General features: G+C 61.1%; 50 protein-coding genes and 1 pseudogene (2 of these 51 only partly in view). 18 read left to right on the top strand and 33 right to left on the bottom strand.

The genetic code is table 11. The features are described 5' to 3' along the window. The 4 genes in view from JKA62_RS21135 to JKA62_RS21120 are tightly spaced (at most 38 nt apart) and all read right to left on the bottom strand, a layout consistent with a single transcriptional unit that may run on beyond the window. Nucleotides 1-1,388: the 5' portion of a Y-family DNA polymerase gene (locus tag JKA62_RS21135; RefSeq protein WP_201819279.1), read on the bottom strand. 28 nt of this gene lie to the left of the window's left edge; 1,388 of the gene's 1,416 nt are visible here — the first part of the coding sequence; the start codon lies at nt 1,386-1,388; its stop codon lies beyond the left edge, outside the window. Between the two features lie 7 nt (nt 1,389-1,395). Next, nucleotides 1,396-2,013, bottom strand: a complete 618-nt coding sequence (imuA, locus tag JKA62_RS21130) for a translesion DNA synthesis-associated protein ImuA (RefSeq protein WP_011334534.1) — start codon at nt 2,011-2,013, stop codon at nt 1,396-1,398. Then, complete coding sequence (gene lexA / locus JKA62_RS21125; protein WP_201819277.1) at nt 2,013-2,630, bottom strand: transcriptional repressor LexA; 618 nt, start codon at nt 2,628-2,630, stop codon at nt 2,013-2,015. The genes imuA and lexA overlap by 1 nt, the downstream gene beginning before the upstream one ends. Nucleotides 2,631-2,668: 38 nt before the next feature. After that, nucleotides 2,669-3,586: a LysR family transcriptional regulator gene (locus tag JKA62_RS21120; protein WP_011334536.1), complete on the bottom strand. Its 918-nt coding sequence runs from the start codon at nt 3,584-3,586 to the stop codon at nt 2,669-2,671. Nucleotides 3,587-3,689: 103 nt separating this feature from the next. On the opposite strand from JKA62_RS21120, the gene JKA62_RS21115 reads away from it, so the two are divergent. The 3 genes from JKA62_RS21115 (at nt 3,690) to JKA62_RS21105 (ending at nt 8,104) form a co-directional block, all read left to right on the top strand. Beyond that, nucleotides 3,690-5,447 carry an amidohydrolase gene (locus JKA62_RS21115; RefSeq protein WP_201819275.1) on the top strand — a complete coding sequence of 586 codons (1,758 nt, stop codon included), beginning with the start codon at nt 3,690-3,692 and terminating at the stop codon, nt 5,445-5,447. A 99-nt stretch (nt 5,448-5,546) separates the two neighbouring features. Next, on the top strand, nt 5,547-6,284 hold the full coding sequence (locus tag JKA62_RS21110) for a TorF family putative porin (RefSeq protein WP_201819274.1): 738 nt from the start codon (nt 5,547-5,549) through the stop codon (nt 6,282-6,284). Nucleotides 6,285-6,445: 161 nt separating this feature from the next. Next, a complete protein-coding gene (locus JKA62_RS21105) occupies nt 6,446-8,104 on the top strand; it encodes a phosphoethanolamine transferase (protein WP_201819273.1) in 1,659 nt (552 codons plus the stop codon). 7 nt (nt 8,105-8,111) lie between these two features. Here the strand turns inward: JKA62_RS21105 and JKA62_RS21100 are convergent. The 4 genes and pseudogenes from JKA62_RS21100 to JKA62_RS21085 form a co-directional block, all read right to left on the bottom strand. Further along, a pseudogene (locus JKA62_RS21100) lies at nt 8,112-8,381 on the bottom strand (DUF971 domain-containing protein); the annotation flags it as partial. Next, nucleotides 8,378-9,340: a HEAT repeat domain-containing protein gene (locus JKA62_RS21095; protein WP_201819271.1), complete on the bottom strand. Its 963-nt coding sequence runs from the start codon at nt 9,338-9,340 to the stop codon at nt 8,378-8,380. The gene JKA62_RS21095 and the pseudogene JKA62_RS21100, both read right to left, overlap by 4 nt. Then, a complete protein-coding gene (locus JKA62_RS21090; RefSeq protein WP_011334542.1) occupies nt 9,337-10,185 on the bottom strand; it encodes an ABC transporter ATP-binding protein in 849 nt (282 codons plus the stop codon). Before JKA62_RS21090 ends, JKA62_RS21095 begins: the two co-directional genes overlap by 4 nt. Beyond that, on the bottom strand, nt 10,185-10,967 hold the full coding sequence (locus JKA62_RS21085) for an ABC transporter permease (protein ID WP_201819270.1): 783 nt from the start codon (nt 10,965-10,967) through the stop codon (nt 10,185-10,187). Before JKA62_RS21085 ends, JKA62_RS21090 begins: the two co-directional genes overlap by 1 nt. Nucleotides 10,968-10,985: 18 nt before the next feature. Between JKA62_RS21085 and JKA62_RS21080 the strand changes: the two genes are divergently transcribed. After that, nucleotides 10,986-11,213: a hypothetical protein gene (locus JKA62_RS21080; protein ID WP_041475309.1), complete on the top strand. Its 228-nt coding sequence runs from the start codon at nt 10,986-10,988 to the stop codon at nt 11,211-11,213. Between the two features lie 7 nt (nt 11,214-11,220). Here JKA62_RS21080 and JKA62_RS21075 read toward each other — a convergent pair whose 3' ends face one another. The 7 genes from JKA62_RS21075 to JKA62_RS21045 form a co-directional block, all read right to left on the bottom strand. Next, entirely contained in the window at nt 11,221-12,624 is a 1,404-nt protein-coding gene (locus JKA62_RS21075) for an ABC transporter substrate-binding protein (RefSeq protein WP_201819269.1), read from the bottom strand. Nucleotides 12,625-12,734: 110 nt separating this feature from the next. Continuing rightward, nucleotides 12,735-12,980, bottom strand: a complete 246-nt coding sequence (locus tag JKA62_RS21070) for a 4Fe-4S dicluster domain-containing protein (protein WP_201819267.1) — start codon at nt 12,978-12,980, stop codon at nt 12,735-12,737. Nucleotides 12,981-13,005: 25 nt separating this feature from the next. Next, nucleotides 13,006-14,736 carry a fumarate reductase/succinate dehydrogenase flavoprotein subunit gene (locus tag JKA62_RS21065; protein ID WP_201819265.1) on the bottom strand — a complete coding sequence of 577 codons (1,731 nt, stop codon included), beginning with the start codon at nt 14,734-14,736 and terminating at the stop codon, nt 13,006-13,008. A gap of 2 nt (nt 14,737-14,738) precedes the next feature. Next, the gene (locus tag JKA62_RS21060; RefSeq protein WP_011334546.1) at nt 14,739-15,485 is read right to left on the bottom strand and encodes a GntR family transcriptional regulator; all 747 of its coding nucleotides are present in this window, start codon (nt 15,483-15,485) and stop codon (nt 14,739-14,741) included. A gap of 95 nt (nt 15,486-15,580) precedes the next feature. Next, nucleotides 15,581-16,549 (bottom strand): Gfo/Idh/MocA family protein, encoded by a 969-nt coding sequence (locus JKA62_RS21055; RefSeq protein WP_201819263.1) that lies wholly within the window; start codon nt 16,547-16,549, stop codon nt 15,581-15,583. Between the two features lie 9 nt (nt 16,550-16,558). Beyond that, on the bottom strand, nt 16,559-17,446 hold the full coding sequence (locus tag JKA62_RS21050) for a Dyp-type peroxidase (RefSeq protein ID WP_011334548.1): 888 nt from the start codon (nt 17,444-17,446) through the stop codon (nt 16,559-16,561). A 276-nt stretch (nt 17,447-17,722) separates the two neighbouring features. Beyond that, nucleotides 17,723-18,754 (bottom strand): AraC family transcriptional regulator, encoded by a 1,032-nt coding sequence (locus JKA62_RS21045; RefSeq protein ID WP_011334549.1) that lies wholly within the window; start codon nt 18,752-18,754, stop codon nt 17,723-17,725. Between the two features lie 212 nt (nt 18,755-18,966). On the opposite strand from JKA62_RS21045, the gene JKA62_RS21040 reads away from it, so the two are divergent. From JKA62_RS21040 to JKA62_RS21030, 3 genes are all read left to right on the top strand, one after another. Next, nucleotides 18,967-19,914 (top strand): SphA family protein, encoded by a 948-nt coding sequence (locus JKA62_RS21040; RefSeq protein ID WP_201819261.1) that lies wholly within the window; start codon nt 18,967-18,969, stop codon nt 19,912-19,914. Between the two features lie 255 nt (nt 19,915-20,169). After that, nucleotides 20,170-20,364: a type II toxin-antitoxin system RelB family antitoxin gene (gene relB / locus JKA62_RS21035; RefSeq protein WP_011334551.1), complete on the top strand. Its 195-nt coding sequence runs from the start codon at nt 20,170-20,172 to the stop codon at nt 20,362-20,364. Continuing rightward, a complete protein-coding gene (locus JKA62_RS21030) occupies nt 20,345-20,638 on the top strand; it encodes a type II toxin-antitoxin system RelE/ParE family toxin (RefSeq protein ID WP_311776288.1) in 294 nt (97 codons plus the stop codon). The genes relB and JKA62_RS21030 overlap by 20 nt, the downstream gene beginning before the upstream one ends. 49 nt (nt 20,639-20,687) lie before the next feature. Here the strand turns inward: JKA62_RS21030 and JKA62_RS21025 are convergent, their stop codons facing one another. The 9 genes from JKA62_RS21025 to gspG form a co-directional block, all read right to left on the bottom strand. After that, complete coding sequence (locus JKA62_RS21025) at nt 20,688-33,197, bottom strand: filamentous haemagglutinin family protein (protein ID WP_201819260.1); 12,510 nt, start codon at nt 33,195-33,197, stop codon at nt 20,688-20,690. Nucleotides 33,198-33,387: 190 nt separating this feature from the next. Next, a complete protein-coding gene (locus tag JKA62_RS21020; protein ID WP_201819259.1) occupies nt 33,388-34,497 on the bottom strand; it encodes a substrate-binding domain-containing protein in 1,110 nt (369 codons plus the stop codon). 348 nt (nt 34,498-34,845) lie between these two features. Then, the gene (gene gspF, locus JKA62_RS21015; protein WP_201819258.1) at nt 34,846-36,057 is read right to left on the bottom strand and encodes a type II secretion system inner membrane protein GspF; all 1,212 of its coding nucleotides are present in this window, start codon (nt 36,055-36,057) and stop codon (nt 34,846-34,848) included. After that, nucleotides 36,057-37,463, bottom strand: coding sequence for a type II secretion system ATPase GspE (gene gspE / locus JKA62_RS21010; RefSeq protein WP_201819257.1), 1,407 nt, complete (start codon nt 37,461-37,463; stop codon nt 36,057-36,059). Before gspE ends, gspF begins: the two co-directional genes overlap by 1 nt. After that, nucleotides 37,460-39,811: a type II secretion system secretin GspD gene (gspD, locus tag JKA62_RS21005; protein WP_201819256.1), complete on the bottom strand. Its 2,352-nt coding sequence runs from the start codon at nt 39,809-39,811 to the stop codon at nt 37,460-37,462. Before gspD ends, gspE begins: the two co-directional genes overlap by 4 nt. Continuing rightward, nucleotides 39,808-40,353 (bottom strand): type II secretion system protein GspM, encoded by a 546-nt coding sequence (gene gspM, locus JKA62_RS21000; protein WP_201819255.1) that lies wholly within the window; start codon nt 40,351-40,353, stop codon nt 39,808-39,810. The genes gspD and gspM overlap by 4 nt, the downstream gene beginning before the upstream one ends. Further along, on the bottom strand, nt 40,346-41,491 hold the full coding sequence (gspL, locus tag JKA62_RS20995) for a type II secretion system protein GspL (RefSeq protein WP_201819252.1): 1,146 nt from the start codon (nt 41,489-41,491) through the stop codon (nt 40,346-40,348). The genes gspM and gspL overlap by 8 nt, the downstream gene beginning before the upstream one ends. After that, the gene (gspK, locus tag JKA62_RS20990) at nt 41,488-42,441 is read right to left on the bottom strand and encodes a type II secretion system minor pseudopilin GspK (protein ID WP_201819250.1); all 954 of its coding nucleotides are present in this window, start codon (nt 42,439-42,441) and stop codon (nt 41,488-41,490) included. The genes gspL and gspK overlap by 4 nt, the downstream gene beginning before the upstream one ends. A gap of 8 nt (nt 42,442-42,449) precedes the next feature. Continuing rightward, complete coding sequence (gspG, locus tag JKA62_RS20985) at nt 42,450-42,908, bottom strand: type II secretion system major pseudopilin GspG (protein ID WP_085610505.1); 459 nt, start codon at nt 42,906-42,908, stop codon at nt 42,450-42,452. A 146-nt stretch (nt 42,909-43,054) separates the two neighbouring features. Between gspG and gspI the strand changes: the two genes are divergently transcribed. From gspI to JKA62_RS20965, 4 genes are all read left to right on the top strand, one after another. Further along, a complete protein-coding gene (gene gspI / locus JKA62_RS20980; protein WP_201819248.1) occupies nt 43,055-43,435 on the top strand; it encodes a type II secretion system minor pseudopilin GspI in 381 nt (126 codons plus the stop codon). Between the two features lie 302 nt (nt 43,436-43,737). Further along, nucleotides 43,738-44,031, top strand: coding sequence for a hypothetical protein (locus tag JKA62_RS20975; protein ID WP_103386687.1), 294 nt, complete (start codon nt 43,738-43,740; stop codon nt 44,029-44,031). Nucleotides 44,032-44,144: 113 nt separating this feature from the next. Beyond that, nucleotides 44,145-44,558: a hypothetical protein gene (locus JKA62_RS20970; RefSeq protein WP_201819246.1), complete on the top strand. Its 414-nt coding sequence runs from the start codon at nt 44,145-44,147 to the stop codon at nt 44,556-44,558. A 390-nt stretch (nt 44,559-44,948) separates the two neighbouring features. Continuing rightward, entirely contained in the window at nt 44,949-45,311 is a 363-nt protein-coding gene (locus JKA62_RS20965) for a DUF6124 family protein (protein ID WP_011333718.1), read from the top strand. 86 nt (nt 45,312-45,397) lie between these two features. Here the strand turns inward: JKA62_RS20965 and JKA62_RS20960 are convergent, their stop codons facing one another. Further along, nucleotides 45,398-45,685: a hypothetical protein gene (locus JKA62_RS20960; protein WP_103386689.1), complete on the bottom strand. Its 288-nt coding sequence runs from the start codon at nt 45,683-45,685 to the stop codon at nt 45,398-45,400. A 172-nt stretch (nt 45,686-45,857) separates the two neighbouring features. Between JKA62_RS20960 and JKA62_RS20955 the strand changes: the two genes are divergently transcribed. Further along, on the top strand, nt 45,858-46,130 hold the full coding sequence (locus JKA62_RS20955) for an ECs_2282 family putative zinc-binding protein (protein ID WP_201819244.1): 273 nt from the start codon (nt 45,858-45,860) through the stop codon (nt 46,128-46,130). Then, nucleotides 46,127-46,603, top strand: coding sequence for a hypothetical protein (locus JKA62_RS20950; RefSeq protein ID WP_219736980.1), 477 nt, complete (start codon nt 46,127-46,129; stop codon nt 46,601-46,603). Before JKA62_RS20955 ends, JKA62_RS20950 begins: the two co-directional genes overlap by 4 nt. A gap of 184 nt (nt 46,604-46,787) precedes the next feature. Here JKA62_RS20950 and JKA62_RS20945 read toward each other — a convergent pair whose 3' ends face one another. The 4 genes from JKA62_RS20945 to JKA62_RS20930 all read right to left on the bottom strand — a co-directional run bounded on the left by JKA62_RS20945 (nt 46,788) and on the right by JKA62_RS20930 (nt 50,921). Next, a complete protein-coding gene (locus tag JKA62_RS20945) occupies nt 46,788-47,648 on the bottom strand; it encodes a restriction endonuclease (protein ID WP_201819242.1) in 861 nt (286 codons plus the stop codon). A gap of 201 nt (nt 47,649-47,849) precedes the next feature. Continuing rightward, a complete protein-coding gene (locus tag JKA62_RS20940; RefSeq protein WP_103386692.1) occupies nt 47,850-49,208 on the bottom strand; it encodes a GrpB family protein in 1,359 nt (452 codons plus the stop codon). A gap of 215 nt (nt 49,209-49,423) precedes the next feature. Continuing rightward, on the bottom strand, nt 49,424-50,389 hold the full coding sequence (locus tag JKA62_RS20935; protein ID WP_103386693.1) for a hypothetical protein: 966 nt from the start codon (nt 50,387-50,389) through the stop codon (nt 49,424-49,426). A 100-nt stretch (nt 50,390-50,489) separates the two neighbouring features. Beyond that, a complete protein-coding gene (locus tag JKA62_RS20930) occupies nt 50,490-50,921 on the bottom strand; it encodes a type II secretion system protein N (RefSeq protein ID WP_201819240.1) in 432 nt (143 codons plus the stop codon). 133 nt (nt 50,922-51,054) lie between these two features. Here JKA62_RS20930 and gspH point away from each other — a divergent pair, with 133 nt between their 5' ends. After that, complete coding sequence (gene gspH / locus JKA62_RS20925) at nt 51,055-51,507, top strand: type II secretion system minor pseudopilin GspH (RefSeq protein WP_201819237.1); 453 nt, start codon at nt 51,055-51,057, stop codon at nt 51,505-51,507. After that, nucleotides 51,504-52,112: a prepilin-type N-terminal cleavage/methylation domain-containing protein gene (locus JKA62_RS20920; protein ID WP_201819235.1), complete on the top strand. Its 609-nt coding sequence runs from the start codon at nt 51,504-51,506 to the stop codon at nt 52,110-52,112. Before gspH ends, JKA62_RS20920 begins: the two co-directional genes overlap by 4 nt. Here the strand turns inward: JKA62_RS20920 and JKA62_RS20915 are convergent, their stop codons facing one another. From JKA62_RS20915 to JKA62_RS20905, 3 genes are read right to left on the bottom strand one after another with little or no spacing between them, the layout of a single operon-like run. After that, on the bottom strand, nt 52,113-53,051 hold the full coding sequence (locus JKA62_RS20915; RefSeq protein WP_201819233.1) for a FecR family protein: 939 nt from the start codon (nt 53,049-53,051) through the stop codon (nt 52,113-52,115). Between the two features lie 33 nt (nt 53,052-53,084). Further along, on the bottom strand, nt 53,085-53,636 hold the full coding sequence (locus JKA62_RS20910; protein ID WP_064597192.1) for an RNA polymerase sigma factor: 552 nt from the start codon (nt 53,634-53,636) through the stop codon (nt 53,085-53,087). Continuing rightward, entirely contained in the window at nt 53,633-54,307 is a 675-nt protein-coding gene (locus JKA62_RS20905; protein ID WP_201819328.1) for an STN domain-containing protein, read from the bottom strand. The genes JKA62_RS20910 and JKA62_RS20905 overlap by 4 nt, the downstream gene beginning before the upstream one ends. Before the next feature lie 195 nt (nt 54,308-54,502). On the opposite strand from JKA62_RS20905, the gene JKA62_RS20900 reads away from it, so the two are divergent. Next, nucleotides 54,503-54,847 carry a hypothetical protein gene (locus JKA62_RS20900; RefSeq protein ID WP_201819232.1) on the top strand — a complete coding sequence of 115 codons (345 nt, stop codon included), beginning with the start codon at nt 54,503-54,505 and terminating at the stop codon, nt 54,845-54,847. Here the strand turns inward: JKA62_RS20900 and JKA62_RS20895 are convergent, their stop codons facing one another. Continuing rightward, the gene (locus JKA62_RS20895; protein ID WP_085610522.1) at nt 54,848-55,288 is read right to left on the bottom strand and encodes a carboxymuconolactone decarboxylase family protein; all 441 of its coding nucleotides are present in this window, start codon (nt 55,286-55,288) and stop codon (nt 54,848-54,850) included. 198 nt (nt 55,289-55,486) lie between these two features. Between JKA62_RS20895 and pdxR the strand changes: the two genes are divergently transcribed. After that, nucleotides 55,487-56,923, top strand: coding sequence for a MocR-like pyridoxine biosynthesis transcription factor PdxR (gene pdxR, locus JKA62_RS20890; RefSeq protein WP_201819231.1), 1,437 nt, complete (start codon nt 55,487-55,489; stop codon nt 56,921-56,923). A 120-nt stretch (nt 56,924-57,043) separates the two neighbouring features. Beyond that, nucleotides 57,044-57,149 carry the 5' portion of a putative quinol monooxygenase gene (locus JKA62_RS20885; RefSeq protein WP_007959339.1) on the top strand. Its footprint extends 188 nt past the window's final position, so only the first 106 of its 294 coding nucleotides appear in the window; its start codon is at nt 57,044-57,046; its stop codon lies off the right edge, out of view.

Genomic DNA, 57,149 nt, shown 5'->3' with positions numbered 1-57,149 from the left:
GGACCGACCTCACCCACTGCCCGGTACGCCCAGCCTTGCTGGCCTGCGCGGTTCTGGATCAGGTAATAGTCGCGGCGCACGTCGTCACCGTCCCACCAGCCGGACTCGATGCGCTCCGGACCCATGAGGATGCGCGCCGAACCTTCGGGCACCGACTGCGGCTCGCCCAATAACCAACCCGGACGCTGCACGCACGGCAATGCAGGGCAACGCTGCTTGTCGTCGGCGTTCTGCCACGCGCACTCCGGGCGATGATCGGCCTGAAAGCGCAGGCCCTGCACCGCCTCATCCCCCAGCCGTGCGCGCAGGCGTTCGCGCAGTTGCTCCCAGGGCAAGGTCTGCTGCGGGCGGTCGTCGAACAGTTCCTGAAACTGCGGCACGAAACTCGGCAGATCCTCGGCGCGCAGACGAAAGCCGCGCACCGGGGCTTCGACCTGCACCTGCTCCAGTCGACCACGGGCCAGTTCAAAGAGCATCGCCGGATCGCGTTCGGCGCTGAGCAGGCCGACCTTGATCAATGTGTCCGGCAACCCGGCGTGTTCCAGATGCAGATCGAAGCGCTGCACGCCGCTGTCGCGGCCGCACAAAAACGCCGCCAGATCGGACATCAGGCGGCGCAAGGGGAACAGCAGCGCCTGATGGGACTGCACGTCGAAATTGAGTTCGATGCGCACGTCGAAACGATCCGGCGGCAGGTAGAACGCCAGCGCCAGCGGCCGTGCGCCGAACAGCGTGTCCAGGTGTTTGAGCATCGGTGCCTCGAAACGCCGGGCCAGGGCCTGACGCGGCAGGTTCTGCACCTGATGGAGGTTGCGCAGGCCCATGCGCGACAGCGCCGTGGCCACGCTCGGTTCAAGCCCGATGCGGTCGACCGGCAATTGTCCGAGGTGATGGCGCAGGGCCTCACCGTCGGGCACCACCAGTCCGTCATAGGCGTTGGCCAACACCCGCGCCGCCACCGGGTTGGGCGCGGCGACGATGCGGTGACGAAAGCCCAGCTCGGTCAACTCCGTGCGCAACCGCGCCTCGAACTGCACCCAGGAACCGAACAGCCCGAGGCTCGATTCGATCTCGAACACCACGGTGCGCGGATAATGCACGCTGACCTGGGCGCTGAAACGATAGGCCCAGGCGGCGAGAAACTGCTGCCAGTGCTCGACCTCGGCCACGTCGTAATCGACGGTGGTGAACCCTTTGCTCATGGCCTGCGCGGCGGTCATCGATTGCCCGGGACGCAAGCCCAGTGCCCGCGCCGCCGGGTTGATCGCTTGCAGCACCCGGCGCTGGGCCGGGCCGCTGAGCAGCGCCAACGGTTGCTCGGGATCGGGGCGCTGACGCAGCACGGCGTCGAGGGCCAATTGCGGGAACAGAATGCAAACCCAGCGCATGGCGACCTCAATGCCCCACGGTGAAGGCAATCGGTGCGCTGCGCGCCAGTCCGCCCCGGCACTTGAGCACGCGCAATTGCGCCGGGCGGGCATCGATGGCGATGCGCAGCGCGGCCGGCGACGGGTTGACCGCTTCGCTCAAGGGGCGCCACGCGAACGCCAGGGTCTGGCCGGTTTCCGCCGCCACCTGCAAACGGCGCAAGGCACGGTCATCGGCCTTGTGCGGCCAGCACAGCACCGCGCCGCAACTGCCCGAGCGCAGGCATTGCTCCGCCGCCCACAACGCATCGCGCTCGCTGGCCTGGATCACCGACAACTGCCGCAGATCGACCCCGGCATTGGCCCAGGCCTGCGGGTACGGCACGAACGGCGGCGCCACCAGCACAATGCGCTCGCCCGCCGCCGACAGCCGCGCCAGCGTCGGCCACACCAATTGCAATTCGCCGACACCGGGCCCGGCCAGCAGGATTTCGCTCAGCGCCGCTTCTGGCCAGCCGCCACTGGGCAACGCTGCGTCCAGCGCCGCGTGCCCGGTGGGTTGCGGGCTGGCGGCGGGTGGCGCAGGCCGGCCCTTCCAGACCTGGCCGCCATTGAACAGCGTATCCAGCGCAACGACGGCACCCATCAGCCTTGCCTCACCAGACCGCAGAACACCCCTTCGATAGCCAGGTCCTGATCGGCCCGCACCACAATCGGCTGGTACGCCGGGTTGCGCGGCAACAGGCGAACCTCATCGCCGACCCGCTCGAAGCGTTTGATCGTGACCTCACCGTCGAGTCGCGCCACCACGATCTGGCCATTGAGCGCTTCGGGGTTGCGTCGCACGCCGACCAGGTCGCCGTCGAAAATGCCGTCCTCGATCATCGAATCGCCCTGCACCCGCAGCATGTAGTCGGGCGTGCGGGAGAACAGCGCGGGATCGAGCATCAGCCGATTGTGCAGGTCGGCATCGGCACCGATGGGCGCACCAGCGGCCACCCGGCCGAGCACCGGGACTTCGAGCAGTTCCGGCCGCGCCGGCTGCCCGAGCAGGCGAATGCCCCGGGCCTGATGCGGGTTGACCTCGATAAACCCGGCTTCGGTGAGCGCCAGCACATGCTTGCGCGCCACGCTGCGGGAGGCAAAACCAAAAGCCTCGCTGATTTCAGCGAGGCTTGGGGGCTGACCGTGTTCGGCGATGCGTTCGCGGATAAAGGTCAGGATGGCGGTACGGCGGGGAGTCAGAGTCGTCATGGAGTACATTTGTACTCTTGTGGGATTTTCCTGACAAGCACCGCCAGTCAGCTCAAACCGCGCTCCGCGAGAAACCCCGCGATGTAATCAATGAACGCCACAACCTTGGCCGTCGCCCGTCGATGGCTCGGGTACACCGCCAGAATATGTGGCCCGAAGCTGTCCGGGTCGATCTCGTAATCGGCCATGACCCGCACCAGTCGCCCGTCGGCGATGTACGGCGCGGCACTCCACAGCGGCGTGTGCAGCAGGCCACGCCCGGCCAAGGCGCTGGCCAGCAGCAGGTCGTAATTGTCACTGCGCAACAGCGGCGCCGTCGGTTGCGCCAGGCTCAGGCGCTGGCCGTCGCGCTCGGCCCACCAGAATTCGCGGCTGAGCAACGGATGCCGGTACAGCAGCCATTCATGCTGATCGAGGGTTTGCGGCGTCACCGGCAAGCCCTTGCGCGCCAGGTATTCGGGGCTGCCGCACAGCGCCAGGCGATTGCTGCCGACCACCCGGGCGATCAACCCCGGCAAATCATCGTGCCCTTCACGCAACGCCAGGTCGTAACCGCTTTCCAGCAGATTGACGAATTCGTCGCACAAATCCACTTGCAGGCTGATCTGCGGGTATTGCTGCAAAAAGCCGTCACACACCTGATCAAGAAACGCCCGCCCGTAGGCCAGCGGTGCGGTGATTTTCAGGCTGCCGCGCAGGCCATGCTGCAACTGCTCGATTTCTTCGCTGGCCTCGTCCAGCCGTTGCAGCACCTGGCGTGCGGTTTCCAGATACAGCCGGCCGATTTCGGTCAGCAGAATCCGCCGCGTGCTGCGCTCGAACAGCCGCGCCCCAAGTTCGGATTCCAGATGATTGACCGCTTTGGTCAGGGCCGACGGGGTCTTGCCCAGTTGCTCGGCAGCGCGGCTGAAACTGCCGAGCTGCGCGGTGACCACGAACATTTTCAGTGCACCCAGCTTGTCCATGCTTTTTCCATTCAGGCAAAAACGTTTTTCGTGAGGGAGGCGTTCTGTCGGGCGTTGGCAGCCACTAATCTGGCCATCAGACGCAATAACAAGGAAATGTTCAATGAAAAGATTCATCCCGCATTTCACAAAAAATCTGCTGATCGCCGCTATGAGTTTTGCCTCGATGGAAGCCATGGCCGCCACCGATCTGGTGCTGCTCAATGGCAAGATTTTCACCGCCGACCGCGCTCAACCGAAGGTTCAGGCGCTGGCCGTGGAGAACGGCAAGGTGCTGAAAGTCGGCAGCGACGCGCAGATCAAGGCCTTGATCGAGCCCGGCACCCAGGTCATCGACCTGAAAGGTCAGGCGGTGATGCCCGGCCTGATCGACAGCCATTCCCACGCGATTTTCGGCGGACTGGAAATGGTCTCGGCCAACATGGAAGACGACGTGGTCAGTCTGGATGAACTGGAAAAACGCCTGCGCGGCTGGCGTGACGACGGCAAGGCCCGCCATGGCGACGTATTAAGCGTGGCCGGCATGAGTTCGGCGTATTGGGCCAAGGCTGAAGCGCTGGGCAAAATCTTCAATAACGGCGAATGGGCCGACGTGCCAGTGGTGTTCACCGGCAGCGATCACCACACCGCTTGGGCCAACAATGTGATGCTCAAACGTGCGGGCATCGACGCCGGACTGCTGAAAACCCTGCCGAACGCGGAAAAAGACACCCTCGGCAAACTGGCCAACGGTGAGCCGAACGGCTTTGTGGTCGATGCCGGTTGGGATCGGGTCGCCTCGAAAATGCCGGTGCCGAGCCCGGCCGACATGCTCAAGGCTGCGCAATCGGCGGTGCACTTCAATAACAGCCTCGGCATCACCGCGTGGATGGACCCCGCCGCCAACGCCGCACCGGGCGAGCCGGTGTTCGCCCTCAAGCCCACCGAGAAAACCGTCGGCGTGCTGCCGGCCTACAAGGCCCTGTCGGAAAGCGGCGGCATGACTGCCCACGTCGCCGCACTGCTGGTGGCCAATCCGAAAAGCGTCCCGGCCGATCTCGACACCCTCGACAAGGTGCGCCGGCAGTTTCAGGGCATTCCCAACCTGACGCTGCCGGGGATCAAGATCTTCGCCGACGGCGTGATCGAGTACCCGGCCCAGAGCGCGGCGATGATCGATCCCTACAGCAACTCGCACAAACAGGGCGAATTGCTGATCGATCCGCAGCATTTCGGCGAACTGGTCAGTGCCATCGACCAGCGCGGCTGGCTGGTGCACATCCACGCCATCGGCGACCGCGCGGTGCGCGAATCGCTGAACGGCATCGCCCAGGCGCGCAAGGACCGGCAAAGCGGCGTAACGCACTCGATCACCCACCTGCAAATGGTCAACCCGAAGGAGTTCGCCCGCTTCAAGCCGCTGAACGTGATTGCCTCGATGCAACTGCTGTGGGCCAGCGCCGACGACTACACCACCGACATGATCAAGCCTTACGTCAGCGCCCTCGCCTTTCGCTATCAATACCCGGCGCATTCGCTGCTCAAACAGGGCGCGACGATTGCCGGCGCCAGCGACTGGCCGGTGTCCTCGCCGAACCCGTGGAACGCCATGGCCCAGGCCATCACCCGCACCGGGCCGCTGGGCGTGCTCAACGCCGACGAACGCCTGGACCGTGAAACCATGTTCTACGCCTACACCGCCAACGCGGCGCGGACCATCGGCCTGGAACAACAGATCGGCTCGCTGAGCCCCGGCAAACAGGCCGATTTCATCGTGCTCGATCGCGACGTGTTCAGCGTCGACGACAAGGCCCTGCATGACACCCAGGTCCTGCAAACCTGGTTCGCCGGCCGTCAGGTCTACGCCCCTACCCTCCAATAACAATCGCCGTATCCGCTGCCCGACCCCGCGCCAGCCGCCGGGGTCCGGCGCAGCCTTGCCCGCTTCCTGCCCATAACAACCACAACAACGGGACTTCACATGAAAGCCTTGCCCTTGCTCGCCCTTAGTTCCTTGAGCCTGCTGCCCTTGAGCAGCCACGCAATTGCCCTGAACGATGATTTCGCGGTGCTGGTCGATCTGACCCTGGCCAGCGATTACCGCACCCGCGGCATCTCCCAGACCCAGAACGACCCGGCGGTGCAGGCCGGGCTGACCCTGGCCCACAGCAGCGGCCTGTACCTCGGCGCATGGAGTTCGAACGTCGATTTCGGTGGCGGCCTGAAAACCCGTCAGGAGGTCGATTACTACGCCGGCTGGCTGTGGCAGGCCACCGAGGCCGTGAGCCTGGATCTGGGCTACATCAAATACGCGTATCCCAAGGAGAGCCAGTTCAACCAGAGCGAGGTGTACTCGATTCTCAGCGCCTACGGCATGAAACTCGCGGCCTATTACTCCAGTGACGCGCCGGGCATCGACAGCAAACAGAGCTCGCTCTACAGCTACATCGGTTACGAAACCGAATTGCCGTTCGATTCCGGGCTGAAACTGCGCTACGGCAACATGGACTTCAAGGATCCGCATATGTATTCGGCGTCCGGTCACAGCGAAGAGTCCTACCGGGAGTGGGAAGTCAAACTGACCCACAACCTGGCCGGCGTGGTGCTGGGCCTGAGCTACATCGACACCGACCTCTCGCAGAGCCAGTGTCTGAGCAGTTGGGGCTTCAAGGACGTGTGCACGGCGACAGTCGTCGCCAGCATCAGCAAATCCTTCTGAACCGCCGCAGTTCTCCGTGGGAGCCGGCCTGCTGGCGCCCACGTTTTTTTGCACTTACCGTGATTTTGTTACCGGATGTTTACGGAATTTTTACCAATGCTCTTCTACAGTTACGCGCGTAACCGTATGGGTTTTCGACTGACGTAGAGGAAAGTATCGAAATGGCTTTGGGCAAAGGACTGCGTTTACCGTCCATCACTCCGACCCGCCTGGTGCTGCTGTTTTCGCTGGCACTGGTGGCGCTGTACAACCTGGCGACCTGGAAGGCGCTGGGAACATTGATCACTCTGCAAGGCGCACAGAAACTGGCGTTTTTCGCGTCCTTCGGGCTGTTTCTGTGGGCGGCGATCACCCTGTTACTGACCCTGGTGTCGTTTCGCTGGACGCTGAAACCGGCGTTGACCCTGGTGGCCCTGCTCTCGGCCTGCGCGGCGTACTTCATGAACGAGTACGGGATCACCATCGACACGGTGATGATCCAGAACGTGTTCGAAACCAATCCCGGGGAAGCCGCGGCGCTGTTCAGCGGCAAACTGCTGGCTTACGTGCTGTTGCTCGGTATGTTGCCGGCCGTGCTGATCTGGCGCTGGCCGGTGGTTTATCGGCCGTTCTTTCGGGGCTTGCTGAACAAGGTGCTGGTGATTGTGTCCTGCGTGCTGGTGATCGGCGCATCGGTGGGCGCGTTCTATTCGACCTACGCACCGATCTTTCGCGAGGAAGACAAGCTCACCCACTTCATCAACCCGACCAACTACATCTACGCGATCAGCAAATACACCAAGCAGCGGCTGGGGATCAAAAAGCATTTCGTGGTGCAGGCCATCGGCGAAGACGCGGTGATGAGCGCCAAGGCGGCCTCCCGCGAGAAGAAATCGCTGATGGTGTTCGTGGTCGGCGAAACCGCCCGGGCCGACCATTTCTCGCTCAACGGCTATGAGCGCGAGACCAATCCCGAGCTGAGCAAACTCGACATCCTCAATTTCACCCAGGTGCATTCCTGCGGCACTTCGACGGCGGTGTCGGTGCCGTGCATGTTCTCGATGTTCCCGCGCGAGGACTACAGCGACAAGAAAGGCAAAACCTACGAAGGCCTGCTGGACATCCTGCAACGGGCCGGCGTGCAGGTGCTGTGGCTGGACAACAACAGCGACTGCAAGGGCACTTGCCTGCGGGTGCCGAACCGCGACATCGCGAAGAACCAGCCGGGGCCGTTCTGCGACGGCAACAACTGCCTCGACGAAGCGCTGCTGGCCGACCTGCAAGGCTACATCGACAGCCTCAAGGGCAACGCGATCATCGTCCTGCACGCCGACGGCAGCCACGGCCCGGAATATTACGAGCGCTACCCCAAGGACATGGAGCGCTTCAAACCGATCTGCCACACCAACCAGCTGGGCAGTTGCAGCCGTGACGAACTGGTCAACGTCTACGACAACACGATCCTCTACACCGACCATTTCCTGGCCAAGGTGATCGAGCTGCTCAAGCGCAATCAGGATCATCTCGATACGTCGATGCTGTACGTCTCCGACCATGGCGAATCGCTGGGCGAGAACGGCCTGTACCTGCACGCCGCGCCTTATGCGCTGGCGCCGGAAGCGCAGACCCATGTGCCGATGGTGATGTGGTTCGGCAACAACACCCTGGCGCAACTGGGCATCGACCGTGGCTGCCTGCAAGGCAAAAGCAGCCAGCCGGATCTGAGCCACGACAACCTGTTCCATTCGGTGCTCGGGTTGTTCGAAGTCAGGACGTCGCTGTATCAGCCGGGGCTGGATATTTTCCATGGCTGTCGGCCGGCGATGACGGCGGGACAGTGATCCCCTCAAGCTGCTCGAGATAGGCCCACGGGTAAATCCCGCGCTGATGGCCATCGCTGAACACCAGTTGCAGGCCGTAGCCCTGAGCGTTCAATTCGATAACCCGCACACGCGGGTCAACCAACGGTGGCGAGCCCCGCAGACGAAACGCCCGGCATTGCGAGCACGGGCATTGGCGGCGCAGTTCGGCATGGTCGAGCAGTTGCTCGCGGCCATCCGGCCAGTTCAGCCGCAAGCGGTGTTCGCTTTGGGAATTACCGACCGACAGCGGATTCATTGCAGCTGACTCAAGGCAATCCGCACGGCTTTGCGCACTTCCGGGTCGCCGTCGTCCTGCGCAGCCTGCAATGCGGCCACGGCCCCGCGATCATTCAACTCGCCCAGCGCCAGCGCGGCTTCCTTGCGCAGGTTGCTGATGCGATGACCGAGGGTGTCGATCAGGGCATCGAGGGCTGCGACGTACTTGAGTCGCCCGAGGCTGCGGGTGGCGCGCAGGCGAACCTGCCAGTAGTCGTCGGCCAAGGCTTCGATCAGCGCCGGGCCCGCGTCGGTATGGCCGACCTTGCCAAGGGTGGTCGCGGCTTCTTCGCGCACTTGCCAGGCCTGGTCCTGCAAGGCTTGACGCAACGCGGGCAGCACTTCGGCGTCACTTGCCAAACCCAGGGCGCCGGTGGCGGCGCGGCGTACTTCGGTGTCCGGGTCATCACTCGCCAGGCGGGCCAGTGCCGGCAACGCGTCGAGTTGCTTGAGCCAGCCGAGCACGCCGACGGCTTCGCGGCGCACACTGGCATCGGCATCGTTCAGCGCCTGAATCGCGGCCGGCGCAGCGCCGGGGAAACGCAACTCGCGCAAGGCCCGGAACGCGGCAATCCGCACGCCGGTTTCGGCATGGGCGGTCCACGGCAGAATCACCCTGCCCGCCGCTTCGATCTTGAGCAGGCTCAGGCTCTGCGCCGCAGCGGCTTGCACCGCCGGCGACGGATCCGTCAGCGCCTGGCACAGCGCTTCAACCACCGGCTCGTCTTCCCAGGCCTCCAGCAGGCGCGCCGCTTCGGCACGCACTTCTTCGGCGGGGTCTTCGGCCAGACGCTCGACCAGCCAGAGCAGACCGTCCGGCTCTTCGAGGTCGGCCAGGTCGATCAGGGCAATCCGCCGTACACCGGCGTCATCAGCGGTCAGGCGCGGTTGCAGGGCGAGAATGGCGTCGTTATCGGTCACAGCAAAAAATGAGGTCACAGGGCAAATCTCGGCAAGGAGTTTTCAGGAGGCAAACCGAGCGGATTGAGGCGCGGCAGCGGTCGGTCGTTGTCGTGGCGCAGCAGGTCGAGGCAGTGGCGCTTGAGGCGCGAGAATTCGTGACTGGTCACCAGTTCGGTGGTGCGTGGCCGGGGGAAATCCAGGCGCAAGTCTTCGATGATCCGCCCCGGCCGCGCGCTCATCACCAGCAAGCGATCGGCGAGGAACAGCGCTTCGTCGATGTCATGGGTGACGAACACCACGGTGGTGCGAATCCGCGTCCAGATGTCCAGCAGCAGTTCCTGCATGTTCAGTCGGGTCAGCGCGTCCAGTGCGCCGAAGGGCTCGTCCATCAGCAACAGCCGTGGCCGATTGACCAGCACCCGGGCGATTTCCACCCGTTGCTGCATGCCGCCGGACAGTTGATCCGGCCAGCGTTCGGCGAAACCTTCGAGGCCGACCAGTTTGAGGATGTCGTCGGCGGCACGATGGCGTTCGGCTTTGCCGATGCCGCGCATCTTCAGGCCGAAGGCAACGTTGTCGCGCACCGTGCGCCACGGGAACAGCGTGTGATGCTGAAACACCATGCCGCGCTGTGGCGACGGGCCGGACACTTCGGCGCCATCGACTTTCAACTGCCCGCCATGGGGTTGCAGATGCCCGGCCAGCGCACCGAGCAAGGTCGACTTGCCGCAACCGGAGGGGCCGAGAATGCACACGAACTGGCCCGGTTCGATTTGGCAGTCCAGCCCCTGCACCGCTTCAAACGCTTGCCGGCCTTCGCCGAGGACGATGGATAACTGGCGGATGTCGATCCGCCCTTCCGGAGTTTGCATCACGCTCATCAGGCTTTTCCTCGTGGTCGATGCCAGGGCGTGAACAGCCCGCCCAGGCGTTTGATCAGCAGGCTGCTGCCCATGCCCAACACGCCGATCAGCAACATGCCGACCACGATGTCGGCGTAGTTCTGGATGGTGTAGGACTCCCAGGTGTAGTAACCGATGCCGAACTGACCGGAGATCATTTCGGCGGTCACCAGACAGAACCACGAGGTGCCCATGCCGATGGCGAGCCCGGTGATGATGCTCGGTGCGGCGCCCGGCAGGATCACTTCCAGCAGGATCGCCCGACGCCCGGCCCCGAGGCTTTTGGCCGAGGCGATCAGCCGCGGGTCGACGCCTTCGACGCCGTGCACGGTGTTGAGCAGGATCGGGAACAGTGCGCCGGTGAAGGTGATGAAGACCATCGACAGTTCCGACGACGGGAACATCAGGATGGCCAGTGGAATCCATGCCACGGCGGGGATTGGGCGCAGTACTTCCAGCGGTGGCAGCAGCAGGTCTTCGGCCCATTTCGAACGGCCGATGGACAGGCCCAGGGCGATGCCGATCACCAGCGCCGCGAGGTAGCCGGCGAAGACCCGGCCAAGGCTGGCGGTCAGGTGCTGGATGAGCTTGCCGGAGTCGCCGAGGCCGAGGGCGGCTTCGATCACGGCCAGCGGGGTCGGGACGTTGGCGAAGGTGACGAGGCCGAGGTTCCAGTGGTGGCTGGCGGCTAGTTGCCAGAAGAGCAGGCAGAACGCTATGGAGGTTGCTCTGGTGGTCCAGCGGGCTTTCGGGATTTTCATGGATCGGAATTCCGTGTGATGACTGAGATCGAACCCCCTCACCCCAGCCCTCTCCCCCAAGGGGGCGAGGGGGAAAGGGGGCAGATCTTCAAGCCTTTCAAAACCTGTACCCGACTCGAGAACGAGCAGATGTTCATGATTTTCAAACCTGAGTTCGGCTCGATATCTCAGGTCGGCGTAACTCTCCAGAACAACACCGTCAGTCCCCTCTCCCTCCGGGAGAGGGTTAGGGTGAGGGGCTTTTGATCTGCTGTTAGCGGGTGGCCACGGCCTGGGTGGTAGCGTCGGTAAAGTCGAGGACTTTGCCGCCCTGAGCCGTGGCAAATTGCTGCGCCTGGCCCTTGAGCAAAAACGCGCTGAGCCGCCCCTTCGCATCACTGGCAAACCACGCCTGCTCTGCCAGCAACTTGATCCCGCTGTCACTCGCCTGCGCATACACCGCACGGATGTTTTTACCTTCCGATTTCAGGCCGGCCAGCGCGGTGAACGCCTCTTCAGCCGAGGCATACCGCCGGACCTTGTCCTCACCGCGCACCCAGATTTCCGCAACATGACTGAAATCCGAAATGGCTTTCCCGGTCAGCGCATCGACCGACTTCAAAGGCGTCTGCGCGTAGTTGGCCAGTTGCGCCGTGTAATCCAGATTCGAAGCCTTGAACGCCGCACGGATGTACTGATCGTCGATAAAGGTGTTCAGGTCGAGCCCGCGATCGGCCTTCTTCAGCAGCTTCAGCGTGTCGATGGCCGTTCCCACAGCCTGGCGATACTCCGGCTTCCAGCTCAGGTCGCGGGTCTGCACGCCGAGCGGGCCGTGGAACAGGTAGTTGACCTCGGCATCGACGCCGGTGACCTTGGCGATCAGTTCGCTGTATTTCTCCGGTTCGGCAGCCAGCAGTTGATTGGCCTCGATGCTCGCGCGCAGGTAGGCGACGACGATTTCCGGGTACTTCCTGGCGTAGGTCTGATCGACCAGCGCACCGTGGAACGTCGGTGCATTGGCCTGGGCGCCGTCGTAGATCTTGCGGGCGAAGCCGCGGCTCGGGAACAGTTCGGCAAACGGTACGAAGTCGGCGTGGGCGTCGATTTTGCCGGCCTGCAACGCGGAGCCTGCGACCTCTGGCGGCTGGGCGATGATGTTCACGTCCTTGAGCGGATCCCAGCCCTGCTCCGCCACGGCGCGCAGCAACATGCCGTGGGCGGTGGAGGCGAACGGCACGGAGATGGTCTTGCCCTTGAGTTCGCTCAACGACTGCACGCCAGACGCGCTCGGCACCACGATGCCGTTGCCGCTGCCCTTGATGCTGCCCGACAGCACGCTGATGAACAGACTGTGTTTGCCGGCGGTTTCAAACGCCACGCCGTTGAACGCACCGGGGAAATCGGCCATGGCGCCGAAGTCGAGTTTGCCGGCGACCATCTCGTTGGTCAGCGGTGCGCCGCTGGTGAAGTTCTTCCATTGCACATCGTACTTGGCCTCCTTGTAGGCGCCGTCGTGAGGCAGGTATTTGTCGAGCAGGCCCAGTTCGCGAATCAACAGGCCGCCGGCGGCGCAATTGATGGTGGTGTCCTGGGTGCCGATGGCGATGCGGATGGTTTCGGCGGAGGCCGACAGGGTGAACGAAGCCAGTACCAGACCGGCGATTGCTGCACGCAACATGGTTGAATCCCCTCGAATCATTTATAGGATGTTCGTCTCCGCCGCGATCAGGGCGCGGTGGGAAACGAGGGGTGTGTTGAATCAGGCGTCCGGTGTTGCCGGATAGCGTTTCAGCGAAGCAGGTACGGGATTTCGACTTTCACCGCACCGGTCGGGCAGTCCTTTTCGCAAGGCATGCAGTACCAGCATTCATCGAAGGCCATGTAGGCCTTTTGCGTGGCCGGGTTGATCGCCAGCAGGTCCAACGGGCAGACATCGACGCACACGGTGCAGCCCTTTTCGGCGATGCATTTGTCCTCGTCCACGGTGACGGGGGCGTTGGAGCGGAAGAAGATTTCCTGGGCTTGGTAGGCCATGGTTCGGACTCTCTCTAGTGATGCCTCAAGCGGCGAAAGCGCCGACCCGGAGGCGGTCGTAGGCCTGCATTTCCTCGGCATCGAGGGGGATGATGTAAGGCTCGACGGCTTTCTTGAAACTGGTCATGCGCCCGTCCTCGCCCTTCTTCAGGTGGCAATGGCAGAACCATTCGCGGTCGTCCCGTTGCGGATGATCGACGCGGTAGTGGTACAGGCCCCAGCGACTTTCGGCGCGGAACAGCGAAGCGCGGGCGGCCATTTCGGCGCAGTCGCGGATCACGCTGGTTTCCATGGCGCGCATCAGTTCGTGGGCGTTGTTGGCCTTCATCTCGTTGAGATCGCGCTCGATGTCGCTGAAGCGTTGCAGGCCGATTTCCATTTTTTTGGTCACTTTCGGCGGTTGCAGGTAGTCGTTGACGAAGCGCCGCAGCTTGTACTCCACCTGGGCTGGCGGCAGACCGTGTTCGCGATCCAGCGGTGCATAGACCCGGGCCTTTTCCTTTTCGATCTGCTCGGCATCCAGCACGGAGAACTCGCGCCCGGCAACAAACTCCGCCGCGTTGTTGCCCGCGAACCAGCCGTAGGTGAACGCGCCAAGCATGTAGTTGTGCGGCACGGCGGCCATGTCACCGGCCGAGTACAAACCTTTCACCGAGGTTTCGGCGCGCTCGTTGACCCACACGCCGGACGCCGAGTGGCCGCTGCAAAAACCGATTTCCGAGATGTGCATCTCGACCATCTGCGTGCGGTAATCCGTGCAGCGATTGGCATGGAACTGGCCGCGACTCGGACGTTCGTTGCTGTGGAGGATTTCCTCGATGTTCTGGATGGTTTCCTCGGCCAGGTGATCGAGCTTGAGGAACACCGGACCGTTGCCGCTTTCCAGTTCCTGGTGGAATTCCCACATCATCTGCCCGCTCCAGTAGTCGCACTCGATGAAGCGTTCGCCCTTGTTGTTGGCGGTGTAGCCACCGAGCGGGCCGGTGACGTAGGCGCAGGCCGGGCCGTTGTAATCCTTGATCAGCGGGTTGATCTGGAAGCACTCGAGGTTCGCCAGTTCGGCCCCGGCGTGATACGCCATGGCGTAACCGTCGCCGGCGTTGGTCGGGTTTTCGTAGGTGCCCATCAGATAACCCGAGGACGGCAGACCGAGGCGCCCGGCAGCGCCACACGCGAGGATCACTGCCTTGGCCTTGATCACATGGAAGTCGGCAGTGCGGCAGTCGAACCCCATCACACCGTTGACGGCGCCCTCCTCGTCAGTCAGCAAACGGGTGCAGACCAGGCGGTTGGTGATGCTCACCCGCGCGCGCTTCAACTGGCGATACAGGACTTTTTTGATGTCGTGCCCTTCCGGCATCGGCAGCACGTAGGCGCCCATGTGGTGGACTTTCTTCACCGCGTAATCGCCGGTTTCGTCCTTCTCGAACTTCACGCCCCAGCGGTCGAGCTGCTCGATGGTTTCGAAACTGTGGGTGGCGTAGGCATAGACCGCTGCCTGATTGACGATGCCGTCGTTGGCGATGGTGATTTCCTTGGTGTACTGCTCGGGCGTCGAGTGGCCGGGAATGATTGCGTTGTTCAGGCCGTCCATGCCCATGCTGATCGCGCCGCTGCGCTTGACGTTGGCCTTGTCGACCAGCAGCACGCGCAGTTCCTTGTTCTTTTCCTTGGCCTTGATCGCGGCCATCGGGCCGGCAGTGCCGCCGCCGATCACGACGATGTCGTATTCCTGTTCGAGGGTGTTGCGGGTCATGGTCACGCCCCTTTTTGCCGGTCGATCCGCAGGCGGTACTGGAACGCATCGCCACGGTAGTAAAGGTGTTCAAAGTCCAACGGCTGGCCGTGAGCGTCGTGGGTCAGCCGCTCGATGCGCATGATCGGCGAGCCGGCCTCGACGTTCAGCGCCTGAGTCAGGTCGCTGTCGGCCAGCACCGCGTCGATGGCCAGATCGGCATGGCCGAGGGCGATGCCGCAGTCGTTTTCGAGGATCAGGAAGATGTCGCGGGTGACCAGATCGGCCTTCTCCAGCCGCTCGCCGACGGCTTTGGGCAGGTAGGTGATTTCCAGCGAAATCGGCTCGCGGTTGATCAGCCGTACACGCTTTATCTGCGCGACGATTTCGCCTTCGGCGACCTGCAAACGCTCGGCAACCAGTTTGTCGGCGGCGATGAATTTGAAGCTGCGCAGGCGGTTGATCACCTCGTAGCCACGGCCGGTCATGGACTCGGCGAGGCCTTGCAGGGTGCTGACGTTTTGAAAGGTCTTGGGTTTGGCGACGAAGGTGCCTTTGCCGTGGATCTTGAAGATCAGCCCTTCTTTCTGCAGATCGCCCAGGGCCTGGCGCACGGTGATGCGGCTGACCTTGAACAGCGTTCCAAGCTCGCTTTCGGACGGCATCTGGCTGTCTTGCGGGTATTCGCCGTCGAGGATGCGGGCGCGCAGTACGTCGCGCAGTTGGGTGTGCAGCGGGACGCTGCCCAGGGAGAGAACGTTATCGGTCATCACGGGATCACTTGTCATAACGAGTTATGACGTGATCTTAGAGACGTTATGACAAGTTTGAGAAATATTGTTTGGGCATAACCTTAGATGCGCCTTCAGTGGCGCTTGAGGATCTGATCCATGACCCAATCAGTCTTCAGGGCCTCGGCGGCGATTGCCGGGTGCCGGGACTCACCGCGAATCTGCGCGTTCATACCGAGTACGTGATGCCACTGGATGTGTTCGTGATGGGGGATTTCCAGGCTGATGTGTTCGTCGGCATGCAGCTCGACCGGATGCTCGTCGAACACCGAAAAGCCGATCCGCCCTTGGCTGCCAATGATCTCGACCCGATCCTCACGGCGATCCGCAACAAAGTTCCAGCAACCCATGCCCAGTGCGCCCGAGGCGAATCGCCAACTGGCGCTGACCGCATCCTCCGCCGCGTACAACCCGGCCTGACGCGCGGTGAAACCGGCGACTTCGACGATGTCGCCGAGCAGGTACTGGAACAGGTCAAAACCATGGCTGGCCAGATCCGCAAAATACCCGCCCCCGGCGACCGCCGAATCGGTGCGCCAGTTTGCGCTGCCGTCCAGATCCTTGGGCGATGGTGCCTTGGTCAGCGTCCAGCTCAGATGCCGCACCTGGCCGATGCGGCCCTGCTCCAGCCACTGCCGAACCTGCTGGAAACGCGGGAACGAACGGCGGTAATAGGAGACGAACAGGTGCAGACCAGCCTCGGCGAACGCCTGCTGCATCTCGCGGCTTTGCCCGGCGTTGAGCGCCATGGGTTTCTCCACGCAGCAGTGCTTGCCGGCGGCGGCGACTTTCAGGCTGTAGGTGTGGTGGCTATCGGGTGGTGTGGCGATGTACACCGCGTCCACCTCGGGGTCGTTGATCAGGGCATCGACGTCGGTGTACGTCCGAGCGATGCCGTGGCGCGCGGCGTAATCGGTCACCGCTTCGAGACGTCGCCCCATCACCGCCACCAACGCCGAGCCGGGCGCCTTGTAGAAGGCCGGCCCGCTCTTGCGTTCGGCGACGCTGCCGCAACCGATCATGTCCCAACGCACCACGTTCATGCTTGTGCCTCAGCCGATGCGCAGTGCGCGCAGATCGAGGTGGCCGTTTTGCAGCGGCGGGCACCAGTAATAGCCGCCGGTGATCGGCCGGCTGATGCGATAGAGACCGTCGGTGATGCCGTCTTCCAGACCGCTCATACGGCGCAGTTGCGCTTCAAAGGCATCGAGGGAGAAGCCGAACGCCAGGAACATCAGGCCGGCGCGGTCGCCTTCGATCCACGGCATCGAACGACGCACGACGAAGGCTTCCGGGGCGAAGCTTTCCTGGGCGGTGCGTTTGACGTGGGCGGACACCGGGGCGTCGTCGATCTCTTCGTTGTCGCTCAGGCGACGGCCCATGATGTTGTCCTTGTCCTCGGCGGACAACGCATGGAAACCCTTGAGGTCGTGCTGCCATTGCTGGATTGCGGCGAAGCTGCCACCGACCAGACCGTCCGCGCCGTCACTTTGCAGTGCGGCGGCGATGGCGGCTTCGTCGTGCGGGTTTTCGGTGCCGTCTTCATAACCGGTGAGGTCATGGCCGTCCTTATGGCGAAAGGCCTCCTGCATCTGCACCAGACGCAGCGCCGGGGCCAGTGCGGCCTCAAGTGCGGTGCTGCGATTGAGCAGATCGCCACGGTCGACACCGTGCAGCCAGACCCACAGGGCGTGCTGGGTCGACGGGTTTTCCACGCCAACGCCGGTCAGCGCCGGGAAGCTGCGCAGGCCGTCGATGTTCACCTTCAGGGCCTTGGCCAGGGATTCACCGAAACCGACCACCGCCGACTTGCCGTCCACCAGGTTCAGCAGGTTGTCGATCGCCTGCGGCAGCGCTTCAACCGAATCAAGGGCGAAAAACAGGTGACGTGCTTGTGGCGGAACGGGGGTGGCGAGGATGCCCGGCTGGTAGTAACTCATGTCGACTCCTTGGAAAGAGCGCGGAGTTTAACTGTAGGCGGAGGGTTTGTGGGGGATTGAAATGGGTTGGGTAGCCTCAAAGGCCCCCTCACCCTAGCCCTCTCCCGGAGGGAGAGGGAACTGACCGGGTTGTTTGTTGGAGATACAGCGACGTGAAAGACAGAGTTGAATAGGGATTCGCTGAAAAACTTTCAGGTCGGCGTATCTCTCGAATATCCCCCAATCGGCTCCCTCTCCCTCCGGGAGAGGGCTGGGGTGAGGGCCATCGGTCTCAGATCAAATCGAAGCACTGCGCCACGCACTCGGGCTTTTCCCCGTCCAGCGTTTGAACGCCCGGCGAAAACTACGCACGTCGCTGTAGCCGACTTCCTCGGTAATCCGCTCAATCGGCATATCAGGATTAGCCAGCAAACTCATGGTGCGCGCCTGACGCACTTGTTCCAGCAGCGCCTCGAACGTCAGCGAATGCTCAGTCAGCCGCCGGCGCAGAGTGCGGCTGCTCATATTCAAGTCGGCGGCAATCTTTTCAATATGGCTGCCCCGGCTCAAGTCACGGGCAATCGCCCGCTCCACCGCCTGGATCAGATCGAGTTTCTGATGAACCTGCGCCGCCTCCAGCTCCAGCAACTTGACCGCCTGACGCAGCGCCAGCGAATGGTGGTTGGGCAGGTTCACATCCAGCCATTGCACGTCGATCAACATGCGGTTGTGCAGGCACCCGAAGCGCACCTCCGGCCCCAGCAACCGCCTGTACTCATCCAGGTAATCCGGCGCGGCGTGCATGAACTCCACGGCAATCGGCTTGAACGTCTCGCCCACCAGCGCCCGGCCATAGACCAGCAGGCTGGCGAAAAACTCTTCAACGGCAAACACCTGCACCTCGGCAAACGGCAGCCGGCACTCAACGTCGACGTAGACCTGATCGCCTACCACATCGACGCTGGAAACCACGATCCCGCCGGAAGTGTGCTGATGCCGAACCCCGATTTCGAACGCGTCGCGCAAGGTCTTGCACAGCGACAGCACATGCCCGAGCAGACCCAGCGTACCGAGCACGTTCTGCGCGCCGACCCACAGGCCCAGCCCCTGATTGGGCAAAGCCTTGAGCGCACGCTGGATCATCGCCACGGCCTGGCGATAGGAAATCCGCTGCGCCGGATCCTGCAGGTCGTCGAAATCAAAACCCAGGCCACGGCACAGACTCTGCGGCTCGACGCCCTTGTTGGCGGCGACTTCGGCCAGGGTTTGCAGGAGAAATGGCGACACCAGCGCCAGTTCGAAGGTGGGGTCTTGGACTTTTACGTTCATGGAGGCTGACATCCCGGATCACGCTGAATTGTTATTTTTGTAACCGGTTATGTCGAAGGAAGTTAGCACAGGGTTGGCGGACTGTCCGCAGAAGCCCCCTTCCGTGTCCGCCAATACCCTGCCCTGTTGTGCGCCAAGGGCTTATTTCTATCGTGGCCGGGCACCCCGAATGCCGGCGTTGCGCCCAAAACACAATAATAATGAGGACGGACATGACCCCGAACCGCGCGACATTCCCTGTGCGACTGGCGCTGAGTCTGCTCGGCTGCGCCGCGACCCTGCCGGTGCTGGCCACTGAAGCCGGCGTCGACAACATCGGCCCCGGCACCGACGGCTTCTTCATGCTGCCGCTGGAGGTCGACAGCCTTCCGGAGAACATGGTCGCCTTCAACCTCTACTACAACCATTACAAGTCACGAAAGCTCAACATCAGTTCGCTCGGCGGCAAGGTGCCGAATGTCGAGATCGAATCCACCGCCGTCATCCCGCGCATCGATTACCTGAGCCCGGTGCGGATTTTCGGCGGGCGTCTGGCCGGTTACATCGCCCAGCCGTGGCTCAAGCAGGAAGTCTCGGTGTTCGGCCTGAGCGACACCCGTGAAGGCATGGGCGATACCACCATCGCGCCGATCATCCTGTGGGACATGGGCAAGGACCTGACCCTCGGCGCCGCCGTGGAAATCACCGTGCCCACCGGCGAATACAGCGTCGATCGACTGGCCAACACCAGCAACAATTTCTACACCTACAAACCGCTGTTCTCCTTCACCTGGCTGCCGACCGAGCGCACCGAGGTGTCGATGAAAACCACCTACAGCTTCAACGAGAAGAACAAGGACACCGACTACAAGTCCGGGCAGATCTTCCACTTCGATTACTCGGCCAGCTACAAGATCACCGACGACCTGATGCTCGGCATCAACGGTTACTACCTCAAGCAGACCACCGACGACAAACAGTTCGGCCACACCGTGCAATTCGCCGGCGAAGACGTGAACGACGGCGTACGCGGCAAGGTGTTCGCTATCGGCCCGGCGCTGCACTTCACCTTCCTCAAGTACGCCAGCGCCGAGATCCGCTGGGCCAAGGAATTCGACGTGGAGAACCGGCCAGAAGGGGAAATGCTGTGGGCGAAGGTGAGTATTCCGTATGCGTTCTGAGTGCATTTGTAGGAAGGCGCGCGCGGATTTGTAGGCTGGAAACCTGAAAAACAGAGGGTGGGAATAGGCCTACAGCGGCGGTCGAGATTGCCGGACAACGGTGGGAAACGTCCGGCAGATTTCAAAGGGGGGACTTGCAGATACTGGGCGCCGCTACCCCATGGTTCCTACAGGGCTCATGGGGTGCATCGTCTGCCAGTGACGACAATGGGCCCTTTCCCCCTTAGACTGCTGAAATTGATCACGGAGATCACTATGAGCATATTGCATTCCCCGTTTTACTCTGACTTCGAATCCGAAGAAGAGGCAGAGAGCTACGATCGCTGGTTTCGTGCCAAGGTGCAGGCTGTACTGGATGATCCTCGCCCGGGCATTCCCCATGAAGAAGCCATGGTGCGGCTCGACCAACTATTAGAAGAGAGACGCAAGAATCGACGCGCTGCCGCTTGAATGGAGCGATCAAGCTCTGGACGATCTGGCTGACATTATCGATTACGTTGAACAATACAACTCCAACGCTTCAGCGGCTCTGCAGCACAAGGTTGGTGCAGCAACGCAAAGGCTTTCATCAATCCCTTATGGTTACCGATCCGGTCGAGCGCCAGGCACTCGGGAAATGGTGGTCAATCCGAACTATCTGCTGGTCTATCGAGTGAACGGGCGCATCAAAATACTGACGTTAGTCCACACCCGACGACAATACCCACGAACCTCATCTACATAAAAAAAGGGCGGCCAAACGGCCGCCCGAAGCGTACTACACGAGAGTCCTTTTACAACGTCAGCTGTCCCCGCTCCTCTTCGGTCAGCTGCTGTTTCGCCTGTTCATCCAGCGCCCCGGCGCCCAGCACCTGCACGGGGCTGTCGGGGTTGTAACCCGGTGTCGGTGCGCGGCTGGCGCCGTCGCGGGTCGGGGCCAGTTGTTCGTTGCCGAAGCTGAGCACCTGCACGGTGAACACCGAGGCCTGGTTCTGGCGCGAGGCGGCTTGTTGTTGACGGGCGACGTCTTCCGCCGCCTGGGTGGCCGACGACGCAGCAGAGCTGGCCGAAGTGATCGCGCCGGTGTTGACCGCCGAGACCACCGGCACGCCGGTCGCCTTGCCCTGCACCGAGATGTTGGCGGCGTTGACCACCGTCAGCGCGGCGATGTTGACGTTGCCCGAGACGCGAATCCCCGCCTCGCCCGCATCGATGGTGCCCAGCGGCGCGATCAGGTCGATGTCCCCCGGTGCCACCTCGGCAATCGGGTTGAGCGTGGCGATACCGGCGCCGGTGCTCGGCACCGATGGCGACAGGGTCACGTTGCCCCAGGTGTCGTACACGCGTTTCGGCGGGGTGTAGACCACGGTGGTTTTCGAACCGCGACCGGCGTTGATGTCGCCCTCGGCGGACCAGCCCAGGATCGAGCCGCCGAACGTGGTCATGATACGGCTCTGCCCGAGCAGAATGCTGCCCTGGGAGTAGAGCTGAATGTCGCCCGAACCCTGGGTGATGATCCCCGCCGTCGATGGCGGCGCGGCGCCTTCAATGCCGAACACCTGACCGCCACCCGGCGTGAGCATCTGGATATCGCCACCGAACAGCGTCTTGACCCCGGCACCGCCGTAGAGGGTGATGTCGCCGTCATAACGGATCAGGTTGCCGACCACATCGACGGTCGGGAACAGCGAAGCAATGGCGTTGCGACCGCGCAGGTAACTGCCTTTGCGCGGGCCGTCGACGTCGTTGTACTCAAGACCACCGGCACGCAATTCGGCGAAGTACACCTGACGGGCGAAGATCGCCTGCTCGGCGCCTGGCAGCGCAGCGAAGAAGGCTTGCGCCTGTTCTGCGTTGCCGCTGAAACCGTAGCCGAGGGTCAGCCAGCTCTGCAATTCGTCGAGGTAAGTCTTGACCACTTTGCCCGGTTGCCCGTTGAGGGAAACGCTCGGGTCGGCAAGGTTCTGCGGGTTCAGGTAACGGGCGATGAACCGCGAATAGTCCGCTCCCTGTGCGTCCGTACCGGCCTGCATCACCAGGCTGGCGCCGGGACGGTTGTCCCCCGCCAGAATCGGTCCGATGCTGGTAATGCTGGCACGGTCCTCCATCAGGATGTTGCGCCCTGCCTTGATGTCCAGCACACCCGGGCCGGCGATGTCGAAGCTGCTGTAGAGGATGTCGCGCCCTGCCGAGACCCGGGAAATATCCCGTGAATTGTTGTGCACGAACAGATTGCCGGTCGAGGCGACACCCTCTGTATTCGGTAACCCCATCTCGCCGTTGGGCGCCGTGGTCGGTTGCCCGAGAAAGGTACCGGAAGCCACGATGTCTCGCCCTGCCAGCATCCAGACAGGGCTGGCCGCCTCGTACCAGGTACGTTTGGAGAGGCTGAACGTCAGTGTTTCCCCACTGCGCACCCCCACCAGATCACCGGTCAAAGCATAGAACCGTGCGGGCGCCTGCACCTCACTCAAACCCGAGTAACTGTTGGCACCAAAAGCAAACAGCGGATATCGCAAGTTTTTATCGGGTGAAACCCCATCACTGCCACGGTTGGTCATGATCGGCGTTTTCGATGTGTTGTTACCGTAGCCATTGAAGGCCGGTGTGAATGGCGTAGCGATGGCCGACGGACTGGCGCCCGACTGATTGATTGCGTAGCCACCGGCATAGATCGAATCCTGCGCCAGGAGCTCCAGTTGCCCGGCCTTCGAGGGCGCCAGCAACAAGGAGTACGCTGTGGCCGGCAAAAATCCGCTGCCTTGCATGTAGGTCGCCGACGGCCCGGCATAAATCGAGCCCTGGGCCGCCACCGCACGCAGGATCGACGGATATACGAAGCGCCCATCGGTGGGAGATGTGTTTCGCCCGATCATGGGGCCCTGCCCGTCAACCTCGCCCAGCTGTGTACTTGGCGTCAGGTTGCCTCCAGCCGAAAACAGATCGATAGCCGTGTGATCGGTCCATAGCGAGAAACCACTCAATCCGCCCCCGTCATGCACGACACCGTCAGCGGTGGTGAACGGCGTCGAGTTCTGCAACCGAACCCGGCCCGGGTCCGCCGCACCACCCAGCACCAGGTCGCCGCGGGTATTGAGGCTCATGCCCGAGTCGCCAGGGATCAAGACCAGGCCGCCGGAGGCACTGCCAGCGGTGGATGTGAACGGGTCAAACGGTCGGACTTCTCGTGGGTCCTGCACATAGGAGGCTGCGCCGTACTGCAGATTGATTCCACCCAGCGCCCCGCCAGTCAGTCGGGCCGCGCCGCGCAGGTTGATCAGAGCGCCTTGCAAGTCGTGTCGGGGGACTCCCACGCCACTGTTGCCGGCCCGTGCCTGCAACGACGGATTGAGCGAACCGCCGATGCGGATGTCCATATCACCGCCACCGGTCAATTGCAGCCGTCCATCGTCGCCGACGCGCCCGGTACTCCCGACCGCCACGATCAAGCCTTGGCCACGGGGGTAAAGATTGGTGTTGGCGTTTTCGCCCAACGCCTTGACCATGCCCCCATCGGCACCTGCGCGCAGGCTGATGTTGCCGCCACCCAACGTGCCGAAACCGGTGAAGCCAACCAGGAACGGCCCGGTATCGACGCCTTGATCCGGCAACGGCTGAGTCGCATAACTGCCGAAGTTGATCCACCACGCCGTCGGCACATCGCTGTTGCCGGTCCCCTGACGCCAGAGCCAGTTGCCCACCGCCACACTGGGCACTTGCTCAGGTGTTTCCAGGGTTGCCGAAGGGCCACGCCGACCCAGCACATCCCCCGAAATCGAACCACCGGCGTTGATGGTCAGGTTGCCGCCCATTTGCGGGTACCAGGCCTGATACAGACTGTCGTTGCCTGTGACCCACCGCTCGTAATCGCTGCCGGCACTGCCCAGCACCGAACCGTTGTCCGACAGACGTCCGCGCGGCTGGTTGAAGCGCGGATCGATCTCCTCGGATTGGGTGCCGGCGGTATAGACGCCGAACGGTGAGTCCATGCTCAGATCACCGGCGGCGAGCACGTCCAGATCCCCGGTACCGGTACGCAGTACGCTGAACATCTGTGTGCGGGTCCTGACGGTGATGCCCGGTTTGTTTTCCACGCACAGCTCAGGGAAAGACCCACACCAGGCAAGCACGTCTTCATCGCTTATCGGTGACCCCGGGGGCATGCCCATCCAGTTGTCCGGTGCCCACGTCCATCGCGGTGCAGAAACGCAGGAGTTCGGTGCCCAGTCGCACCATTCCTTGAGCTCGTCAGGCACGGGTTCGCCCGGGGTGAAGCCACCCAGATTGCCTTCACCCCAAACCAGGGTTGGTGCCTTTTCAGTGACTTTGAGCCCGTAATGAGTGTCGGCCAGACGCAGATTGCCGTCGCTGGAAACCGGTTTGATCGCACGCGTATCAGCGGCACCCAAATCGGCCCCCGCCACCACCCGCATCGACCAGGACGCGCTGCCGGCCGGTAACAGGCTGGCAACGGCCCAGTTGCGCCCCTGCTGGTTGCCGTTCAATGGCCGCAACTCGATAAAGGCCGTCCCATCGGCCAGAACCACGTCGGTCATCGACGGAATCAAAGAACCGCGCAGCAATGCCAGCGATCCACTCAAGCGCACGCCTTTGATCGCGTTGGTACCGGCTTCGACGCTCCCCGGCAACGGCACGCCTTTAGGCCAGCGAATCGCTTTGACAGACGTGACGTCATTCAAGCGAATGCCCGCGCCAAGGCGGCTGCCGGCCGGCAATGTGACGTTGTCGGTCAGCAGCGTTCCAGCGGCAAAAATCAACTGGCCCGAGGCATCGTGAACCGCGCCTGCCAGTACCGTACCGGCGCCCAGCGTGTACGGCGCGGCCAAGGTCGCTTCGGTTGGCAACAACGTGCCAGCGGCCAGGGTCGTCGCTTGCAGCGGCACGTCGTAGTTCAGCGTGACGCCCGCCGGGAACAGCGTGCCCTCCGCCAGTGTGACGCCTGCACCCGGCACCACCAGATCACCGCCGAACGGCTGAATCCCCGGCAACAGTTTCCAGCCCGCATCGTCGACCGTCTCGGGTGGCGGTGCAAAACCGTCGTTGAGGCTGCCGTGGATATCGAGATTGCCGCCGGCGCGAATCACCAGGCTGCCAGACTCGCCAGAGCCATAGGCTGCGGTTTTCTGCGTATGCGGATTGAGACTGGCATAGCGGTAACCGGACAGATCCACATCGCCCTGCACCACCAGATCGCCGTCGGCGGTTTTGCTGACGATCTCGACACCCGGTCGCAGATGGAAGGCATCGGCATAGGACGCATTGTTCAGGCCGGCCAGTTTGTTCTGCAGCAGGTTGCTGTTGAGCAACGCGGCATCGATGAACGCCGTGTTGTCGCCATGGATGCGGTCAAGGTAGGCCTGATCGATCACCTGATACGGACGTCCGCTGGCCGCCGGGTCTGCACCGTCGCTGGCATCGCTGTAACGGCGCGTGGCATTGAGCCCGATCGAACGGGCGCCCTGAATGTTCAGCGCGCCGCTGGCATCGATGGCGATGTCGCCGCCGGCCAGACGTGGTGCGTTCAACTCCAGCGTACCGCGCGGCAATCCATCGGACTGCCCGGGCAATGGCCCCAGTGCAGCGTCGGTGCCGTGGCGCAGATCGATCCGTGCGCCGGAGCCCAGCGTCAGCGTTCCGGCGCCGGAGTTGAGCTCGACCATCGCCCGGTTCGGTGCATCGATGATTTTTCCGTAGCTGTCGACCCGCAGCACACGGCCATGGGCGTCGAGCACGGCGCTGCCAGTCACCGTCAGGCCGTTCTTCGCCGACAGACGAATCGAACCGACCCTTGAACCACTCGCGTCGACAAGACCCGCGACGGTCAGGCTACCGTTGTCCACCGAGACATTGACCTCACCGGCCTTGAGCCCGTCGCCGATCAACAGATCGCCCTGCTTGAGTTGCAGGCTGCGGCTGCCAAAAACCTGCCCTGCGTTCAAGCGCTGGTTAAGGGCCGCGAATTGCTGGCTCGGATCGCCATTCAAGTGTTGCGCGCGGATGTCCACGCCACCGGCCTTGTACGGCACCCATGTGCCACCCGCGTCATAACTGCCGCTGCTGGCGCCGAGGATCTGGCCCTGCAGATCGACCATCCCGGCATCGCTGGCCAAGGCGATGGCGCTGAGATTGCCGGCCTGATTGTTCTGCGCCGACAGGTCGATGCTTGAGCCCGCGAGCTGACGGATATTGCCGTGGCTGCTGTACAGCGCCACATCACCGCCCCAGCTGTACTTGTTCACATCGTTGAACGCCAGGGTACGCCCGGCCATATCCAGGTAAGCGCCACTGTTCAGGGTCAGGTCTTCTACCGATTTGATCACCAGTTTGCCGCTGGCCAGAGCAATGCGACTGTCGAGCGTGACATTACGCGCATCGAGCGTCAGTTCCGCGCCCAGGACATTGGCCGCCGCTGGGGTACCGGCGCCCGTGAGAGTCAGGTTGTTACCGGCCTTGAGCAGGTTCACCGAGGCCGCCTCCCCCGTCAGCAACGGGGTGCGCAGGTTGAGGTTGCCGCCGCTGTAGGCATAGCCCCCGACCGGGTCGAAAGCGCCTTGCGCCTGATACACCGCAAGGCTGCCTTTGTGGTTGGCGGTGATGTGGTCGCTGGCGGTCAGATTGACGTTGGCAAAGCCCAGCACCAGGCGATCGTTCTGCTCCAGTCCACTGGCCTGCGGGTTGGGGCCGTAGCCGAATTCGATACGCTGGGCCTGAATGTCGAGTGTGCCCTGACCGGTGCCGGCGCCGCCAGAGATGACAGCAGCGGGCGCTTGCGTGGCGCCGTTCCAGACCAGATTCGCAGTGCGGATGCTCGCAACGTCTGCGGCTTGGCCCAAGCCATAAATGGCCGGTGTACTGAGTATCAGATTCTGCAGTTTGCTGACGCCGGTCTGCCGATCCAGCGTGTCGAGGCTGACACTGCCATAGAAATTCAAGGCATCGCGACTGGTCAGGCTCAAGGTCTCCAGGGCCGGAGCGCCAAACTGCGTATCACCGCGCAACAGCCGGTCGAGCACGTTCTGGTTCAGGGTCAGGCCGGTCGGCACACGACTGCCGGCGGCACTCAAGGCCTCGGCACTGCCGGCATTGATCGTCCCCACCGCCAGCGTCAGATGGCGAGTACCGAAGCGTACCGTTTCGTCGAGCTCGAACTGTTTGTCTGTGGCGGCCGTGATGCTGCCATTGGAGTAAAGCAGCGTCGGGTTGGTGCAGGCGTTCGTCGGGCAGTTGCCGATGCGAATATCCCCCGCGCCGGAGGTAGGGGTCGACAACGACGGCGCGAGCACGTTGGTCCAACCGTTCGAGACCACCAGCAGACCTGCCGTGCCCGGAGCATAGATAAAGCCTGCGGATGAATCGTACGGTGCGTCGCCGCGCCCCAGAGTGTTGATCCCCGAACCGGCTTCGAGCGTGATGCTGCCACGGGTACTGGTGGTACGCAGCAGCACTTCAGGCGCAGACAGCATGGCGCCCTCACGCAGGGTGATATTCGATGTATCACCGATGAACGAAACGATATTGCCCGCCGTGTTGTAATCGATCGCCGGTTGCGCGCCGATGGTCAGACGGCCTGCACCCAATCTGTTGAGGCTGTCGGCATACAGCGACACGCCGCTGAAACCCTCGGTACGCCGATGCCCGTCGCCGAGCAGTTCCACCTCCCGCGCGCCCCTCACCACCGCCGTCCCGACCACGCCGCCAGTGGCCGGTTTGAACAACACCTGTCCGGCGAAATCCAGCGCAATGCCCTGCTCGGCGCCCGACATCAAGTACAGATTCAGCGACTTGCCATCCATCGGCGCCAACGCCCGTGGCACGCCACGCCGTGCAGCGTCACTGCGGATGAATTGAGTAAAACCGGTTTCGTTGTACTGCGAATAACGACGCACGACATCGGCCGAGGTCAGGATGACCTGGCTGGCCAGGTTGTCACGCAGCCCGGTGTTGGCGATCGACATCAACCCCGAGCTGGTCCATGAACCATTGCGCAAAGGCAACGCGCCAGACGTGACACCCGCTGCGGCCTGGCCGTTGACCTCGACCCGGAACGCCCCCGGTAACAAGGCGAACGTCGAGGGCAGCAGCGTATAGGTGCCTGCCGCCAGCCCCGGCACGCCGGAGCCGAGGGTGATTTGCTGGCCGATGCGCGGATCAACCGCTCCTGCTTCGGCGAGCATCGGCGCGTAGGTGCTCTGATTGCCGGGCACAATGGCGTACACCGGATTGCTGGCCAGGCCTGGCAAGCTGAACGTACCGTCGGCGGCATTGCGCACCAGCGGATTGAAGCGTGCATCGGTAGAGCCGCCCCGCCCGGACACAAACCCGGCCCCTCGCAGGTCGCCGCCGCCAGACAAATCGATCAATGCTCCCTGCTGCACATCGACGTACCGCGAGGTCAGCGTTACACCGGCGGTTTCTGCGGTAATCCCCTTGAGCACAACCGATTTGCCAGCGTATCGATAGTCGATGCCGTCGGTGGTGCCGCCATAGGGCATGACCAGTCCGTCCGCGCTGACCGACGTCACACTGCCCGGCAACAAATGCAGGTCATGGGTGTTGACCACGGTCTCGTCGCCCAGGCGGATCATGCCCAGCGGCGCACGAATAACGCCGCCCTGCTCAATGTGCCCGGCAGCCAGCGTCAAGTCGCCAAACACCGAGTAAGGCACGACGGCCGGGGCGCTCCCGGCGCGGGTGATGCGCAAGGTGCGCGCCGGGTCGGCGCCAGGGTGCACGCTCTGATAACCGACCCGCACCTCGGCAGTGACATCACTGGCCGGATAGATTTGCGCGGCCTGCAGGTTCAGGTCCCCAGGCGTCCACAACTCCGTTTTAGTGGTGTACCCGGTCGGAGCCAGAAAGCGCAGATCCCCCCGGCTGTGCAAGGTCACCTGATCAAAGCCGCGCCGACTGACCTCGATTGCCGCACCGTTGAGTGACGCAATCTTCCCCGCCGTGCCGAACGACAGGCTGTTGCCCAGATCCAGCAGGTCCGCCGTGGCGTTGAACGTGGCGGGTGCCACATGGGTCGTCGGAGTGTTCATGACTCGCGGGCGCAGATAACCCGGCGCGTCGAAGTATTTGCCGGTCCCCGACAACCGCAGATACGGCGCTGACAGATTGATCCGCGCAGTCTCTCTGGCGCCGTCGGCCAACGCCAACGCGCCGGCATACAGGCTCAGGCTCTGGCGGCTGTGCAGATCGACATCGCCGTCGAACGACAGCAAACCATTGCTCAGCAGGCTGAGGTTGTCGAAACCGCCGGCCATCAACTGATTGGCGCCCAGGCGGGCACGACCGTATTGCAAGGCTGAAGCAGCGGCACCGGGTTGCAGATCCTGCGGCAGCAGTGACTTGCCTGCGTCCTGTCCAAGGATGATTTCCCTGGCGGCACGCACTTTATTGGCGGCGAGGTTGAGGTCGTAGAGCGGCGTTTCCAGTGCAATGTCCAGACGCCCGCCGGCTGCGCCCGCACCACCGGCGACTGCACGCAGGCTGCCATCGATGAACAGTCCGTTATAGGAGCTGAGGCTGATTCGTCCACCATCGGTGGCTATCGGCGTTGGGCCCTGCCCGGCGATATCCAGCGTGGCTTGAGCACCGGACGCGTCCAGTCGTGCGCCCTCACGCACGATCACATAGGCGTCGGTCGACGTTGCCGTGGTTTTTTTCGCATCGATTTCACCGCCGACGATGATCGTGCCGCCCTTGCCCACCAGCCCGTAAGTACGACCCAGCGCATCCACCGCCGTGGCCGCGCGGCCAGCCACATCCAGCACCGCGTGTTCGCCGATCCAGATCGAGCGGTTGTGCGCTGCGTTGTCAGCCAGTTGTGAGTTGTCGGCGACGTCGTTCGAACCGAACTGTTGCTGGCGAATATCGAGGGTGCCACCCCAGGCATTCAGTTCGCCATTGAGGGTGATCTGTCCCGCGCCGCGCAAGTTGATGCTCTGCCCGGGGTCGACGCTGATGCGCGAGTCCTGGCCGAGGCTCAGGGTCGTGTGCGCAGGATCGAGCAACCTGACTTCGCGGGTACCGGCCTGCAGCGTCAGGCTGGCACCGGCACGCCGCGTCAGTTGGGCCTTGGTCGGATTTTCCTGATAGAGCGGCGGCGTCCACAGCTCCAGTGCCTGCTGCGGCGCGGCACCGCTGACCTGATTGGCAGCCGCCTCGCTGAAGCGATAGACCGGCATCGACACATCAATGACGGTGTTATCCGTCACTTCCATCCGGTTCAGGCCAATCAGGTTGTAGGTCGAGAAGCCTTTTTCAAACAGCGTCGGCGTCAGCTGCAACACAGAGTCGGCCTGACGCTTATCGGTCTGGCCGATCAGCACATCGCCGGTCTGCAGAAACAAACGGCCGCCGCCAGACACACCGTAACCCCGCAGCTGGCCGTCCAGAGTCAGATGACTGTCACCCGACGCGGTCAAGGCGCCGGCCTCCAGCGTCACGTCACCGCCCTTGCCTCCGCGGGTCTTGCCATTGGCCAGAATCGCCCCGCCGGAAGACACGTCCAGCAGACTGCCGGCACCGACCTCGATGTCGCTGCTGCTGCGGATCGACACCACGCCACCATCCAGATACGCCAGGCTGGCTGTATCGTCCGGGTTGGTGCGCAGGTTGCTCCACAGACCGCGAGTGTCCAGTTGTGCCCCTTCAGCCACGCTCACGCGGGTGGCCTTGCCGGTCGGCGCGACGAGTCGGGTGTCGGTGAGGCGATCGGTGTTGAGCTGATTGAGCACATTGCCCAGATGCAGGCTGCCGCCACGCGCGGTCAGGTTTGCGTTGACCTGCACGTCCGGCCCGTACAGGGTGATGTCGCCGCCATTGTCGACGGTGACGGCACCTTGGACGTTGATCCGTTCCTTGGCCGCCACTTTCAGCGCGCCCAGTTGCCAGTCACTGAGTTGCCCGGCATCGAGGAACAGCTTGCCGTTGCGCGCATCGGATACGGCTCCGGTCAGATCCCGATCATTGCCGGCGACCGGGCGCTCACCGCCGATCTGCACCTGTTCGAGCAAAGGGTTAAGCCCATAGAGCAAACCACCGGAAGCCGCCACGTACGCCGGATCATAACTGCCGACAATCAACTGCCCGCGCCGCGCCAGCGCCGTCTGACTCTGCGCATAGCCATCGAGTACGGCACGCGGTGCCTGGATCTGGCGCTCGCCCTGATAAGCCTCGCCAAGCATTTGCCCTTCGAGCACAGCGTTGCGGGTGCCGATCACCAGTTGCCCGGCATCGCGTCCCACGGTGTAGCCCGACTCCCGACGACTGGACGGCGCAATCAACGGGTTGTAGTAATAACTCGTCTGACCCCAGCGCTCACTGCTGTCTTCATAGCCCTTGTACAGCCCGGTGTAGAGCAGATCCCCCGGCGCCTTTGAGACCTCATACAGGCGCCCGTCGGCCCCGCGCAGCCAGCTCTGGCGAATCTCGCCGCTTTGTACATCCAGCGTGCCGCCGGACAGGTTGATCAGCGAACCTTTCTCGGTCACCACGTCATTGCCGGCGAAACTGACCATCCCGCCCTGAGCCATCCACTCGCCGATGCTGTGGCCCTGGGTGCCGAGATAGCCACCGACCTCCAGCAGACCACCAGCGGTGTACCAGCGATCCGTGGCGTAGCCGTTGGTGCCGGCCGGGACGTAAACCAGTTCGCGTACATCGACCCACACGTCATTGCTGTTGAGTGCACCCTTGTCGCGATTGACCGACGCATCGCGCTGTTCGTTGCCCTGGACGTTGATCTTGATGCTGTTGGATTCCATCGCGACTTTCACGCCGATGGCTCCGGACACATCGATCAACGCGCCGTCACGCACCAGGCTGCGGCGCTGCGCCGCCACCGCCACTTGCCCGCCGGTGGCCAGGGTGATCGAGCCGTTCTGGAACTCGACGCTGCCACCGCTCTGGATGTCGATGCGCGACTGATCGCCGCGAATCCTGTTGTTGGGCGTCACGCCGGTCAGGGCGGCCTGATGCTGACTGTCGAGAGCCGTCAGGTCACTGCTGTCGAGCAGGATCGCCGTCGCGCTGCCCTGCCCCAGCGTCACGCTGCCTTGGGTGTCGGTCGCCGGGTTGAGCAAATGAATCGTGCCGCGAGTGGCGACCGAGGTGCTGGCCAGCAACACGCCGTTTTGCCCGATCTCATGGCCGGTCAGGGTGATATCGCCAGTGGCGGCCTGAATCAGACCGTTGTTGCTGACCTTGCCGGCAGTGCTGCCGGCCTTGAAACCCGGCGTGACTTCGTTGCCGAACGTCGTGGAGAAGGCATTGCCTTCAGTGCCCGAGCCTTTGCGAATGTAAAAGCGATCCCCCGCGCCGAGCACGGTCTGGCCCTTGGCGGTGTTGATGCTGCCGTCGTTCTGCACTTCGCTGCCGAGCAGCAAGGCATAGCCGCCAGCATCGGTCGATTTGGCCGGCCGCGCCGTTTCGATGGACGCACCGCGCTCCACCAACACTTTTCCGGCGGCCTCGGTGAACGTCGGCTGGCTGCCGCTGCTGTCGAAATACAGGCCGCGATCGCGGAACTGAATATCGGTAATGTTGGCCGCCGCCGCCACCAGGTTACGCACGTTGACCTGGCTCGTGCCGCTGAACACGATGCCGTTACGGTTGATCAACATCACCGTACCGTTGCCCTTGATCTGGCCCTGAATCTGGCTGGCCCGCGCATTCGGATCGTTGACCCGGTTGAGCACCGCCCAGTTCGACTGCTGGACGAAATCGACCGTGGTGTTGCGCCCGACGTTAAAGGTCTCCCAGTTCAGGATCGCCTTGTCGGCGGTCTGCTCGATCTTCACCGTGGTCTTGCCGTCAGCCTGAGTCTGCTGCGGGCCTTTGGCGTTCTGCCAACCTTGCGTGAGGCTGTTGTCGACCTTCAGGCCGCCCTCGCCCAGACCGTCAGGCACAAACTGCACCGTGCCCAGTGCCGCCGCACGACCGGCCGCCTGCGCCGCTTGTTGCGCCGCAATCGCCGCTACAGTGTTGTTCAGGGTCTGAATCGAGCGCTGCAACTGCTGGTTGGCCTTTTGCTGCTGCGCCAGCGGCGGCGTCCCCGGCAAACCACCCACGCTCGGGCGTGCTGCCGCCGCCTGTTGCGCCGCGCCCTTGGCGGCAAACCATCCCGAACTGAACGCAGTCGCCGCCTCGGCACTGCCTGCCACCAGACACAAGGCAATCGCCTGCGCCAGGGGCTTGAGCAACCACAGCGCCGGATCGACGGCCATGCGCTGCTGAGGCTGAACACGGGTACTGCGACGGGATGGGCGAGCGAGCATCACTACGAGATCCTTTTTGTTTGCCACATGAGGCCGCAGGTCGGCTTGCCCCTGCTGTTACGACATAGGCGGTTGGCGCGGGCCGCGACCGAACGGATGTCACACAAACTTCATGAATGAGGAGTAGATCGTCCAAAAAAAATGGCAGCAGCCCGAAGGCTGCTGCCATTTCATTGCCGTGAAACGAGGCTTACAAAGGACGGCCGACAGCGTTGCAGACGCTGGCGTTGTTGATGTCCAGGTTGTTGCCCGAGGTGTTGGTGATGAAGTTGGCAGTCACGGCCGCTTTCCAGTTGGTTGGAACCGGAGTGAAGCTGTGAGCGATGGTGGCAGCGTTGTTGCCCGGGTTGCTGTAGTGAGTGGTCAGGAAGGATTTGACGTCAGCGGCCACGGTTGCGTCCTTGTAGCACTGGCCGAAGATGAAGTTGGTGTAAGCCACGATCGGGTAACCGCTGGCTGGGTTAGGAACGACCGGTACCCACTGGGCAGGGTTCGAAGGCGCGGTTGGCAGAGTCGCCGAACCCAGTGCCAGCGAAACGTTGGCGGTGGTTGGCTGTACGCCGTTGACGCGAGCAACCACGGCGTTGCTGGCGGCGTTCACACCGTCCGGACCAACGTAACCGATGGAGCCGTCAACGGCGTTGACTTGAGTGGCCACGTCAGCAGTACCGGCAACGCCTACCCAGGTCGTAGGCAGGGTCGAACCGGCTGGCAGACGAGCGCTGGCGAAGGTGGAGTTGGTGGCGAACTTGGTCGGGCAGATCGAGTTCAGGTGACGGGTCAGGATTTCCGTGGTGCCGCTGGAAACGTTGCGATAAACAACGCGGATCGGCGTGGTGTCGGAAGTGCCCAGCAGAGCGCCCCAGGTGGTTTTGGTGCCGGAGAAGGCGTCGCACAGCTGAGCGCTGGTCAGGTTCAGAGCGGTCTGACCGGATTTTTTGTACGGAATGGCAACCGAAGTAGCCACCGAAGGCAGTTGAATCAGCGGGCCGTACGAAGCGCCGAAGTTGGTGTTGTAGGTGCTGATTTCCGAAGCGCTGAGGATCGAGTCGCTACCGGCGAAGTGAACCGAACCGGTGGTGTTGAACAGTGCCGAGTTGTTGGTCAGGAAAGCGGTCTTGCCGGTGCCGCTACCGGTACCCAGGTAGCTGAAGTTGGCTGGCAGGATGCTGTTGGCAGAACCTTTGTACAGAGCGGCAGGCAGAGTCGCGCCACCACCGGTTACGTTGGCGGCCATGGCCTGGGCGGAAGCCAGGGCAGCGACGGTCAGGGAAGCTGCGATCAGAGTGCGCTTGAACATGAAGAATCTCCTTTTCAACGTTGGGTGTGAACACAGGTTTGCAGGGGTCTTGCATGACACTGGGAAGACTCACCGCCGACCTTCGCAAGCGGGGTCCGTGGTTAAGTCGCACTGAGAAATTCGCAGTTTCCGGTGACAGATAAAGGAAAAAACCTCGGGAGGTGCGAGGTGATTTTCGAGGGATTTTCTCGGGTGTTCCGGCGGTTGTGCGGAGTGTCTACGGCAAGCTTTTCGAGGGAACCGGCCACAGCCCTTGAAGGGCCGTTGCAGATGACAGAAAGGAGAACCCGAGGATGCTGTTTTTGGCGCTCGGGTGAGATCCGGGCGCCGGCAAAAAAGTTGAAAAAACTACTGCACCAACTGGTTGATCTCGATGATCGGCAACAGCACCGCCATCACGATCACCAGCACCACCCCGCCCATCACCACGATCATCAGCGGTTCGAGCAATGCGGTCATGCCCATCGCCCGGCGCTCGATATCGCGGGACAGGGTTTGTGCGGCGCGTTCGAGCATCGGCGGCAGCGCGCCGGTTTTCTCGCCGCTGGCGATCAGGTGAATCAGCACCGGCGGGAACACGTTCTCCACTTTCAGCGCGGCCGCCAGATTGACGCCCTCGCGTACCTTGGCGGTGGCCTCATTGACGCTCAGGCTCAGACGATCATTCGACAAGGTCTGCCGCGCCGCCTCCAACGCGCGCAACAACGGCACCCCGGCGCCACCGAGAATCGCCAGCGTCGAGGCGAACCGTGCAGTGTTCAGCCCCAGCACAAAGCGCCCGATCAGCGGCAACTTCAACACCCGATGATGCCAGCTCAAGCGCGCCGCCGGATTGCGCAGATACAGGCGCCAACTCCAGAACGCCCCGGCCATGACGCCTGCGCACAACCAGCCCCACGCCCGGATGAAATCACTGGCATTGAGCATCGCCAGCGTCAGCCTCGGCAGATCCTGCCGCGCCTGGGAAAACGCACTGACCACCTGCGGCACCACATAACTCAGCAGGAAAATCACAATGCCGATCGACACCAGCCCGACCACGCCCGGATAGATGAACGCGGTAAGAATCTTGCCGCGCAGGTTGTTGCGCTCTTCGATGTAATCCGCCAGCCGCTCCATCACCTGCGCCAGATCGCCTGACTCCTCGCCCGCCGCGATCAACGCCCGGTAAATCTCCGGAAAATCCCGTGGCCGCGCCGCCAGCGCTTCGGCCAGGCGCATGCCGCTGCGCACATCGGCGCGCACGGCGCTGAGGGTGTGGGCGATGTGCTTTTTCTCGGCCTGTTCGACCGTGGCGCTCAAGGCTGCTTCCAGCGGCAGGCTCGCACCCAACAGACTCGAAAGTTGTCGGGTGGCCCACGCCAGATCGTTGTCCGAAAGTTTGGCGCTGAACAACCCAACGCCACCGTGCTGGGAGACATTGCTTTCTTTCTCCACCGACAACGCCGTCAACCCACGCCCGCGCAGCACGCCGAACGCGGCGCCCTGACTCTCCGCCTCCAGATGCCCGGATTCGATCTTGCCGCTGGCATCGGCGGCTTCAAAACGATAGCGATTCATCAGGCGTCCCGTGTCACGCGAAGGATTTCTTCAGGGGCCGTGGCACCGCTGCGAATCCAGCGCTCGCCGTCCTCACGCAGGCTGAACATCCCGGCCTTGCTCGCCGCCGCGCGCAACGCCGGCTCCCCTGCCCCTTGGTGAATCAGAGTGCGGATGTCGTCATCGATGCAGAACAATTCATGAATGCCGGTCCGGCCGCTGTAACCGGTGTGATTGCACGCCGCACAACCGACCGGGCGCCAGGTGCCGGGCGTCGCCGGGTCTTCCTGTTTGCACTGATTGCACAGCCGCCGCACCAAGCGCTGGGCCAGAACGCCGAGCATCGACGAGGCCAACAGAAACGGCTCGACGCCCATGTCGACCAAGCGGTTGACCGCCGACACCGCGTCGTTGGTGTGCAACGTCGCGAGCACCAGGTGACCGGTCAGCGAAGCCTGCACCGCGATCTGCGCGGTTTCGAGGTCACGGATCTCGCCGATCATGATGATGTCCGGGTCCTGGCGCAAAATGGCACGCAGCGCGAGGGCAAAAGTCATGTCGATCTTGGCGTTGACCTGAATCTGGCTGATGCCCGGCAAGTCGTATTCCACCGGGTCTTCCACGGTGAGGATGTTGCTGGTGCTCGCATCGAGCCGCGCCAGCGCCGCATACAGACTGGTGGTCTTGCCGCTACCGGTCGGACCGGTGACCAGCACGATGCCGTGGGGCTGGCGGATCAGGTGATCGAGTTTGGCCAGCACCTGCGCGTCCATGCCCAACGTTTCGAGATGCAGGCGCCCGGCCTGTTTGTCCAGCAGACGCATCACCACCCGCTCGCCATGGCCGGTGGGCACGGTTGAGACACGAATGTCGATCGGCCGCCCTGCTACGCGCAACGCAATGCGCCCGTCCTGTGGCAGGCGTTTTTCGGCGATGTCGAGTTGCGCCATGATCTTGATCCGCGACACCAGCGCACCGTGCAACGCCTTGCGCGGCGAAACCACGTCGCGCAGGGTGCCGTCGACCCGGTAGCGCACCACCGAATGGGTTTCGAACGGTTCGATGTGAATGTCGCTGGCCTCGTCCCGCGCCGCTTGGGTGAGCAAGGCGTTGATCATGCGGATCACCGGCGCACCGTCCTGGGTGTCGAGCAGGTCGGTGATTTCCGGTATGTCCTGCATCAGGCGGTCGAGGTCGACTTCGTTTTCCGCCGCACCGACCACCGCCGCCGCGCTGCCGGTGTCGGCGTAGGCAGTAGCGAGCAGGCCATCAAGTTCGTCATCGCGCACCCGCTCCAGCCTGGCCGCGCCGAACTGCCGGCGCACCTCGCTGATCGACCAGCCCGGCGTTGACGGGCACACCGTCAGCACGCCGTCGCGCAGCAGAATCCGCTGCGCCTTGGCCCAGGCGTAAGGCAATGCGCTCATTGCAGCGGCACCGCTTTGATGGTCGCGCGCGGGCCGGACACCGGTGCCGGCACGCCTTGGGCAGTGGCCGGCAATTGCGGCGCCTGCATGTCCGGCATCGCCCAGCTGCGCTCCGGTTGCAGACCGCCCTGAGCGCGGCGCATGAAGTCGTAGCGGTTCAGCGTAATACTCCGGCCCGCCGCGCTGTCGCGGATGATGTACGGGCGCAGGAACACCATCAGATTGGTCTTGGTGATCGAGCGGCGTTCGTTGCGAAACAGTGCGCCAATCCCCGGAATGTTCGAGAGCCACGGCACCGCGTCATTGCTCTGGCTGTAGCCATCCTGCAGCAGACCGCCGAGCACCATGATCTGCCCGTCATCCAACAGGATGCTGGTGTCGAGCGCCCGTTTGCTGGTGACGATCCCCGCCGAATTGGCCGCGGCCGAGGCGCGTTCGTCGATGCTGCTGACTTCCTGATAGATGTCGAGTTTCACCGTGCCGCCCTCGGAAATCTGCGGCCGCACGTTGAGCTTCAAACCGACCTCTTCGCGGGTCACGGTCTGGAACGGGTTGTTGCTGGTGCCCCCGCCGCCGGTGACGTAGCTGCCGCTGACAAACGGGATGGTCTGGCCGACAAAAATGCTTGCTGCTTCGTTGTCCAGGGTCAGCAGGTTCGGCGTCGACAGCACGTTGGTGCCGCCCTTGCTCTTCAGCGCCCGGGCCAGCACTTTAAGGTCGAGGATCTTGCCGATGCCGGGGATGTCGACGGTGCCGTTGACGTAGCCGAGGTTCAAACCTTGCGGCAGTACATCGAGGCTGGTCTTGCCGTTGACGTTGATCCCAGAACCACCGAGGTTGGCGCCGCCGATCACGCCTTTACCGCCGAGATTGCCGGTCTGCCATTGCACGCCGAATTCGCTGGCATCGTCCTCGCCGACTTCGACGATCAGGCTTTCGATCACCACTTGCGCACGGCGCTGGTCGAGCAGGTCAATCACTTCGCGCAGGTTGCGATACAGCGGTTCCGGCGCGGAAATCAGCAAGGTGTTGGTGGTGGCATCCGCCTGAATCGTCACGCCGCCAGCGCTGAAGGCGACGTTTTGTTCGCTGCTTTGCGCATTACTGCTGCCGCTGGTGGCGCTGCTGCCCTGGGCGTAACTGCCGCCGGTGCTGCCGCTGTTGGTGGTCGAAGTCGAGCCGTTGGTTTGCGTGCCACTCTGGCCATTCTGCCCGCCGCCCGAGTTGGTGGAACTGCCCATGTTGCTGAGCACCGAGCGCGCATTGTCGCTGGTGCCGCTGTCGCTCTCGCCGGTCAACAAACCGCGCAAGGCCTGGGCCAGTTTGCCGGCCTGAGCGTTGCGCAGATACACCACGTGCAGATTGCTCGGATTGCTCTGGGCGTTATCGAGTTTGTAGATCAGGTTGCGCGCCAGCTCCGTGCGCTCGGGGCTGCCGGCGCGGATGATGATGGTGTTGGAGCGCGGATCGCCGATCACCGCGATTTTCTGCGTCGGATCGTTGCCCGGCGCGTCGAGCAGGTCGGCGACCATCGGCGCGATGTCGGCAGCGATGCCGTTCTGGATCTGCACCACGTCGGTGTCGATGGCGGTTGGGGTGTCGATGCCCTGAATCAGTTGCGCGACCCGCGTGAGGTTCTCGGCGTAGTCGGTGACGACGATGGTGTTGTTGCCCGGATAGGCGTTGATCGGGTTGTTCGGCGACACAATCGGGCGCAACACCGGGATCAGGTTCACCGCGTTCTCGTATTGCAGGCGGAACGTGCGGGTGAGCATGCCGTTGCCGGCCGGTTTGTCGGCGCTGTAGATCGGCCCGCCGAGCAGTTTGGCGTCGGCCTCCGGCACCACTTGTGCCACGCCGCCGACGTCCACCACGCTGAAACCCTGCATGCGCAGCGCCGCCAGCAACATGTCGTAAGCCTGATGCGCCGGCACCTGGCCTTCGGAGACCAGCGTCAAATTGCCCTTGACCCGAGGATCGACCAGAAACTGCTGGCCGGTCGAGCGCGACAACGCCCGCACCACCGCTTGAATATCGGCGTCGACAAAATTCAGCGTCACCGGCTGATCGCCCAACGGATTGGCCGGCAACGTCGTGCCCCGCGCCGAACCGCCACTGCGGGCGCGCTCGGTGATGTTGTGCAATTGCTTTGGCGCGGGTCTGACCTGGGCCTGCGCACGCTCGCGGTCGAGCACCGCGTCGCCACTGCGCTGGGTGTTGGCCAGCGGCCGGCCGAGTTCGCTGTCCACCAGCAGCGGCGGTTGATTCGGTGGTGTGGTGTTGCTGCACGCGCTCAATGCCATCAACAGCATCGGCAACGCCATGCGTTTGGACCCTGACCCCTTCATGAAGCTTCCTTAGCGCCCAGCGCCTGATCCATGCGTACGGTGCCCGACAGAGTGCCGGCGGTGTCATCGGTCGCGGCGTCGTCTGCGCGTTGCAGACGGGCCTCGACCACTTGCAGTGAAAAATTCCGCGGTTGGCTCAGCAGCCAGTCGAGCACGGCGTCGGCCGGTGCGGCGTCGAAGGTCAACTGCCAGCCGGCGGACGCGGCCGCCAATTGGTAATGGCCGCCCAGTCCGCTGGCCTGCAAGGTTTGTTGCAGCGACTGCTCCAGGTTTTGCCCGTCGGGGCGCACGCTGACGTCGCGCAACAGCACTTCCAGTGCTTCGGCCTGGGCGCGCAGTTTCGGGGTTTCGACTTGCGAGGCGGCGATCTTTTTCAGCGGCGGCTGAATCAACGCCACCCACACAAACAGCCCCAGCAACAGCGCCGCCATACCGCCGACCATGCGTTTTTCCCGCAACGCCAACGGCTGCCAACGGGCCTGCAACTGAGCGCTGAAGTGCTGCCAACCGGCGCGGTATTTCGCAAGCGATGGGCTATTCATCTTCGGCTCCGCTGCTGTCGTCGTTGTCGGTGGCGGCGGTCGTCTCGCCGGCCGGGCGCAAGACCCAGCCTTCGTCATTCGGGCTGATGCTGATGCCGGCCTGGGCCAGCGTGTCTTGCCAATCCTTGTCGTTGCCCGAACGCCGAGCCTCGGGCAGCAGACTCAATTGCAACGCGCCGTCGACAAACTCCAGCCGCTGCACCGTCCCGGCCATGGACGGCATGCCGCTGCCGGCCTGCGACACCAGCCGCGTGAAATCCTGCCCCGGCGCATCCACCGCGCCTTGCTGGCGCGCCGCGATTTGCTGACGAGCCTGTTGCAGCGGATTGAGGATCACCGGCAACTCGGGGAACGCCTGCTTCACCCGCTGCGCCATCTGCGCCTTAAGCTGCTGGCCCTGCCCGGCCTCGCGGGCGGCGTACAGGTTCAAACCGATCACCCACACCGCCATTGCCAGCGCACAACAACCGAGCGCCCTGCCCCAACCGCGATGTTCGGTGCCCGGTTGCTGGAGGCCGCCGTGCAGGCCCCAGTTCGGCAACGGGCCGGAGCAACGTTGCGTGTCGGCCAATGTCGATTGCACCGCCTCAGGCGCGCCGTCACCGATCCAGTGCGCCGGCAGACCGGTTTCCAGCAGCCATGCTTCGTCGATCATCGGCTGCACCTGCGCCGCATTCGGACCGTGGCGCAGCAACAGATGATCGTCGTGCAGGCAACCGACGCCGCCGGCCATCACCGGCAAACTGTAGGCCGCCGGGTACAGGCCTTTGAGGTTCAATCCGAACTGCCCGAGGTGCTGCAAATCCTTGCGGGCTACCCAGGCAATCTGCACCTGGCCGCTTTCATTGCGAGCGCTGTGGGCGATGTGCATCTCGGCGATATCGCCGAGCATCAAGGCCTGCGCTGCACACTGCACAGCCGCAGCGGTTTTGTTCGCCGGCAGCGGCGGCAAATCAATGCTCGCCAACAGGCTGTCCGACGGGTGCAGAAAGCACACCAGCGGTTGCTTCGGCAGTGCGCCGAGCCGCACACGTTCCTGGCGAGTGACCTGCCCCTGACGATCCAGCCACACGCAATCCACTTCACTGTCGAGACCCAGCTCTGCCAGCGGCGGCAAACTCACACGCAACTGGCTCATACGCCCACCCGCGACCAGATCACTTGCGGCAAGCGGTCTTCACTGCGATGCAACAACGCATCGAGGCTCACTCGTCGCTGATCGCGCCGCGCCTGCCCGCGCAAACGGAACCAGTCGCTGGTGATGCCGACCTTGACGCTGGTGATCTCCAATTGCGGCAGTCGCAGGCGATTGACGAAATCCCCGCGATTGATAAACCAGCGCCCGGCGTCGCGTTCATTGATCAACGCCTGCGCCCGCTCCAGCGACAACCCCGGCACATATGCCGCCAACACCGGCGCGGTGGCTGTGTTGCCGTTGAGCCAGGTGGTCGCCGGAATCACCGTCAGGTACGGCGCCAGTTTCGCCAACAGCGCATCGTTGACCCCGTCGACACTGCGCAAATCGTCAAGCGTGCGCAGCATCGGCAAGGTCGGCGATTGCGGTTTGCGCGAAGCGGACGGCGACGTGGCACGCCCACTGTCGAACGTATTTTTCGTCACAGGCTTGTCCACCACTTGGGCATTCAACAGGTGCGGATACGAGCCGATCACCCGCTGACTGATGCGCCGGCTCAAGCCGCTGCTGACTCCGATCAACTCGCACAAACGCTCGAATGCCTGCACCTGCGCGTCATCGATCCGCTCGTTGGCCACCAGATTGCGCAAGTTGAACTTGCCCTGCTCATCCTCCAGCCGCCCCTCGAAACCCTGGGTGTTCAACCGCTGCGCCCAAGGCTGATCGAGCCGGGTCAACGGATCGCGCTGCCGCGCGTCCCACAACAATTGCCGGCTGATCTCCAACCCCCCGTGCAATACCCAACGGCCCTGCACGCGCAGTTGTTCGGCTTCCAGCGCCCGGGTCGAAACGCTCTGGCGAGTCAGCATGCCGGCAGCGATCACTGCGACCACCGCCGCAATCAGCAGCGCACTGATGATCGCCATCCCCTGCTGGTTCGATTGGCTGTTCATGACCGGCCTTACAACTGCCAGGAACCGATGTCGGCATTCACACCGTCGCCGTCAGGCTGGCCATCGGCGCCGAGGGAAAAGATGTCGATCTCGCCGTTGGCACCGGGATTGAGGTACTGATAAGGACGACCCCACGGGTCATTCGGCAGGCGCTCCAGGTACGAGCGCCAGTTGGTATTCTTCGCATCGGCCGGCCGCTCCACCAGCACCTTCAGGCCTTGGCTCTGGCTCGGGTAAGTGCCGTGATCGAGGCGATACAGCTTCAGCGCCTGCATCAACCCGCCAATGTCCTGCTTCGCCGCCGTGGCCCGCGCCTGATCCGGCCGGTCGAGCACCTTGGGCACCACCATCGCCGCCAGAATCCCGAGAATCACCACGACCACCATGATCTCGATCAGCGTAAAACCCTGCTGCCCACGGGGCATCCGGCTCGGTCGACTGGGCTGTTTGAACTGCGCGATATCCATCTCGTCATTCCCTGGCTTGATTCGATTCGACGCGCAGTGTTGCAAGAAGATATGTCAGGGATGTTGAAAATCCTCGGGTGTTTTCGTCGTCAAGCCGTCAAGCACAGGCGTTAGCGTCAAGGGCTGCCCGACTGCCCGAGCCCCCGATGCGCACCCCCTCCCCGCAAGCTGGATTCACCCTGATTGAAGTGCTCGTCGCGCTGGCGATCATCGCCGTGGCCATGTCCGCCGCCGTGCGTGTGGCGGGGTTGATGACGCAGAGCAGCGGGGTTTTGCGGGATCGCTCGATTGCGATGATTGCGGCGCAGAGTCGGATGGCGGAATTGCGGTTGGAGGGACGGTTGCCGATGGGGGTTAAGGCGATGGAGTGTGATCAGGGGCGGTTGTTATTGCGGTGTGAACAGGTGATTGGTGCGGCGGAGAATGGGCGGTTGCTCAAAATTGGCATTCAGGTATTTGATCGCAACCAGGATGCGCCGCCGCTGGCGAGGCTGGAGACGTTGCTTAGCCGTCCTGAAAATCCCTAGCCCTAAACCATCCCGAAACGTCGCTCGGCTAGGAGGTATATGAATAAGTCGCGGGACATTTCCGACACACACCTAAAGATCTAAATCAACCTGCACATACCGCGTTGAATCCATAATCAACTCGGTCTCTCAGGTCGATGTAAAGCGCAAGACACCTCGGTCGGCCCCCTCTCCCTCCGGGAGAGGGCTGGGGTGAGGGCCGCTTTCGACTCGAAGCGGCCTTTCGCTTTTGCCTGTCTATGAATTTATATAACCTCGCGAGGTTCGTTTCGCACACTCATTGCAATATCCAGGATTCGTTTATGCATACTGACCAGGCCAGGCTACTAGCCCTCGCACTCCTTGAGATCAGGGCATTGCTTGCTGATTATCTGGGCAGCGATGCCGATACCCCAATGAGCGTCCGTGTCGCGGCGCATTTGGCCTACGCACTCCACAATGAAGCGGAGGCTACATACAGCAACGCCGACTTTCAGCTCGACCAAGCAACCCGAAAAATCGCCGCTATCGATCAAATTCTTGGTGTTACGGATGGTGCCGCGCTGTTAAGCAGATTTGAAATCGAGCCGAGAGCAGCCGCTCACGAACTGAAATAATCCGCCCCTTTATTGTTCGGAAGGTCCAGGCAGAAGCACCACTCTCCACCCCAACCGTACGCCGGCTATCCAAAGTTTTTAGTTAGCTACAAATCTGCTGGAGGAACTGCTAAATGAAAACCCCGATCCTCCTGCTCCTCGCAATTTATTGCACGGGTACAAGCTTTGCGTTTGCCGGCGGCTCGCAAGCGACAAACGACAAGCACGGGCCAGCAGGCATCGCCGTCGATGAGCCCTTGGTGTCGGCCAGATCCAAGTTGATCAGACAGGGATGGAAGCCAACCCGGATGCACACCAGCGATGGTTATGAATACAGTGGCGTCGAGCGGGAGCTGGCCGCACGCGATTTCCTGGAGCTCGATACCTGCTCTTTTGACAGCTCGCGCTGCATCCTTTTCTATTCAAAGAAAGGCGCCTGCTTGCGAGTCGACACCATGGGAGAGCAACTCAAAGAAATGACGGTTACGCGATGGGCCAATGAATGTCCTGACGCGTCAAAGGAGCCCAGTAAAGACGACGCGGGTTAGTTACTGGTTTGTGAAAATCCGTCTGTTTAACCGACTTTCTGAATACTGTTTAACGACACCCACCGTTACTTCCTCAAGGCTACAACGCCTTGCGTCATTGCCTACGACTACGCCAGAATCCGCCGGCTTGTGCGTCTAGGGTGAGGGTCTTATCGTTTCCGGGTCACTGAAAAACAGTGATCGGGTTTGGTAGCCCGACCTCCCATATGACGCATAACGTCACCTAGCGCAGACGCCCTTTCGGCATTTGTCTTATGGTGGCCATGCGCAGGGCGCCCTCGGGCGCGCCGGATTTTCCATATGGGCCGGTCTACCAACCTTCGTATGGCCACCACCACTCGTTTGGTAGCGAGAGTGATGGCTCCTTAAGTCCCATATGGAGCTACATTTATGTTCAAACCAACACCAAACCCACCAGAAACCGACCCGGTCTCCCCCTACAAATTCCCCGACTCCCGAACCCTGAACGAAGCCGCCGAACGCGCCCTCGACCACTACCTCACCCCACAACAACGCATCATGGGCAGCCACCACAAACACGACCCCATGTACCTGGCCAACCCGGCCTACAACACTGAATCCCTGCTGGCCAACGCCAGCGAATCATTGGGATCGGCGAGCGAAATGCTCAATAACTTCGCCGCCACGCTTGAGCCTGCACATCGCAAGACTGCGATAGGGATTGCGCAGTTGGTGATGTTGAGCGAGCTGGCGGTGAATCAGGCGTTGGATCATGTTGAGGTGAAGACGTAAGCGTCTGAGTGCTGTAGCTCAATAGACGAAAAGAAAATGGCCGAGGTTGTCAGGTGCGACTGACGACCTCGGCCAAATGAGCATTTCTATTTTTTGCGGCACATCTCGACGTCGTCCTGAGTCTTCAGGTCTGTGTCGATTCCCAACCGATACCTGCAGTAATCAATAATCCACCCCCGCTCCTCTGCTGTCAGGCGCTCTACCTTCCGGATTTCTCCATCGTTCGCGTGGATGTTGTAGAACTTCATCTGAAACGTCGGGTGCTTCTTGATGAAGACAATGGTCTCGATGTCTCCGTCCTCAAGGGCTTCGTAGTAGCCGACGTAAAACACCGTCGTTACGACGAGGATCGCTGCGATTAAAAGCTTTTTCATTCCGTTGGTGCCGGTGGTAGAGGCTGAAGGGTTCTAGCATGAAAGGAGACTGATTGAATGCCAGAAAGTAAATCAGCCCGCATTTTTTGCTCTTTTTATTAAGCTTGTACTAATCTCTATCTCCGGGCATTGGTGACTCATTCACTCCTCACATCAAGAGGTTTAGACGACTATGAAAATCGGCAAACACTCTCGCACCATTGCAATGCAGTGTCCGACTTGTGGAGGAACATCTTTCGAATATGAGTCAAGCGATAGCCCTGAGGTCAAATGCATCCAATGCGAGAGAGTAATTCAGCGCGATGAGCTACTGCGCGAAAACAGTGAAAACATCCAAGAAAACCTGGAGGAAATCAAAGCAAACATTGTAAAAGACATTGCTAACCAAATGAAAAAATCTTTAACCGCCGCATTCAAAGGCAACAAGAATATAAAAACAAAATGATCAATTTCGTAATCGACTCCGGAGACGTGATCGCAGGGCTTGCGCTAATTTTCTCAATTTACGCAACAATCAAAACCATTCAGTTTAACAATCGTCAGCAAAAATTAATCTCAACCCAGGAGAAACTTAATCAGCTATTGCTTGAGAAGGAAAGCGCAGTTATTGAGATCGAGAAGCAAGCTGAGCTCGGCGCCTCCTTCCTAAAACTCGGGAACAATCATTATCGTTTAAAAGTCTGGAATAAAGGCAAGGTCCCTGCACAGAATGTCTCAATAGACTTTCCCGAAGGGAATGACGTTATTTCAACACGCGAAATCGATGAAAAATTCCCATTGCAACAGCTTGATGTCCATCAAACTGTTGAACTGATTGCTTCCGTAGGCCTCAGTACCAAATCAAAGCATCTTGTGAAACTTATGTGGTCGGACGGAAGACCCGAGAGAGTTGAAAAACTTATATGGGTTACAATCTAACAAACTCATTCAAAGGGGAGCGATCTATTGCCTGGAACACCACACTTTTTCCTTTTCTAGTCCTTTATACGTCGCACTGACACTCCAATTTTAACCTTAGGGCGCCATACTGCGTGGGTGCAACCATTAACACGTTCAATTCCAACCAAATTTCCACCCCACCACTCACAAGACAATTACTTAATCAGCTATCTGCATCCGTAATGCCCTCTTCATCACCACCAACCAATATTGATTTACCCATCAAGATGTAGAGCTCCCTCATTCGTTCCTGATGAGCTCGATTATTTTCCACCGCCTCCAAATCGTTTTCATCTTCTACATTTGGGTCAAAATCCCCACCTATTATCATGGCATGTTCAGCTTTAAGCAGCATTTCGTCAAACATATTCAGGTTCAAATTGAGCCAATTACTAAACTCCGGGTAACTCTCAACAATCTCTTCACCAACCCGAACTTTAAACAAAGACCTCACGCACATCGGGTATTTATTCTCTTTAGCTCTCTCAATAGCAGCAAAAATCATCCCAATGAATAGCTGACCACTAAATCGGAGCGAATAATCAAAAACGTCATCCCTCAGACCATATTTTATGCGTACGGTTTTAGAGTGCGAAAAATAGCGCTTCATAAGTAAGTCCGCGCGCGCCTGATACGCCTGAAGCATTTCACTCTGAATTATATTCTTAGTACGCTCTTTCAACTCCTCAAAAGTAACAAGCTGAATATTAGTTTTCAGCGCAGCCTCCATCGCACCACTCTGAAAGCCTTTAGCAGAAATTAAAAACCCTTTATCAGCGCCAACTTCATCGACTACCGTGCGTAATGCTAGCACTTTCACTTTCGGAACATTGCTTTTCCAATATTTAGCTTCTACAACCCACTTAATATCAGCACCTAAAAACTTCGTAACTACTAAAACATCTATATCATGCTGAGTTCTGATGCCGTCAAGTGACACATTTGTCTTAGCCATTGCACCCAAGCTACGAAAGTGCTCGGCAATTAACTCCTGAAATTCATACCATTGTTTTGTTTTTTTCACTTTCAACCCCGCACACTTAAACTATAAACAAAGGGGACTGATCCATACACTGAACAAATCAGCCCCATTTTGCTTCAAAAAAGACGCCTTCCTGATCAAACTGTTGAGAAAAAATACAAAGGGGACTGATCTATTTACTGAATAATCAATCAGCCCCATTTTTTCATGAAAACTGGTTACTTCAACACCATGCATAAAGAGTCAGGTTGATTTTTCGCTGAAATCGCCAAGCAGCTTCGCCTCAATGTAAGCCTGCCACCGCTTATTCAGTCCAGCATGACTTAACTTATAAACCCAAGGCAGTGTGGTAGGTGCCCTTTCAATAGCCGCATTGTAATCTGACATCAGCAGCAAGACATCAGACTCTCGATAACCTCTTGCAGCTGCCACCTCAACCCGTTTGAATATCTCGTCAATCGTAGAAGCAGAGTTTCTGTAAGAAAGTAGCAAGCCTAGAGCGTCGGACGAAATAACAAACACCATAATTGCTATCATCACACGAGACATAGTTATCAAGCCATCTGACTTGAGTGACGCCACAGCAGCACCGCTCACTACAAACACAGTTGCTACAAGCAAGAAAAGCAACCCAGCCATAGCCTGAGAACTTGTATTTTGAAGATCCCGAGTCCAGTACGATGACTCTTCAATCATCTCCGCCAATCGCTTGTTACCAGGAGTTTCTCGAGTCGCAAAATGATCTTCTTCGCGCCGAATCATATTGGGAGAAATTGCCACTCTAAATCCGTCGCTGATTCTAAGCTGTTGACCAGCCGATGGCTCCATCTCAAGGCCGCTCATAAGTAAAACTGCTCGGCGCGCCTGATCTCCAGCTGATCGATGCAACAACTGTCCTTGGCTTAAGTAGAACCACAAAAGCATTAGAACAAAGCCAAGGACTGCGTATACAAATAGATACTTATTATCGTTCGAAAAAACAGAAATCGCGGCAATCACTGCAACCAAAAGCTGGGTAAACATCATTAACATTTGTAATTTTTCAGCCCTATTAGATTCAGCTCGCTGATGGCTGAGCAACCGATTTATGCTAAATTCGCTATACACCTCTCGCAACCTACCTTCAATAAAGTCTTTTTTACCAAGCCCATAAGCTTTAGCATCATCATGATAAATCTCTGCAAGATGCTTTTTCAGTTCTACATAATCATCAGCAAGGGTTTCATCGGAAGCAAGCTCATTCTTAAAAACAAGCATGTCCCTCCCCCAACGACTATGAGGCTTGCATACGTGGATATGAAAAGAAACTGAATCATCAGATGTATATTTTGTAAGGTAAAATCTAGGAGCATCATCGCACTGCTCATTTAAATCATAGCCTATCCCCCTCAACTCATTCACAAGGGTATCAACAAGAGACCAATCACTGATTGATATCAGCATATCAATTATAGGCTTACTGGATAACCCCTTAACCGATGTCGAACCCACATGATCAATATAAATTTTCGTGCAACTTACTACTGAGCCAATTAATTTCGACTCCCTTAAAAAACTCTCAACCCAAGAATCGCTATACTCAGAGATATTTACCGTACTCACCTTAACCGCTACTCCCTATAACTCAAGCAATGGCACTCAATCACGCCCTTCCGTACTAAACACCACCACAAGGAACCGTTCATTTTAGACCAAAAAATCACAAAAAAGTATCATTACGAATTACAACATAAAACGAACATCAAACGGGACGGATTTATTTTAGCCCCCACTTTTTCAATCTAGTTTCCAAAAACAGATCAGTTTCCTTTCGCCTCTTACCATGCGTAATTATTCAATATATTATCCTGCAACTCCAGAACGACATTTGTTGATTTAAATACAATTTGCCATTGACCCAGCCTGGTCTGATAGTGATGTGCAGCAGCCCACTCAATCACTCGAATGGGTTTATACGCTCCATACATAGCAATCAACTCGTTCAGATGTATATCACAACCAGAATAACCAACCACAACAATTTGAGTTGCCTCTTGCAGCGCGCGATGCAAATAATGCCAGTAGGTAGTGAGAATAGGCGAAGCGCTTATGACCGATCGCTTATGCGCAACATGGGTTAACACTATGTGCTCGGAAGGATTAGCGGTAAATGTACTAATCTCATGACGCTGAAGCTTTCGAATACGCCCATCAATGTCTGTGTAAAACAAAGGAGATCCATGCAAGTGCAGGTAGTAACCGAAGGTCCTACCCCACAATCGTTCCAAATTAGACGAATCAAATCCTTGATTAGTTATCCCGTCGACTAGATTTCCTCCATAGCCGGAGAGGATTCCGCGGTCAATAAACGACCCATACAGTAACCTGTCGTAATTCAAGGTAGCAACATGAGAGTTAGTCTGTTGAATAAATTCACACAGTGCAGTTATGAAAGATGCGGGCAAATCAGCGTCGGTTAAATGCAGCCTGCTCGCCACCATATGCATATATTTAGCCACTGCAACAGGAAAGTGCTGTCCTTGTGCTGTGAGCCAATGTAGATTCGGGGAAAGTATATTATTTAGCGTTTTGCATGCTGTGACAGCTTGATGTAATACGTCGAGTTGTTCTTCATTTTGTGGTATCGCATTCTCATGCCCGAGGGTGAGACTGATCAGCCTTTTGTCTTCTGGCGTTAAAAAGTGAGCGATGTTCCATACATCGTGCATAACCTGGGCTAAATTGAAATGATTGGGCGAAAGAGCCATCCCCAATCCGTTGCCAAAAATTAATGCTTTACGCATCTCTCATCCTTGTTTTTGGTGGTATTAAAGCCTTTAGATAGCAAAAGAGAAAAAATGATGTCAACTGGCCTTTAGTCCGGTATGCCTTGAACCTCGCAATTTAGGGCCTCACCAACCTAGGCATATCCACCCCCTCCCCCAACCTCTCCACCTCCAACCGCACCCTCTCCCCACCCTGCTCAACCACCACCCCATCCCCCTCCACCGCCACCAACTTCACCCCAGGACTCACCCTTTCCCCCTGCAAAAAGCTCCTCGGCGGCCCATCGTTCAAACTCAAAATCGCCACCGCCCCGCGACTCCCCGCCATCACCCCACTGACCTTGATCTCCACCGGCGCCGTGCGGTTGGAAAACCACTGCAACGCCGGGTTATCGCTACGCGCCGCGAGCAGTTGCGGGGTGGCCGCCGGGGTGTGGGATTCGGCGGTGGTCAGGAGCAGGGATGACCAGGTGGCGATGCCGACCAGGGCGGCCAGCAGTGCGGTGGCCTGGATGAGTTGGGGGGGTGAAAAGCGTGCGGTGAATCTCATGGGCTGAATCTCCTTTTAGTCCCGGTGACCAGACTACGCGGCAATTCTCACGGTTTTATTTCACACGCCTTACATGTTGGCCGTGCAGGATGGTTTTTTGGGACGGGGCTGGACGCAAAGGAGTGCGCATTCGATGAACCGGTGCAGGCAGCAGGGTTTTACGCTGATCGAGTTGATGGTGGTGCTGGTGATCATCGGCATTGCCAGTGCGGCGATCAGTCTGAGTATCAAGCCCGACCCGTTGCAGTTGCTGCGCAAGGACGCCGAGCGCGTGGCGCAGTTGCTGCAGATTGCTCAGGCGGAGGCGCGGGCGGATGGCCGGCCGATTGCCTGGTTGAGCGATGGCAAGGGGTTTCGGTTCAGTCGGCGCAGTGACAGTGGCAAGGGCTTTGATCATTTCGATCGGGACCCGCATTTGCGGCCGCGTCCCTGGCAGAGTCCGAAGCTGGAGGTGCGGGTGGAGCCGAAGCAGAAAGTGGTGCTGAACGCGGAGTGGATCAATCCGCCGTTGCAGTTGACGCTGTCTGACGGGCTCAATCGGTTGAGTGTGCTGCGCGATGCTTCGGGCCGGATTAGCGTGCAATGAACAGACAACACGGTTTTACGCTGATCGAGGTGATGGTCGCGATTCTGTTGATGGCGGTGGTCAGTCTGATTGCCTGGAAGGGGCTGGACAGTGTCACCCGCGCCGACAGCCATTTGCAGGCCAGTGGTGAGCAGAGCGACAGCCTGTTGCGGGCGTTGAATCAGATGCAGCGGGATGTGGAGATGCGCGCCGGGATCGAGCTGACGGAGCCGAAGAAGGTCGGCACCGAGGATGAGCCGGCGACGGCCCCGCCTGCGCTTACGGTGCGCAGCAGTGACAGCAAGGGGTTTCGGCTGGACATCATTCGTAGCGCGGCGGATCAGCCGGGGGCTTTGCAGCGGGTGCGCTGGTGGCTCAAAGGGGACACGTTGTATCGCGCGGTGGCGCCGGCGCGCAGTCGGTATCCGTTGCCTGCTCCGAATGCGGGGGTTCCGGTGTTGGGTGAGGTGAGTGATTTGCAGGTACGGGTTTGGGAGGCGGACAAGGGGTGGCGGCAGTTGAGCGGGAATCGGCGGGAGGATCCGTTGGGGCTGGAGGTGCGGTTGACTCGGCAAACACCGCAAGGAGTCGAGAAGTACCGGCAGGTGATGGGGCCCTTGCAGTGATCAGCTGAGAACGACTACGCCGCCCGGTAGTTCGGTGCATTTGACGCCGTAGGCATCGCGGATCAATGCGCCTACGCCGGCCAGTTGGTCGAGGGAGAAACGTGCCTGCACCCGGCGCTGGCCGAGTTCGCGGTTGAGCAGCAGCAACATGCCTGGGCGGTAGCGGTTGATCTCGTCGATCATCTGGCTCAGGGTCGCGCCGTTGAACACCAGCACCTGCTGACGCCAGTTCATCACCGCCGCCGTGTCGACGCTTTGCACCGTGCCAACCTGTTGCGCGTCATAGGTCAATTGCTGGCCCGGTTCCAGGCGCAGGCTGCGGCCTTCGACTTCCACATCCACCGCGCCATCGAGGCACGTCACGCACACCTGCTGATCAAGATTGCGCAGGTTGAACCGCGCCCTGCTCGCCCGCAACCAACCACCACCGGCCTGCATCGCCATGGGCAGCCGTGCGGTCTGCACTTCGACTTCGCCACTGACCAGTTCAAAGCCTTGCACGCCCTCATCCACCGAACGCTGGTTGATGCGGGTCTGGGTGTTCAGTTCCAGGCTCAGGCCATCGGCCGGTTCGACGCGGCGTTGCTGGCCGACCTCGGTGATGTAATCGGCACCGAGCCCGGAGAACCCGCCCGGTATCGTGCCTCGCACCATCAGGAATGCCGCCGATGCGGCAATCGCGCCGCCGAGAAATGCCCGGCGCCCGAACCGGCGTGGCGCTTGCGTCGCTTCGGCCGCCGGTTGCAGCAGGTGCCACAAGGCTTTGCACTCTTCGAAGGCGCGAGCATGTTCGGGGCTTTGCGCGCACCACTGGCGCAGCGCTCGGGCGTCGGCGACCGTAGCGCGGCCGGAGGTCAGCAGGATCAGCCAGTCGCGGGCTTCGCTTTGCAGACGCTCGGCAGGCGTGGGCTCGGCAGGTGTCAGACGGAAGATGTTCAAACGCGCAGATACTCGACGGGTTGATCGGGAGCTTCATTCACTAGACGGTTTTCCGGCCCCGCGACCGAACCGCTGAAACACTTTTCTTTCCAGTTTGGCCGCGCAGTGTCCGAGGGCAGCCTTGATTTCCTTCTCGACCATGCGCGTGGAGATGCCGAAACGCTGGGAGATTTCCAGGTGCGGCGCTTCTTCCAGCCGTGCGGCGATGAAGATCCGGCGGCGCCGGGCTGGCAGCTCGTAGAGGGCGCTGAGCAGGGACTGGATTTCCTTTTGGCCGCCGACCACGCGCATCGGGTCCAGCGCTTCGTCGCTGACTTGCAGCAGTTCTTCGACTTCGCTGCCGGTGAGCAGCCGCGCATCGGCCTGGCGGCGGTCGGCGGCGATGTTCAGGGCCATGCGATAGAGGTAGGCGTTGGGGCGCAGCAGGTTAGGCGGCGTTTCCATGCGGTCGACCCGCAGGTAGGTTTCGTGCAGCACGTCGTTGGCCAGGTCCTCCGAGCCGAGACGGCGTCGCAGCCGCACCCGAAAGTCCTCGTAGGACGTCAGGAACAGCTGGACCATCGAACTTTGTCCGGCGTCTTTCATCCCCCGGAAACTCCTTCCCATTGTGTGCATTCCATGCGCTTTCCTGACGATTCGGGTAACAACAGCAACGTGACTGGCTGGCGCAATGCGCCGGGTGTCGGCCGGTCGATTTTGAGCGTGTGAAAACTGTCTACCAGCGCTGCATCGCGCCGAACATCGCCGGTCGAGGTGACCAACCGGTTGTGCTGCACCACGCCGTCGCGGCCGATCCACAACTGCAACACCGCGCGAAAACTGCCGGGCCGGGTCAGCGGCGAACGGCACAGGTTGCGTTCAATCGCGGCCTGCACCGCTGTGGCGTAACTGCGGTTGACGGCAGCGCTGGCGGGGGTCGGTTTCTCCGCCGGCATTGGCACGTCCTCGACTTGCGCCACTTGCAAGGTGAACGCGTCGTCGCGGCTGTACTTGGCCATCAACCCACTGCCGCCGAGCATCCGGCGCAACGCTTCGGCGGCGGTGAATTCGCCATCCACCGCCAACGAACGTCGACCGCGACTCAACTGACTGTCGACCAGCACCGCCATACCAGTGGCGCGGCTGAACTGTTCGAGGGCGCGGGCCAGTTCCTGGGCCGGGATGTGCAAGGTCATGCGCATCGTCGCCGGCACCGGGTCGGCGCTGGCGCGGCTCAGAAACAAGCCAAGCAGCAGCCCCAGACAGAGCTGGCGCATGAGCGCTGAGCGCACAACATCCTCCCTGGCACGGCCTCGCTGCACGGCTGATGTATCCCTGAAAACCGTCATCCTGAGGGCTGTTTATGAATCTGGTGTGACGGCCACTGCAAAAAAACCATCACGGGATCGGCGCCGCCGTTGCACTAGACTCTTGAACTAGAGCGGCCCCTTCGGGCCGGCCAGGAGGCAGGCATGAAATCAGTCTGGAAAGTCGTCTTCGGCGGGTTGTTGCTGATGGCGTTTGGCGCTGCACACGCGGAGGAACCGCTGGGCTGTGTCGAGGTGACGGTGGGTGGCTACAAGGCGCCGAATTACGACTGCCTGAGCCAACAGATGGGCAACAACCCCGACCGTGCGGCGGCTGCGCAGAAGAATCAGGAAGCGATGAATGTGCCGGTCAACAAGCGCCCGCCGAATCAGGTGGGGCTGGCGACGCCGGCGGCCACCAGTACGCGGATGGGCAACACGTTTGGTACGTCGGTGAAACCGCAGCGGCCGCCGGTGAATACCGGTACTTCACCGCTGCTGGGCAAGTGATCAATCGCTGGGAATCTGGCGGAAGCTCACCGCCAGCCGATTCCAGCTGTTGATGGTGCTGACGGCCATGGTCAGGTCCACCAGTTCCGTCTCGTTGAACTGTTCCCGCGCCTGCTGGTAAACATCGTCAGGCACCCGGCTGTCCGCCAGCAGCGTGACGGCCTCGGTCCAGGCAAGCGCCGCCCGCTCGCGCAGGTTGAAGAAGCCGCTGTCGCGCCAGACCGCGATGGCGTACAAACGCCGATCCGTCTCCCCTGCCCGTCGCGCTTCCACCGAATGCATGTCGGTGCAGAACGCGCAGCCGTTGAGCTGCGAGGCGCGGATCTTGATCAGGTGCAGCAGCGGCGGTTCGATGCTCAGGTTACTGGTCAGCGCTTCCAGGCCAATCATCGCTTTCATGGCTTTGGGTGAAGCGCTGTAGTAATCCAGACGCGGGGACATGGGCGGGCCTCGGGCAGCAGAAGAGTGATTTCACGGTAGGCGCTGGTTGGGCAACGTTACAGCCCCAATTCTGCGAAAAAACGGAAGACCACTGAACCGGAGGCCAATTCACGGTTTTTCGAGCACACAACTTCTGCCCCGCCCGCATTCGGGAGTAATCTGGCCGGCACACTCAATCGCCCGGAGCGCCCCGTCGGTATGGAACTGCATGTCGTAATCAACGGCCGCAAGGATCTGGCCGGTCAGTTGTACCAGCAACTGCGCGGCGCCATTGAATCCGGGCGCCTGGCCGCCGGCACCCAGTTACCGCCCAGCCGTTTGCTCGCCGAGCAACTGGGGATCTCGCGCAAGACCATTTCCGACACTTACGCGCAGCTCACCTACGAGAATTTCCTCACCGGCGTCATCGGCAAAGGCACTTACGTCAACGCCCGCTCGACGCCGGTACAGCGCAAACAAAGCCATTCCGAACTGGCCAGTTCCGAGGTGATCGAGAGCTGGCGCAATCTGCCGGTGTTCCTGCGGCATCCAACGCTCGAGGGTTCGCTGCGCTATGACTTTATCGGCGGCGCCACCAGCAAGGGCCAGTTTCCCCAGGATGACTGGCGCCGCTGCGTCTCTCACGCACTGCGGCAGATGGCCCATTCCAAAGGCTTCTATAGCGTGCCGGAAGGCCTGCCGGCGCTGCGCAATGCGATTGCCCGACACATCGCGTTTTCCCGTGGTGTGAACTGTCAGGACGAAGACATCGTGGTCTGCAACGGCGCGCAACAGGCGCTGGACCTGATCACCCGCGTGCTGATCCGCCCCGGCAGTCTGGTGGCGATGGAAGATCCCGGCTACCCGCCGGCGCGGCTGCTGTTCGGCACTCACGGGGCGACGGTGGTCGGCGTGCCGGTGGATGCGGAAGGGATTCAGGTCGAGCGGGTTCCCGAGGGCACGCGGCTGATCTACGTGACGCCGTCGCACCAGTTCCCGCTGGGCATGCCGATGAGTCAGGCGCGGCGCGAAGCTTTGCTCGCGCGGGCCCATGAGCTGGGCGCGATCATCATCGAGGACGACTATGACAGCGAATTCCGCTACGAGGGCCGGCCGACCGATTCGCTGCACAAGCTCGATCAGCGCGGCATCGTCGCCTACGTCGGCACCTTCTCGAAAACCCTGCTGCCGGAGCTGCGGCTCGGCTACGCGATCCTGCCGCCAGCGATCCTCGAAGCGGTGATCCGCGCCAAGCAGCTCACCGACCTGCACGCCTCCACCCTGCCCCAATGGGCGCTGGCCAAGTTCATCGCCGAGGGCTGCCTGCTCAAGCACATTCGCCGCTGCCACACCATTTATGCCCAGCGCCGCGAGCGGATCCTGGCGCGCATGGCTACCGACCTGTCGCCGTGGCTGCAAGCCGTGCCGCCCAGCGCCGGTTTTCACATGGCGGTGTTCTGCAAGGTCCCTATCGATTTGCCGCTGGTGATCGAACTGGCAAAAAAGGTCGAAGTCGGGCTGTACGCCATCGATGGTTTCTATTATCAGCAGCCGGCCAAAAGCGGGATGTACTTCGGTTTCGGCGCCATCGAGACGCTGGACATCGACATTGCGCTCGACCGCCTGCGCGACATTCTGCAACAGGTCGCGGGTTAGATTGGACTAAACGATTAACCGCCGATTGGTTATTGGTGATCCGGGGGTGCGGGCCTATCCTGCACAAGCGTTATCCCTCAATGAGCAGGATTCGTCCGGCCTGATTCAGGAGTGTGAGCAATGTCCAACGAAGTGATCAACACCGTACAGGTGCAGGCTGCCGCCGGCCGATCGGAGGAGCTGGGCAAGCAGTTGCAGAAGATCGTCGAAACCCTGCGCGAAACGC

The organism is Pseudomonas sp. B7 (genome assembly GCF_016735645.1).
Classification (GTDB): Bacteria; Pseudomonadota; Gammaproteobacteria; order Pseudomonadales; family Pseudomonadaceae; genus Aquipseudomonas; species Aquipseudomonas glycinae.
This window is presented reverse-complemented; position numbering and strand designations above follow the sequence as displayed.

What these genes read in the sequence shown, in the direction of transcription:
- imuA (WP_011334534.1), bottom strand. Translation starts at nt 2,013, where the DNA reads ATGGGTGCCGTCGTTGCGCTGGATACGCTGTTCAATGGCGGCCAGGTC.
- lexA (WP_201819277.1), bottom strand. Translation starts at nt 2,630, where the DNA reads ATGTACTCCATGACGACTCTGACTCCCCGCCGTACCGCCATCCTGACC.
- JKA62_RS21120 (WP_011334536.1), bottom strand. Translation starts at nt 3,586, where the DNA reads ATGGACAAGCTGGGTGCACTGAAAATGTTCGTGGTCACCGCGCAGCTC.
- JKA62_RS21115 (WP_201819275.1), top strand. Translation starts at nt 3,690, where the DNA reads ATGAAAAGATTCATCCCGCATTTCACAAAAAATCTGCTGATCGCCGCT.
- JKA62_RS21110 (WP_201819274.1), top strand. Translation starts at nt 5,547, where the DNA reads ATGAAAGCCTTGCCCTTGCTCGCCCTTAGTTCCTTGAGCCTGCTGCCC.
- JKA62_RS21105 (WP_201819273.1), top strand. Translation starts at nt 6,446, where the DNA reads ATGGCTTTGGGCAAAGGACTGCGTTTACCGTCCATCACTCCGACCCGC.
- JKA62_RS21090 (WP_011334542.1), bottom strand. Translation starts at nt 10,185, where the DNA reads ATGAGCGTGATGCAAACTCCGGAAGGGCGGATCGACATCCGCCAGTTA.
- JKA62_RS21085 (WP_201819270.1), bottom strand. Translation starts at nt 10,967, where the DNA reads ATGAAAATCCCGAAAGCCCGCTGGACCACCAGAGCAACCTCCATAGCG.
- JKA62_RS21080 (WP_041475309.1), top strand. Translation starts at nt 10,986, where the DNA reads ATGACTGAGATCGAACCCCCTCACCCCAGCCCTCTCCCCCAAGGGGGC.
- JKA62_RS21075 (WP_201819269.1), bottom strand. Translation starts at nt 12,624, where the DNA reads ATGTTGCGTGCAGCAATCGCCGGTCTGGTACTGGCTTCGTTCACCCTG.
- JKA62_RS21070 (WP_201819267.1), bottom strand. Translation starts at nt 12,980, where the DNA reads ATGGCCTACCAAGCCCAGGAAATCTTCTTCCGCTCCAACGCCCCCGTC.
- JKA62_RS21065 (WP_201819265.1), bottom strand. Translation starts at nt 14,736, where the DNA reads ATGACCCGCAACACCCTCGAACAGGAATACGACATCGTCGTGATCGGC.
- JKA62_RS21060 (WP_011334546.1), bottom strand. Translation starts at nt 15,485, where the DNA reads ATGACCGATAACGTTCTCTCCCTGGGCAGCGTCCCGCTGCACACCCAA.
- JKA62_RS21055 (WP_201819263.1), bottom strand. Translation starts at nt 16,549, where the DNA reads ATGAACGTGGTGCGTTGGGACATGATCGGTTGCGGCAGCGTCGCCGAA.
- JKA62_RS21050 (WP_011334548.1), bottom strand. Translation starts at nt 17,446, where the DNA reads ATGAGTTACTACCAGCCGGGCATCCTCGCCACCCCCGTTCCGCCACAA.
- JKA62_RS21045 (WP_011334549.1), bottom strand. Translation starts at nt 18,754, where the DNA reads ATGAACGTAAAAGTCCAAGACCCCACCTTCGAACTGGCGCTGGTGTCG.
- JKA62_RS21040 (WP_201819261.1), top strand. Translation starts at nt 18,967, where the DNA reads ATGACCCCGAACCGCGCGACATTCCCTGTGCGACTGGCGCTGAGTCTG.
- relB (WP_011334551.1), top strand. Translation starts at nt 20,170, where the DNA reads ATGAGCATATTGCATTCCCCGTTTTACTCTGACTTCGAATCCGAAGAA.
- JKA62_RS21025 (WP_201819260.1), bottom strand. Translation starts at nt 33,197, where the DNA reads ATGCTCGCTCGCCCATCCCGTCGCAGTACCCGTGTTCAGCCTCAGCAG.
- JKA62_RS21020 (WP_201819259.1), bottom strand. Translation starts at nt 34,497, where the DNA reads ATGTTCAAGCGCACTCTGATCGCAGCTTCCCTGACCGTCGCTGCCCTG.
- gspF (WP_201819258.1), bottom strand. Translation starts at nt 36,057, where the DNA reads ATGAATCGCTATCGTTTTGAAGCCGCCGATGCCAGCGGCAAGATCGAA.
- gspE (WP_201819257.1), bottom strand. Translation starts at nt 37,463, where the DNA reads ATGAGCGCATTGCCTTACGCCTGGGCCAAGGCGCAGCGGATTCTGCTG.
- gspD (WP_201819256.1), bottom strand. Translation starts at nt 39,811, where the DNA reads ATGAAGGGGTCAGGGTCCAAACGCATGGCGTTGCCGATGCTGTTGATG.
- gspM (WP_201819255.1), bottom strand. Translation starts at nt 40,353, where the DNA reads ATGAATAGCCCATCGCTTGCGAAATACCGCGCCGGTTGGCAGCACTTC.
- gspL (WP_201819252.1), bottom strand. Translation starts at nt 41,491, where the DNA reads ATGAGCCAGTTGCGTGTGAGTTTGCCGCCGCTGGCAGAGCTGGGTCTC.
- gspK (WP_201819250.1), bottom strand. Translation starts at nt 42,441, where the DNA reads ATGAACAGCCAATCGAACCAGCAGGGGATGGCGATCATCAGTGCGCTG.
- gspG (WP_085610505.1), bottom strand. Translation starts at nt 42,908, where the DNA reads ATGGATATCGCGCAGTTCAAACAGCCCAGTCGACCGAGCCGGATGCCC.
- gspI (WP_201819248.1), top strand. Translation starts at nt 43,055, where the DNA reads ATGCGCACCCCCTCCCCGCAAGCTGGATTCACCCTGATTGAAGTGCTC.
- JKA62_RS20975 (WP_103386687.1), top strand. Translation starts at nt 43,738, where the DNA reads ATGCATACTGACCAGGCCAGGCTACTAGCCCTCGCACTCCTTGAGATC.
- JKA62_RS20970 (WP_201819246.1), top strand. Translation starts at nt 44,145, where the DNA reads ATGAAAACCCCGATCCTCCTGCTCCTCGCAATTTATTGCACGGGTACA.
- JKA62_RS20965 (WP_011333718.1), top strand. Translation starts at nt 44,949, where the DNA reads ATGTTCAAACCAACACCAAACCCACCAGAAACCGACCCGGTCTCCCCC.
- JKA62_RS20960 (WP_103386689.1), bottom strand. Translation starts at nt 45,685, where the DNA reads ATGAAAAAGCTTTTAATCGCAGCGATCCTCGTCGTAACGACGGTGTTT.
- JKA62_RS20955 (WP_201819244.1), top strand. Translation starts at nt 45,858, where the DNA reads ATGAAAATCGGCAAACACTCTCGCACCATTGCAATGCAGTGTCCGACT.
- JKA62_RS20950 (WP_219736980.1), top strand. Translation starts at nt 46,127, where the DNA reads ATGATCAATTTCGTAATCGACTCCGGAGACGTGATCGCAGGGCTTGCG.
- JKA62_RS20935 (WP_103386693.1), bottom strand. Translation starts at nt 50,389, where the DNA reads ATGCGTAAAGCATTAATTTTTGGCAACGGATTGGGGATGGCTCTTTCG.
- JKA62_RS20930 (WP_201819240.1), bottom strand. Translation starts at nt 50,921, where the DNA reads ATGAGATTCACCGCACGCTTTTCACCCCCCCAACTCATCCAGGCCACC.
- gspH (WP_201819237.1), top strand. Translation starts at nt 51,055, where the DNA reads ATGAACCGGTGCAGGCAGCAGGGTTTTACGCTGATCGAGTTGATGGTG.
- JKA62_RS20920 (WP_201819235.1), top strand. Translation starts at nt 51,504, where the DNA reads ATGAACAGACAACACGGTTTTACGCTGATCGAGGTGATGGTCGCGATT.
- JKA62_RS20910 (WP_064597192.1), bottom strand. Translation starts at nt 53,636, where the DNA reads ATGAAAGACGCCGGACAAAGTTCGATGGTCCAGCTGTTCCTGACGTCC.
- JKA62_RS20905 (WP_201819328.1), bottom strand. Translation starts at nt 54,307, where the DNA reads ATGCGCCAGCTCTGTCTGGGGCTGCTGCTTGGCTTGTTTCTGAGCCGC.
- JKA62_RS20900 (WP_201819232.1), top strand. Translation starts at nt 54,503, where the DNA reads ATGAAATCAGTCTGGAAAGTCGTCTTCGGCGGGTTGTTGCTGATGGCG.
- JKA62_RS20895 (WP_085610522.1), bottom strand. Translation starts at nt 55,288, where the DNA reads ATGTCCCCGCGTCTGGATTACTACAGCGCTTCACCCAAAGCCATGAAA.
- pdxR (WP_201819231.1), top strand. Translation starts at nt 55,487, where the DNA reads ATGGAACTGCATGTCGTAATCAACGGCCGCAAGGATCTGGCCGGTCAG.